Here is a 57671-nt window from a genome sequence, read left to right as displayed (position 1 = left end):
GATCAACAGTTTATTGCGATCACTCTCTATCCGTCTTATCAAGAAGTCGGTGTCGTTGGAAATAATCAACCGGAATCAGATCCTGCTACAGGGGAAGCATTTGAGCAAATCCCGGGAACAGTCACTGTTGGAAAATATGGTACTTCTGGCGTTTCAAACGAAAGTATCACTCTTGGTGTAACAGATGCAGATTTAGAGAGAAATGGATACATTTATACGGTTACAGGACCAGATGGAGTAGTCTACAATACATTAGCGGAAGCTATGGCTGCCAATCAAACTTTTGACACCACCAGTAATGGAGCATCTCAAATGGATTCTTCACCTCAGATGTTCACGGTCAATTATGAACAAGATCCGGTATCTTTGTCTACTTCAGAGTCTGTTTCGGGAAGTGAATCATTATCAGAATCCATTATTACTTCTACTTCAGAATCAGAAAGTGTTTCTCTTTCTCAATCGATTTCAGAAAGTGACTCTTTATCAGAATCGATCTCTGTTAGTGATTCAGAATCAATGTCTACATCAATGAGTGAGTCTGTTTCAGTTTCAGAATCAGAGAGTGACTCGTTGTCATCGTCTATTTCAGAAAGTGAATCTGATATGAATGATTCGACATCTGAATCATTATCAACATCAATCTCTACTTCAACTTCTTTAAGTGATTCAGAATCGGTTTCGATCTCATTGAGTGACTCAGAATCAGCGTCTCTTTCAACAAGTGAATCTATTTCAGTGTCGGACTCAGAGAGTGGCTCGTCATCGACCTCTATCTCAGAAAGTGAATCAATGTCTCTTTCAATTTCGCTTAGTGATTCAGAATCTTTATCAGAATCCCTATCTGAAAGTATTTCAACATCGATTTCATTGTCGGATAGTGATTCAATGTCAGAAAGTCTTTCAGCATCAGAATCGTTATCCATATCAGCTAGTGTTTCTGAGTCAGATTCAGAAAGTGATAGTTCTAGCTTTAGTGCCTCTGTTTCTGGATCATTGAGCAACAGTACGAGTGATTCTGAAAGTTTATCTTTATCTGAGTCAGTATCAGTTTCACTCTCGCAATCACTCAGTGAATCCACTTCACTATCATTGTCAGAGAGTGATTCAGTATCAGAAAGTATTTCAGCATCAGAATCATTATCTGTCGCAATTAGTGAATCTGATTCTTCTTCGCTTAGTGAGAGCATTAGTTTCAGCGAATCTATTTCTGATTCATTGAGTGCTAGCATGAGTTTATCAGAAAGTTTATCGGAATCAGACTCGATCTCAAATTCAATTAGTATGTCGATGTCATTGAGCATTAGTGAAAGCAATAGTGAGTCTACTAGCGAATCAGCAAGCTTCAGTGGCAGCACAAGTGTAAGTAACAGTGATTCCACAAGTGTAAGTACGTCAGCTAGTGCATCAACATCTGTAAGTATTAGCGAGTCAATCAGTACCAGCACATCAGTTAGCGATTCATTATCATTAAGTAACAGTGAGTCAATGAGTTTGAGTACCTCGCTTAGTGATTCATCCTCATTGAGCGCCAGCATTTCGACATCATTAAGTGCAAGTGACTCTGCAAGTTATAGCGGCAGTACGAGCGTAAGTAATAGCGATTCGGCAAGCGAAAGTATATCTGCAAGTAATTCACTTTCAGTAAGTATTAGTGAGTCAACAAGTGAAAGTACGTCAATCAGCGATTCTGCATCATTGAGTACAAGCATTTCGACATCCCTAAGTGCGAGTGATTCTGCAAGTTACAGTGGTAGCACAAGTGTAAGCAACAGTGATTCCACAAGCGCAAGTACGTCAAGTAGTGAATCAACATCTGCAAGCATTAGTGAGTCGACAAGCACCAGCACATCGATCAGCGATTCGTTATCAGTAAGTACAAGTATCAGTAACAGTGATTCGGCAAGTGCAAGTACATCAGTGAGTGAATCAACATCTGTAAGTATTAGTGAATCCACAAGCACAAGCACCTCGATCAGCGATTCATTATCATTGAGTACAAGTGTTTCATCTTCCCTAAGTGCGAGTGAATCAGCAAGCTTTAGCGGTAGCACAAGTGTAAGTAACAGTGATTCGACAAGTGCAAGTACGTCAAGTAGTGAATCAACATCTACAAGTATCAGTGAGTCGACAAGCTTGAGCACCTCGATCAGCGATTCATTATCATTGAGTACAAGTGTTTCATCTTCCTTAAGTGCGAGTGAATCAGCAAGCTTCAGTGGTAGTACAAGTGTAAGCAACAGTGATTCCACAAGCGCAAGTACGTCAAGCAGTGAATCAACATCTGCAAGCATTAGTGAGTCAACAAGCACCAGCACGTCGATCAGCGATTCGTTATCAGTAAGTACAAGTATCAGTAACAGCGAATCAGCAAGTGAAAGTACGTCAATCAGCGATTCTGCATCATTGAGTACAAGCATTTCGACATCCTTAAGTGCGAGTGATTCTGCAAGCTTCAGTGGTAGTACAAGTGTAAGCAACAGTGATTCGACAAGTGCAAGTACGTCAAGTAGTGAATCAACATCTACAAGTATCAGTGAGTCGACAAGCTTGAGCACATCAATTAGTGATTCATCATCATTGAGTACAAGTGTTTCATCTTCCCTAAGTGCGAGTGAATCAGCAAGCTTCAGTGGTAGTACAAGTGTAAGCAACAGTGATTCCACAAGCGCAAGTACGTCAAGCAGTGAATCAACATCTGCAAGCATTAGTGAGTCAACAAGCACCAGCACCTCGATCAGCGATTCGTTATCAGTAAGTACAAGTATCAGTAACAGCGAATCAGCAAGCCTGAGCACATCAGTCAGTGATTCATCATCATTGAGCACAAGTATTTCGACATCTCTAAGTGCGAGTGAATCAGCAAGCTTTAGCGGCAGTACAAGTGTAAGTAACAGTGAGTCGACAAGTACAAGTACGTTAAATAGTGAATCAACATCTACAAGTATTAGTGAGTCAACAAGCCTAAGCACATCGATCAGTGATTCATCATCATTGAGTACAAGTGTTTCTTCTTCCCTAAGTGCGAGTGATTCAGCAAGCTTTAGCGGTAGCACAAGTGTAAGTAACAGTGATTCGACAAGTGCAAGTACGTCAAGTAGTGAATCAACATCTACAAGTATTAGTGAGTCGACAAGCACCAGCACATCGATCAGCGATTCATTATCAGTAAGTACAAGCATCAGTAACAGTGAATCAGCAAGCCTGAGCACATCAGTCAGTGATTCATCATCATTGAGCACAAGTATTTCGACATCTCTAAGTGCGAGTGATTCAGCAAGCTTTAGTGGTAGCACAAGTGTAAGTAATAGTGATTCCACAAGTACGAGCACGTCGATTAGCGATTCATTATCAGTAAGTACAAGCATCAGTAACAGCGAATCAGCAAGTGAAAGTACGTCAATCAGCGATTCTGCATCATTGAGTACAAGCATTTCGGCATCATTAAGTGCGAGTGATTCAGCAAGCTTTAGCGGCAGCACAAGTGTAAGCAACAGTGAGTCCACAAGTACGAGCACGTCGATCAGCGATTCATTATCAGTAAGTACAAGCATCAGTAACAGTGAATCAGCAAGCTTGAGCACATCAATCAGTGATTCATTATCATTGAGTACAAGTGTTTCGACATCCCTAAGTGCGAGTGAATCAGCAAGCTTTAGTGGTAGCACAAGCGTAAGCAACAGTGAGTCGACAAGCGCAAGTACGTCAGTGAGCGAATCAACATCTACAAGCGTTAGTGAGTCAACAAGCTTGAGCACATCAATCAGTGATTCATTATCATTGAGTACAAGTGTTTCGACATCTCTAAGTGCGAGTGAATCAGCAAGCTTTAGTGGTAGCACAAGTGTAAGTAATAGTGAGTCCACAAGTACGAGCACGTCGATTAGCGATTCATTATCAGTAAGTACAAGCATCAGTAACAGCGAATCAGCAAGCCTGAGCACATCAGTCAGTGATTCATCATCATTGAGCACAAGCATTTCGACATCCCTAAGTGCGAGTGAATCAGCAAGCTTTAGTGGTAGCACAAGCGTAAGCAACAGTGAGTCGACAAGCGCAAGTACGTCAGTGAGCGAATCAACATCTACAAGCGTTAGTGAGTCAACAAGCTTGAGCACATCAATCAGTGATTCATTATCATTGAGTACAAGTGTTTCGACATCCCTAAGTGCGAGTGAATCAGCAAGCTTTAGTGGTAGCACAAGCGTAAGCAACAGTGAGTCGACAAGCGCAAGTACGTCAGTGAGCGAATCAACATCTACAAGCGTTAGTGAGTCAACAAGCTTGAGCACATCAATCAGTGATTCATTATCATTGAGTACAAGTGTTTCGACATCTCTAAGTGCGAGTGAATCAGCAAGCTTTAGTGGTAGCACAAGTGTAAGTAATAGTGAGTCCACAAGTACGAGCACGTCGATTAGCGATTCATTATCAGTAAGTACAAGCATCAGTAACAGCGAATCAGCAAGTACAAGCACATCAGTCAGTGATTCATCATCATTGAGCACAAGTGTTTCGACATCTCTAAGTGCGAGTGAATCAGCAAGCTTTAGTGGAAGCACAAGTGTAAGCAACAGTGATTCCACAAGCACCAGCACGTCGATTAGCGATTCAATGTCTGTAAGTACAAGTATCAGTAACAGTGAATCAGCAAGTGAAAGTACGTCAATCAGTGATTCATCATCATTGAGCACAAGTATTTCGACATCTCTAAGTGCGAGTGATTCAGCAAGCTTTAGCGGCAGTACAAGTGTAAGTAACAGTGATTCCACAAGCGCAAGTACGTCATCGAGCGAATCAACATCTACAAGCATTAGTGAATCAACAAGCAACAGCACATCGAACAGTGATTCATCATCATTGAGTACAAGTGTTTCGACATCTCTAAGTGCGAGTGATTCAGCAAGCTTCAGTGGCAGCACAAGTGTAAGTAATAGTGAGTCGACAAGCACCAGCACGTCGATCAGCGATTCAATGTCTGTAAGTACAAGTATCAGTAACAGTGAATCAGCAAGTGAAAGTACGTCAATCAGTGATTCATCATCATTGAGCACAAGTATTTCGACATCTCTAAGTGCGAGTGATTCAGCAAGCTTTAGCGGCAGTACAAGTGTAAGTAACAGTGATTCCACAAGCGCAAGTACGTCATCGAGCGAATCAACATCTACAAGCATTAGTGAATCAACAAGCAACAGCACATCGAACAGTGATTCATCATCATTGAGTACAAGTGTTTCGACATCTCTAAGTGCGAGTGATTCAGCAAGCTTTAGTGGTAGCACAAGTGTAAGTAATAGTGAGTCAACAAGTACAAGTACGTCGATCAGTGATTCACTATCATTGAGTACAAGTATTTCAGCATCCCTAAGTGCGAGTGATTCCGCAAGTTACAGTGGCAGCACAAGCGTAAGCAACAGTGAGTCCACAAGCTCAAGTACGTCAGTGAGCGAATCATCATCTACAAGCGTTAGTGAGTCGACAAGCTTGAGCACATCGATCAGTGACTCATCATCACAAAGTGCAAGCATTTCGACATCATTAAGTGCGAGCGATTCTACAAGCTTTAGTGGCAGCACAAGTCTAAGCAACAGTGATTCCACAAGTACGAGCACGTCGATCAGCGATTCATTATCTGTAAGTACAAGCATTAGTAACAGTGAATCAACAAGCCTGAGCACATCAATCAGTGATTCATCATCATTGAGTACAAGTGTTTCGACATCTCTAAGTGCGAGTGATTCTGCAAGCTTTAGTGGCAGCACAAGCGTAAGTAATAGTGAGTCGATAAGTACAAGCACGTCGATCAGCGATTCATTGTCTGTAAGTACAAGCATCAGTAACAGTGAGTCGATAAGTACAAGCACATCAATCAGTGATTCATCATCATTGAGCACAAGCATTTCGACATCTCTAAGTGCGAGTGATTCAGCAAGCTTTAGTGGCAGCACAAGTGTAAGCAACAGTGAGTCCATAAGTACGAGCACGTCGATCAGTGATTCATCATCATTGAGTACAAGTATTTCGGCATCCTTAAGTGCGAGTGATTCAGCAAGCTTTAGCGGAAGCACAAGTGTTAGCAGTAGCGATTCCACAAGTGTAAGTACGTCATTAAGTGATTCATCATCGCTAAGTACAAGTGTAAGCAACAGTGACTCGACAAGTACAAGCACGTCGATCAGCGATTCGTTATCAGTAAGTACAAGTATCAGTAACAGTGAATCAGCAATTACAAGCACATCAATCAGTGATTCATCATCATTGAGTACAAGTATTTCGGCATCCTTAAGTGCGAGTGATTCAGCAAGCTTTAGCGGCAGCACAAGTGTTAGCAGTAGCGATTCCACAAGTGTAAGTACGTCATTAAGTGATTCATCATCGCTAAGTACAAGTGTAAGCAACAGTGACTCGACAAGTGCAAGTACGTCGATCAGCGATTCAATGTCTGTAAGTACAAGTATCAGTAACAGCGAATCAGCAAGCCTGAGCGCATCGATCAGTGATTCATCATCGTTAAGTACCAGTGTGAGTGATAGTGATTCGACAAGTACAAGTGCCTCAATTAGCGATTCAATGTCTGTAAGTACAAGCATCAGTAACAGTGAATCAACAAGCTTGAGTACGTCCATCAGTGCCTCTTCGTCATTGAGCACAAGTATCTCAGTATCACAAAGTGCGAGCGATTCTACAAGCTTTAGTGGTAGCACAAGCGTAAGTACTAGTGAATCAACAAGTGCAAGTACGTCGATCAGTGACTCGTTATCTCTAAGCACAAGTACTTCGTTGTCATTAAGTGCGAGCGATTCTACAAGCTTTAGTGGCAGCACAAGTGTAAGCAACAGTGAGTCAACAAGTACGAGTACGTCATTGAGTGACTCATTATCAGTAAGTACAAGTATTAGTAACAGTGAGTCAGCAAGTATTAGTACTTCACTAAGTGATTCATCATCATTGAGTACTAGTGGTTTAATGTCACAAAGTGCAAGCGACTCTGCAAGCTACAGCGGTAGCACAAGTACAAGTAATAGTGAATCAACAAGCATTAGTACGTCTGTGAGCGATTCACGGACTAGTGAAAGTCAAAGCTATAGCAGCAGTACTTCAGCCAGCTTGAGCATGAGTACTAGTGTCAGTACTTCGGTTAGTGACTCTGCTTCAATTAGTACAAGTAGCAGTAATAGTGAATCGAATAGTTTGAGTACGTCAATTAGTGATTCACGTTCAAGTATGAGTGAAAGCTTTAGCAGCAGTACCTCAGCAAGTATTAGTCTAAGTACTAGTGACAGTACTAGCTACAGTAGCAGCACCTCAGCAAGCATAAGTACAAGTACTAGCGATAGTACAAGTATTAGTAATAGTGCTTCTGAAAGTATGAGTGAAAGCTTGAGTATCAGTACATCAATGAGCGACTCATCGTCAATCAGTGCTAGCTTGAGCAATAGCGATAGTCTTTCAGAAAGCAGATCACTAGCAAGTGAAAGTCAAAGCTACAGTAGTAGTACTTCTGCGAGTCTAAGTCTCAGCACAAGTACTAGCAGTTCATTAAGTGATTCATCGTCAACTAGTGCGAGCGACAGCTACAGTTTGAGTAATAGTTTGAGCCAATTGACAAGTGACTCACTTTCCGAAGGTATTAGTTTAAGTAATAGCCTAAGTAATAGTTTCAGTCAAAGTACTTCAGCTAGCACGAGTTTGAGTTCAAGTACAAGTCTAAGTGAACAATTATCTCAATCAGTCAGTGCCAGCGAGTCACGGAGTGATAGCCTAAGCTATAGTAGCAGCACATCAATTAGTACGAGTGAAAGTAGCAGTACTAGCTTGAGCGAATTACTATCTCGTTCAACCAGTGCCAGTGAATCACGGAGCAATAGCTTGAGCCAAAGCACAAGTACTTCGTTGAGTGGCAGCAACAGCTCTAGCTTAAGTTTAAGTGAAATGAACTCTCAATCTAGCAGTGCGAGCGAATCACGGAGTGATAGTGTAAGCAATAGCATGAGCACATCAACTAGTGACAGCTTAAGTTCTAGTACGAGTGTAAGTGATTTACTTTCTAGATCAGAGAGTGCAAGTGAATCTAGAAGTGATAGCCTAAGCTATAGCGGTAGCACGAGCGTAAGTAACAGCTTAAGTTTAAGCGCGAGTCTAAGTGATTTACTATCTAGATCTGAAAGTGCCAGCGAATCACGTAGTTTCAGTACGAGTGATAGTGCAAGCACATCACTCAGCAATAGCGATAGTGCAAGTGATAGCTTAAGCGATCTATATTCAAGATCGAACAGTTCTAGCCTTTCAACCAGTGACAGTACAAGTACAAATGATTCTGTCTCGGCAAGTGTTAGTGAGAGCACCAGCATTTCACAATCTACTAGTACAAGTCTAAGCGAATCGGCATCAATCAGCACATCGCTTAGCGAAAAACAAGAAGTGATTGAATCTCAAAGTGTGAGTGCTTCGACAAGTGATTCACAAAGCTCTAGCACCAGTGAATCAGTTAGCGTCAGCATCAGTACTAGCGAAAGCGAGCGGAATAGTACGGAAGTTACACCTAGCGAATCAACCTCCATTAGCGAAAGCATTAGTACAAGTGAAAGTGTCCGAGATTCCGAATCGGTTAGTTCAAGTGACAGTACAAGTTTGAGTCAATCTATGAGTACGAGCGATCAAGCCTCCGCTTCTGAAAGCACAAGCAACAGTTCTAGCATTCGCGATTCTGAGTCTGAAAGTGCAAGTGTTTCTACGGAAGAAAGCCGCAGCTTCAGTACAAGTGAGTCGATTTTTGCAAGTGAAAGCACATCAATCAGTCAAAGTGACAGTACAAGTATGAGCGAATCAGCTAGTGAAAGTACCAGCATTAGTGACAGTGAACGTGGTTCAATATCTGATAGTGCAAGTGTAAGTGATTCGACATCAACAAGTGACAGTACAAGTGTGAGTGAATCTGTTAGCGAAAGTACCAGCATTAGTGACAGTGAACGTGGTTCAATGTCTGATAGTGCAAGTGTAAGTGATTCGACTTCAACAAGCGAAAGCCTAAGTGTGAGTGAATCTGTTAGCGAAAGTACCAGCATTAGTGACAGTGAACGTGGTTCAATGTCTGATAGTGCAAGTGTAAGTGATTCGACTTCAACAAGCGAAAGTCTAAGTGTGAGTGAATCAGCTAGCGAAAGCACCAGCATCAGCGATAGTGAACGTGATTCAATGTCAAATAGTGCAAGTGTAAGTGATTCGACTTCAACAAGCGAAAGCCTAAGTGTGAGTGAATCAGCTAGCGAAAGCACCAGCATCAGTGATAGTGAACGTGATTCAGTATCACTTAGCGCCGAATCAAGTGATTCTGGGTCAACAAGCGACAGTCTGAGTGCTAGCAACTCGGCTAGTCAGAGTGAAAGCTTTAGTGCCTCTGATCGAGATTCAGTCTCCATGAGCGCTAGTGAATCAATCAGCGATAGTACCAGCGTGAGTGACTCTGCTTCGCTAAGCACAAGTACAAGTGATATCAACTCTGATATCGTCAGTGAATATCACAGTAATAGCTTGTCTGAGAGTCTATCAGAGCTGCAATCACAATCAACTAGCCAAGATCATTCACTTTCGGCAAGTGAGTCTATCAGCGGCTCTACTTCAACACCATCAAGTTCTAATCAGAACAACGGAGTGAATGGAAATACAGTAACGCCAATTGGCAACACAGGAGTAGGGGGGCATACGACCAGTGCATCTGGTTCTACTCTTCCTAAGACTGGCGAATCTGATGCAAGTGGTATTCAAATGTCTCTTGCTGGAATTGCCACGCTGTTAGCTGCTATTGCTTTATTGAAAAAGAAAAAAGATGAAGCAAAGCGTGAAACAGAGTAACCCGTTAGTTTTGGTTTGTGAAGAGCTAGGATAAATTTCCTAGCTCTTCTAAAATGATAAAAGTACTTCTATTAAATAAAAAAGCATCACAGTTAGGCAAACTAACTGTGATGCTTTTTTATTGGCTATGGTTGGTTATGGAAATTCAACATCGAATGAACCATCTTCTGTTTTTACCAACTCGGATAATAATAAATTTCTGACTGCTTCTAGATAAATGGCTTCACGCATTTCAGAGAAAGAACGATGTGCTTCTACTTGAAATTCATAGATGGGGCGATGTTGTCCCCAGTTTCGTCCATTGATGACTGTTTTCAATTGTTGCAGGTTGTCTGATTGTTCGATCCAAAGAGTATCTAAGGCTTTTAAAAGTATGATTCGCTTGAAAAACAGCTGTTGGAAACTATCTGGCATAAATTGATGAATGTGAATCAAACGCTCTGAAATCAGATCCAATAAAAATTTTTTGACCGTTCGCTTATTAAATTTATCTAGTTTCTCGATTTCAAAAACATCAAAATTATAGTCCAAATTATTAAAGATAAAATCAAGGATCGCTTGTTGATTTAGGTTCGCTTTTTTAGTGGTGAATTGATTGATTGTTTCTTCTATGCATTGATTAATGATATTTTCTAATTCGACAGGGGTACCTTTCATAATGCTGTTTCTCATGCTGTACATTTTGTCTCTTTGAATGGTAATAATTGAGTCAAATTCTAGCGTCGTTTGACGTCCGGCAATTTCTTGATTTTTGCGATTGCTTTGAGACTGATTGATTAGTTTATTGTATTTTTTCTTTTTTAAGGGCGTGAGATCACTGGATAATTCTTCTTGTTCAGTTAATAATTCTCGTTCGTCGGCGGCCCATTTGGGTGCACTTTCAACTACGATTTTGTCTTCCATAGATACATAGAAAATACTGTCACCCGGATCTCCTTGACGTCCAGAGCGGCCCCGAAGCTGATTGTCAATTCGGTCACTGGTCATCCGCTCAGTTCCTACTACTAACAGACCACCATTTTCCCGTGCGTCTTCTTCCAGTTTAATATCTGTACCACGTCCAGCCATTGAAGTAGCCACAGTTACGGCACCTTTTTTACCAGCTTCTGAGATGATCCAAGATTCCTTGGTCGCTGTTGTAGCGTTTAAAAGATTATGAGGGATTCGATGCTTTAAGAGAATCAGGGAGTATAACGTCGACATTGAGACTGATCCTGTCTCAATCAATACGGGGCGTTCTTGCGTCAAAGCATTTCTTACTGCTTCTAAAGAAGCCATGATTTTCGACTGATTGGTCACATAGACCAGATCCTGATGATCTTTTCGGCGAATGGGTTTATTTGTCGGAATTTCGATTACGTCAATATCATACGTTTCTCGAAATTCGTCGGCGTCTGTTTTGGCAGTACCAGTCATTCCGGACAAAATTTTAAATTTTCGGAATAGATTTTGGTAGGTAATGGAGCCCATGGATCGGCTCTCTGTAGTGATCTCTACGCCTTCTTTTGCTTCGATTGCTTGATGAAGGCCAGCTTGTAGTTTTGTTCCAATCAGCTTACGTCCATTTGCTTCATCAAGCAAAAGAATCTCATTGTCCTCCACAACATAGTCTTTGTTTAAGTGTAAGAGATAGTTGGCCCGTAAGGCAATGACTAAATGACGGTAAAGATTTTTCCATTTTTCTGAAAGAATAGTTTCAACACCTAAGTAGTCTTCGGCTTTTTTTATGCCTGCTTCTGTAAACCAAGCGTGACGTTTGTTTTCACTTCTCATAAAGTCTTTACCTTCAATCAAGCTTTTCACAAACCAATCAGATAGCGTAAAAAAATTTGACTGAACTTTGGGTGCTCCTGAAATGATCAATGGCGTTTGCGCCATATCAAGTAATATTGCATCGATTTCATCTATCAGTACATAATTGAAGTGGGTGACATATTGTTCGTCTGGAGAAACAGCCAAGTTGTCAAATAAATAGTCAAAGCCCAGTGCGCTATGCGTCGTGTAGACGATGTCTGCTGCATAGACCACCTCTTTATCGATTTCTTCTCCTTCATCTTCATGTTCAGGAACACCTGCAGCCACGGATAGTCCTAGAAAACGATAGACTTTTCCCGTTTCTTCAATATCTCGCAAGGCTAAATACGTATTAGAAGTAATCAAGAAATTGCCTTTGCCTCCCAGACCATGTAAATACATCGGCATGGTTGCGGTCAATGTTTTTCCTTCTCCGGTTTTCATTTCAGCAACATTGCCGTAAAAAAGAGCAATTGCGCCAAGAATTTGAACAAAATAAGGCTCCATTCCTAAGACACGACGGTCTGCTTCGACAACGACAGCATAGGCTTGCGGGAGTAAACTCTCCAGTTTTTTACCCTGTTCGAGTTGTTGTCGAAAATGAATGGTTTGCATTTGCAATTCTTGATCTGATAATTGCCGATAGTTTTCTGCAAGACTTTGAACTTTTCTCGCCAACCGAATATACTTGCGAAACTTTTTATCTTTCATTTTTGTTGTTCCTCCTTTCAAAAACTTAAATTGCTTGTGGCTTAAGCTTAATCAGCAATGCTTTCTAATTTAGCACGAATCATGACGTCGTCTAGTTCAAAAAGATATTCCCTCATCAAATCATTGGCTTCTAAAAAAAAGACGATTTTTCCCTTCTGAGTAACTAGTTTCATCTTTCTTGATGCAATAAGTGGTTCTTTGTTTTGATCCAGTAGCGCTTCACCAGAACTTGTTACGAAGTGAAGTGAAAACGTATAGGTTTTGGTGCTATCCATATTATAGTAGGGAAATTCACCATGATAGATGGACTCTTGATCAACTGCTTCCAAAGAGTCATCAGTCCGCAAAACGACAGCTTTTAGGTTTAACTTAGGCGTCGGTTCATTGTCAGGGACCCTAGATTCTGCAGTCGGTGTTTCGTTGACTGTTAAATTTTCTTTCAAAAAAAAGATACCTCCTAAGAGCAAAACGAGAGGTATGATGACTTCAATTAGTTTTTTCATAGTAACGACCTTCTTTTGGGGGCTATTTCTCAGGAAATTCTCCCTTTTTTTTCCAATCCTTGTATTTCTCTGATGACTATTTAAAGTGAGTAGTTTTTACTTATTTGAATTTAAAACGATGATACCACAATGACCAACCTCACCTTTTCCTTTTTTTTTTTCATTTCAACAAAAAACAAGTACAAAAGGCAATTTTAAACCTGTTACTATTTTGTTAAACCTTGCAGATTAAAAAAAAGTAAGAAAATTGGAGATGAAAATGAAGAATCAAAAAGAACTCATTCGAAGAATAATCGCGAGCTTTTTCCTTTTGTTCATTGTTGAGATAGGTAAGCATATCCAGGTTCCTTTTTTTATTTCAGAAAAGATACCAGAGGAATCAACTAGTTTGATTCTGAAATTTTTAGCGACATCAACCGGTGGGAATTTTACTGTTCCAACGCTTTTTTCTTTAGGGATGGGCCCGTATATGACTGCCCTGATCATCTGGACAACGATCAGCATGATTGATACAGAAAGTATCGGAAATCTTTCCACCAAACGAATTGGGTATATTCAACGCAGTTTGACTCTTTTATTTGCTATCCTTCAAAGTTGCGCACTGGTTTTAAAATTTCGTTCCTCAATGATTGATCAAAAAGCAATTGGAGGCTCTATTGTCCTGTTGTTTTTAGGAGCAGTTCTTCTTTTGACGGCTGGGGGATTGTTCGTTGCATGGCTAGCTGATATCAACATTGATAAAGGAATTGGAGGTCAAAGTCTGTTTATTGTTCCAGGTTTACTGATGAATATCCCAGCTATGTTAATTTCGGGACAAACAGAATCCGTTCATTTAAGTCAAAACTTTCTTATCGGGTTAGTTATGGTGACCTTAGTTTTTATTTATCTCACACTCTTCCTTTACAATGCAGAATACCGTATCAATATTGAACGGACAGGTATCGACAGTCGCTTTAACAATTCGTATATTCCTATTCGACTTTTACCTGCCGGGGCAATGCCTTTCATGTTTGCAGTAACTGTCTTTTCAATGCCGCAGCTTTTACTATTGAACGAAAAGTGGGGAGACACAGGCTTTTCAAATTTTATTACGACTTACTTTTCCTTTAATAATGTGCGGGGTGTTTTCACTTATGGTCTGATTCTCTATGTTTTAGGTTACGGATTTAGTTTTATAAATGTTCGACCATACGATATAGCCAAAAATCTAAAAGAGACGGGAGATTACATTTTAAATGTTGCTCCTGGTAAACAGACAGAGCGATATATATTGAAGCGTTTATCAACCGTTGCATTACTTGGCAACAGTTATCTTGTGATCGTTTCAATGATTCCCTTATTGATAGGATTGCAAAATCAAATCATTTCCAACTTAGCTTTTTATTTCGGAAGTATTTTTATGTTGATCATCATTTTAGAAACTATCACAAATGAAATACGGTTCCTCTTTTCCAGACATACTTACCGGATTTTTTAGAGGATGTTAGGAGGCAATTTTTTGAATTATTTTATCCCTGATTGGACGACCAGTAGTGGCAATTTAGAAAGTGATTATATGATGAATATCATTCAGCTTTTCAAGAACAATCGAGAACCGTATCACTTATTGTTATTGGAGCATATACCGTTTTTACGTTATCAGATGCATGCATATGAATTAGAAGTAGCGCAAATGACTTCGCTTTATGATCGCTTGCAAGACATTCAAAAAACCAATGGATTTCCCTTAGATGTCGATGACTTGCCTCTTGCTCAGAATGTTGAGAAGGTCTATACACCTTTTGGAATCACGCTGATTAAGGAAAATCAACCATTTGGTGAAATTCGGTTCAATTCATTTGGTTTTGCAGAACAGATGTCTATAATGACGGAACCTTATCGACAAATCCTCTTTTTCGATGATCGGGGATTTATTTCTGCAAAATCGTTCCAGAATGACAAAGGGGAACAAGTAAAGAAGATTTATTATAACGAATCGGGAATGGAAAAATGTGTGGAATACTTTGGAGAAAATCCACAGATTGAGCTGATAAATCCTCAAAGAATTGGGCTAAAGAAAAGTCAGTATCAAAGCATGGATGAACTTCTTTTAGAGATGATGAATCAATTTCAACTGAATCTTGAGCCAGAAGATCAAACAATTTGTTTGACAAATGAGCGGAGTCTACGATTGGTCAAAACGAACGAGGAACGAAAAAGAGTGATCCAGATCGTTTCTGATGCCCACAGACTTTCAACTTGTGCATCAGATGAAAAAGCAGCATTATGGGCTGGTGAAAATAAAATCATTACTGATTCGACTAGTAATCAAACAGCGCTTTTCTCTTTAATGAAACAGTCCGGTGTCAATGACCTATCTCGGATACAGCGCATACCTATTTACACAACTTCTTTTCAGCTGGGCAATAGCAACTCCATTCCCCAGCTGGTTCTTTATTGGAACGCCGGTGAGCTTAACGAAGACGTTCGGAGAATCCATCATCTATTACTGCAAAAAGTTATTCAGAATGATCGTTATGACTTAATTATCGAAACGACGACATTCCAAAGCGAAGTCGTTTTACGAGAAGCACAAAAAGAACTGGTTGATACTCACTTCGGTGTCGATAGTGAATCTGAGGAGTATCAAAAGGTATTAAAGTATTTCGAAGCAAAAAAGGCGAAAAAGTTATTTAAAACGGATGAAGAGGCGATTGAAGAGATCCGAGAAAGCAAAAATTGGCGAAATCTAGTAGAGGCAGTTGATGTCAATTTTAGGATTCACTTTCGTTTGGATTCTCATCTCACCACGATTCGTCAGGATTTCAATGAGACACGATTGTATATTGATTTGTCTGCTGAAGTTGATGTCCAGAAACAAGCACTAGCTGTTAGTGCAGGGATTCCTCAGCTTGTTAGGAAGAAAACCGATTATGTGGATGACCAAAAGAATGGGCAAATCATTGGTCAAATTAGAGAATTAGATGCAGCAATCGCTTTTTACCTGGACGATTTAAATAATTGGAACCAAGCATTGGTGGAAAATATTAGTTATATTGAGCGTTTTAGTGAGGAAAATATTATTAAACAATGGAGGGAGTTGCTAGAGGGTGTCGTCTAAACAGATTCAGGTATTTCATGTTGCAGCTGTTTCTTCTGAGGGGCAAAAGCAGCTTTCTCCTTTGTTTGCCTATCAGTGGCTTCCGTTGGCCTATGATTTCAGAAAAGATGAGCAGGAGCTACAGCTGTTTAAGAAAGACAAATATAATACCAAATACCATCGGGCAATTTTTCTTCTAGAGGAAAATGCCGCGATTCTTGAAAATTTGGAATTTTTAAAACAATTGCCAGCCTACCAAATATTTTACGAAGAAAATGGGCAGCTATCTCCAGAAGTTCAAGCGCTATTCACATTAAAAGCAGCGAATCCTTTTGATAAAAAGCAGCTAGAAAATGTTTTTCGTACGATCAATGAGCAATTCTCAGCAAAGCAACAAGGATATAAGCTATCTATGGATCACATGAAATTTAATAAAACTGTCCCGTTGCAGATCGTTAAAGAAGGACATGCAGCCTGTCAGGTAAAGGCACAACTGACATCAGACGATCAGCAAATAACTACTTGGAAAATGACTAACCTGATACCTAAAGACGAACGCACCTGTTTTTATCCGGAGATCGCAGATGTTCAAGGAGAAGTGACATTAAAAATCAAACTCTTTTTCATTAAAGAAAACACGAATCAAGTCATCCAAGTGATTGAGGTCCTTCACGATCAAATCATAAATGGGGAGCCGGTTTACTTCAAATTAGATCAAAATTCATACATCAATGTTTCATTGTATGCCAAAGGAAATCGAGGGCAATTTACGATCGGGCAGATGCACCTGCGAAGAGCAATGGCAGATGAAAGTGTCATGATTCCAGGAGGCGGACGGATTCGGGATGAAGAGAATCTGGGGGGCGAAGTGATCTATTACTTTAATCCGGGAGATTTAAAACCTCCATTAGCGGTTTATTTTTCTGGCTATCGTTCAGCGGAAGGATTTGAAGGCCGTGGGATGATGGGAAGTATGGGCTGTCCGTTTCTGCTGATTGGTGACCCTCGTTTAGAAGGTGGGAATTTCTATCTAGGCAGCCAGAAATTCGAACAAGAAATCGTAGCGATCATCTTAGGGAAACTAGCACTGCTAGGATTTGATAAGTCAGACCTCATTTTATCCGGATTATCGATGGGCACGTTTGGGGCGCTGTATTTTGCTAGCGATTTAAGCCCAAACAGTGTCATTGTGGGAAAACCGTTGACGAATCTTGGTTCCATTGCTCTAAATGAACGCATCAATCGACCAACTGGATTTCCAACCTCATTGGATATGCTGCTTTACAATATTGGGGTTGTTTCAAAAGAAGCGAGCAGTCAATTGAATGAACGGTTCTGGAGCAAATTCAAAAGTGGCGATTATCGGGAGACAACCTTTGCGATCGCCTATATGAAACAAGACGATTACGACATGGAGGCATTTCCAATGTTGTTTGAATTTTTAAAAAATAATTTCCCCATGACTCGTGTTCTGTATAAAGGCATGATCGGCCGACATAACGATAATAGTCCTGCCATCAATAATTGGTTTTTGAAACAATACAAAAATATTCTCGTGCATACATTTCACCGCGATATCAAGAAAATATTATAGGGAATGAGGGAGTCGATGAATAGTTTATATCGTATCAAGTGGGGGATCGACTTTAATGACAATTATAATTATGGCGCAAAAATAGCTTATATGCCCTCTGGGGATGTCTTGTACTCTTCTCCTTTGATGCCTCCAGGCGTCAGTATTAAATCTTGGTATTCGAAAACAGAATTTCATATTAGTCGGAAATCACCAATGCTACCAATGTTACTGCCTGGATACAAGTACGAGTTAACACTTCATGCTGCATTCGATCGTAAGGAAGCAGTACAGCTATTGGTGGAATTTTTTGATAAGGATGGTTTTCTCCTTGAAAAACTAGTCTTCGAAACAAACCAAGAATGTTTTCTCTTTCCGCAAGGTGCCACTGATTATCAGATTCATATGGTAAACAAAAAGCATCAAGAGATTCATTTTAAGGAATTGGTTTTATCCACTAAGGAGAATCAAGCATTTGAAGTGGTTCCTATAAATGCAACCACTGGAGCAAACCAAGGCTCAAACATAGCAACCAGCGTTGTTGCGGTTACACCGTTGGTTGAGAAACATGCTGCATTATCGGTCGTATTTGAAAAACAGAACAGCTATGTCAAAGAATATTCACTTTCAGATTTTGAAGCAGGATTGTTTGTTGAACCGGATACTAAGGCTGCATCATCGTATTTGGAAGTATTACTTGAACAAATCTATCAGCGAAGCGATAGTCCCGAAAAAATCAACCTTAAAATGGGACAAAATTTTTCTTTGCTGGAGTCTTGTTACCACGAAGATTTTTCTGTATTAGCTTTATTATTTGCAAAGCCAAATAAAGAAGCCGAAGCACCCGAGCTTATGGATCGTCTGCAAAAAAAGATCGCACTTAATCAAAGGGCACTAAAAGTTTTAGAGAATGTAAAAGAAAACAGGAAAAAATCAACCTAATAAAGAGGGGGACATCATGAATTTTTTTGTAAATAAAGCAATGGGGATTGGTAATTCTGGTGTGGAACATGCACAGTTCTATCGTGCTGCTTGTTTTGATAGAAAAAATATTCCCTATAAGTATATTTTTATGGAGCTAGTGAAGAATCTCCATGAAGCCATGGCGGCTTGGAAAATACCAGATGATAAAGTCATCTCCATGTGGGAATATTTTGCACTAGAAGGTGATTATTTAAGGCAAGGGGCTAAAGCAGTTTTTACTGCACAACAAGATCTCTTAGTAGATGCTACGAACACACATAGAATCAAAGAAACCATCACGTCATCAGGATTAAAAATCGTTGAGCATATGGAAAAATCTCCTAGTCCAAAAAAGGAAGGCTTACTGCTAGTTTCGGATTATCGGGTAGAGATTTTTGACTATCGAACGAATCAAAGAAAAATCATGTACAGTTATCGAAATGATTCGCATCGAGGAAGAGTAATGACGAATATTCATTTGTTTGCTTTCAAAGGCAAACATCGTTTCTTTAGAAATGAAGTCTTATTGCAGCGATTTTTCTTTAAACAACTGATAGAAGAATTCCCAGAAACCAAAAGTATCATCATTGATCGGGGGGAGGAAAGCGAGGCTGCTTTATATGATCATTGTCCTCCGGAAATCAAATTGATTGAGATCGTTCATGCCGATCATTTATCTGATCGTGACGTAGCTAGCGCACCTCTTTGGAACAATTACTATGAATTTGCTTTGACGCATTTGGAACAAGTCGCTCATATCGTTGTTGCGACAGAATTGCAAAGGCAAGATTTGTTGATCGATTTCCCAAACGAGTCCAAAAAAATTGTGACGATCCCGGTGGGAGGGATTCGCGATGTGACAGAAGATTCATTTGAATTAGGCAAACAACAGGCAGAAAAGTTTGTGACAGTCTCTCGTTTGGCATCCGAAAAGCACATTGATCTTGTGATGCGGGCAATTGCTGCAGCAAAAAAAGAACATCCAACGATCTCTTTAGACATCTATGGTCAAGGGGGAGAAGAAGGTAAGTTAAAAGCAGTGATCAAGGAGTTGAATGCAGAAGAGTACATTCGGTTAAAAGGGCATTCTCATGCAATCAATGAAGTATATCCTGATTATGATGCATTTATCTCTGGTTCTTTTTCAGAAGGTTTCGGATTGACTTATATTGAAGCTTTAAATGCAGGATTGCCAATTGTAACCTTCAAGGCTCGTTTTGGGGCCATGGAGTTGATCAAAGAAGGAGTCAATGGTTATTTGAAAGATTTTTCTAGAACTGATGAAGCTTATACTATTCAGCAACTAACAGAGGGCATTCGTCAGTTGACTGCTTCTGATCTGAACCAACTTAAAGCCAATACCCGCAAGTCTGTACGAATGTTTCAAGACGCGATAATTGCAGAGAAATGGAGTGAGTTGATCGATGCATTATGAATTAGTCACCGTGATCCGACCAAATGACCGAATTTGGATGGCACAAAAATCACGAATCAAAGAAGGAAGTCAAGTGTTGTCCATCTCACCGAGTCCAAATTTTCAAGCGATACTCCAAAAAGAAGCCTTGCAGGGAATAAATATTTTAGATCAAGTGACACAGCGCAGTCACGATCCAGAAGCCTTTCTGTTTTTTAACCAAGTACCAACAGCTTACTCTACAGAAGTTTATATGAACGAGGACCGGACCATTTCCTTGATCACTGATGGAGATGAAGTAGGTAAAGTGAGCTTGTATCCTATGACTAGAAGACATGTCAAAGAAGTTCGCTACTTTTATCCTGATGGCACGACAGATTTCATTGAAGAATATGCCGCAGATGGGAAATTATTCTCAACTATTTATTACTGCAATGACCAGGTTCAAGAGATTGCTTTTTTCAATGATCAGCAACAAAGTATTCTGAATTACTATTTTTATCAAGGCACCATCAATTTAGTCACGATTCGTGATACAGAAACATTCAAGGTAACTCAAAAATTTAACACAACACTTGATTTCATTCGTGATCAGTTAGCTTTTCGGTTAACAGAAAATGATACAGTTGGCATTTCATATATGGGGTTAGAATTATTTTCTCTAGCAAAATCCAACTCGACAAATACACTTTATCTGGAAGAATCGCCGCTTGATGGCAAAGGGAATATCAAAGGGAACTTAATGAGTATTTTAGATGACCGCGTTCCTTATATTCATAAGGTAGAAGTCGATCAAAAGAATTATCAGTTGTTGGCAAACAAAAATGTATGCATGGACAAAGTTGTGTTGAAAGGATGAAGACAAAATGAAAAAAATGAAAACCACTGAATTGTATGAGCAAATTATGTTGTTAATAAAAGAGAACAGCGGGTCCATGCTCACTTTTGAGAAGGAACAAGAGGAAGCAAAGAAACTTTTTGCTCATCAAAACGCATTGATTGATCAGCTGATTCAAATCAATCAAGAAATGAAAGCAATGATGAACAAGTCAGAAAACGATATCGATCTAAATGTGATCCAAACATTAAAAAAACAATTCAATGCATCTTTTGAGCAGCAACAGGAGGAGCAAAATAAATTACAAATGATTTATGAGAAGCTCTTTTCTGCTTATGAGGTTGAAAAGCAAATGCTTCGAACCTATTTTTTGAATGAAACCGAGCAGATCATTGATCGGTTAACCTCAACCGTCGAAAGACAAGATAACGATGTGAATCAATTGAGTCAAGAGCTGATTGATGAGCTTCGGGCAGTGGAAATAGCAGAGGTAGTGAATGAGATAGCTACAAACGAAAATGAACCAGTAGAAAATGTTTCAGAACTGAGTGAATCACTACAACTGGCAGACGATCAGAACCAGTAGATAAACCAGTTTTCTTCATAGTTGTTTGCCGAAAATAAACTGGGAAGAGGTGATTTCGTTGGCGAATAATCAGCTAGAAAAAACGATTCAAGCGGGATTTCAAGAAGAACGAGAAAACGTAAGAAATCACTCAGAAGAAAAGAAAAAGGGCAAAGCGATCACCATCGTGCTTTCCTTAGTTATGTCGATCGTGATCCTTGGATCGTTGGTTTATTCTTTATTGGAAGCATTACAGAAGTAAGAATAAAAATAGGTCCTGCATTTTAGAAAAAAGGATTTGAAAAATATGGAAACTAGATTACTAAGCGTTTGTCGATTAATTAGCACGATCAACCCAGACTTAAAGATACCTGATACATCAGTCGTTGCTGTCAATATTGATCGCGAGAAATTAGAAGAGATACGCAAATGTAAAGGACTATCTGTGAAATCTTTTGAAAGAAAGATTGGGTTATCTCGCTCACGGTACTATAGATGGGTACAATATGAGATCGACTTGCCCTTCGAATTGGTTGTTGGCATCAAGAAAATGTTGAGCATATCTGATACCGAATTGTTAGACATGTTTGCAATGTCAACAGATGAACAACTTCATCTATTAAGTGTATTGATTTATAGCTCTTTATCAACGAAAGAGGACATGTTTGTTACCTTTATGAAAGTCAGAAAAGAGTTAGAAAAATTTCGCTCCTCTACTGAGGATAATACGATGTTTAAACTTATGTTGGCCTATTCTGACCTCGTATTTGGTTGTATGAACCAGAAAGTTCCGGATGCAAGTTTAGAAATGCTTGAAACATTTTTTCTGGGAACTGATTTTTATACATTATTTGACAGCCTTTTATATTTAGCTACATTACGCATCAAACAGCGCTATGGCTTGCACGCTTCATCTTTAGAAAAACAAATTTTTTTGTTAGAGAGCTGCCTTTTAAAGAAAATAAATTCGACTGATTTTACGGAACTGCGGCCAGTCTTGGTAGGCGCCGTATTAGATTTATCAGAATGTTTGGTAGACATCCAACGCTGTGATGATGCGGTTCAATTACTTCAACATGCAAGTCGTTTAATGGAGGAACATTGGCATATTGATGTCTATAATCAGACAGTTCTAAAACTAGTCAAATATTTGCTGCTTACAAGGAATACTGCACAAGAAGATCCTGCTGTACAACTGTTTTCTAAAAATTTGAAGGGTGCAGAATGGTGCTTACCGAAAGATGAAGTGATGTTTGTGCGGGCAATGATGGAAAAGGAGATGGGACAAGCGTGAATCGGTGGGTGACGACGATCATTGAATCGAATGCAGCAGATTCAGTCAAAAAAGCGAAAGTAGATGTTTTTCACATTGCCAATGGGATGGATTATCAACCTTTATATATTTATCGTTATATCGATGAGAATGAAGATGATTATGCACTTATGTCAAGGATTGATGGCATTACAGCTGGTGTCGCTTATGAAGATATCGTGGTCTATCAATATCCAAGTTATAACGGAGCCCATTTTGACCGAATGTTCTTACAAAGAATGAAACAAAGAGGGATTTACACGAGTTTATTCATCCATGACGCTGAGATGTTGCGTGGGAAAGTCGATTTTGATGAATCTGCTCTTTTCAATGAAGCAACAGTATTGATCGTTCATAGCCAAGCTATGCAGACAGCCTTAGTCGAAAGAGGCGTGACACGGAGAATGATCCAAAAACCATTTTTCGACTATCAGCATCAAGAAGTTAGTGTCAGTCATGAAAGACCAGAAAAACGAGTTGTCTTTGCAGGAAATTTGGCAAAAACCCGTTTTCTACAGCAGTGGCCCAATCGCACGGAAATTCTTGTATACGGCGATAAAAACGACAGTCAATTTGGTCCGAATGTTCATTATTGTGGTGTTTTTGAGCAAGAGAAATTGGTTCGTAGGATGGAGAAAAATGGTTTCGGACTTGCGTGGGATGATAAGTTGCCTGATGGTGGTGACTACCAACAATATACGAAGTATAATGCACCGCACAAAATCTCGTTGTATCTCTCGTTAGGAATCCCTGTCATTGTATGGAAAGAAGCAGCTATAGCAGAGATGGTACAGAAACTGGAACTTGGCATTACTATCAACGCAATTGAAGACATTGATCATCAATTAAGTGAGTTAACAGATGAAGAGCTGCTGCGGATAAAAAATAATGTTCTTTCATTTAGTTGTTTACTGCAATCAGGAATATTTACTAGAACGGCACTGATGGATTCAGAAGTGAAAATACTCCTAGGCAAAGGAGCAAGTCAAGCATGAAACAATCGATGAGTACAAAGAAGTTATCCGCAATCATTCAAATCAGCGAACTAGATCAGATGTTGACTGATTTGAAACAAGCGATCGAACAACGGGATAGTAAAATTGCGCGATTACAACAAATGATTTCAGAAAAACGACAGTCAGCCGTTGGTTATCGCGATTTTATTGTCTTAAAGAATAGCCAAGAAGAATTGAGAGAGTTATGCAAAAAAATTGACTTGCAGCTGGTCAAAACCAATGAGCTTTTACGGCATATACGTAATACAAAAGTAATTTTCAGCGACTTGTTGCTTTTAGAAGCAGAAGTCAACGAACAAATGAGTAAAATTCAGGAACTGTCCAATGCATTCTTTATCCAAGAAGAGGCAGGAAAATAGAGGATGAAATAGCAATAGTGTTATTAGGGAAGCTGTAAGTCATGATAAATAGGGAAGTTAGGGGGATTAGTGTGAACAAAATCATTGCATTAGACATTGATGAATTTCGAGTAGGCGTTGTTGGCTACGGTTATCAAGATGTCAGAAGTTCTGTTTATTCAGAAGTCAAAAAAAATAATCTACAATATCTTTTAGGAAAGAATAATGAACCGATCTACCTAAAAAACAAAGTAGGGAAACGAATACTTCTCGGGGGCAGCGAGAAAGAAATCACTTGGGGACTCGACAAGTTGTATAGTCGACGATCAGAAGCCTATCAAACATTTGGCAATCCGTTGGCAACCCTGGGAGACCAAAAATTTAAGACATATATCAAAACGATACTCTCTTATTTAGTAGCGAAAAGACCCTCACTTTTTACTGAAATTGCAGAGGATTACTTTAGCTGTTCATTATGCCTTGGCGTAGCAACAGAAAGTTTTGACCGGCTTGCTGACATTGAGAGACAACTGGCAGATGAATTCGAGACAGTTGTTGATGGCACTCACTATCAGATCCGCATCGAGCGAGTAAAGCTGATCCCGAAATCTCTGGGCGCAATTTTTGAAAGCAAACGAAATGATATTCATTTGATGTTAGGCGTGGAAGAAATTCTTGCTGGGTTGACCTATGTGATTGAAATCAATGATCATTCTCTCACTTGTGATAGCTACGAAAATGGGGAACTGATCAAAAGTTCAAAAGTCACAGACGGCTTGTTTGAATTGGCAGGCAACGTGGTACAAGCTTATCAAGAAAATGAGGGGGATCATCCCGCACCTATCTTTGCGCTAGATCATGGCGTCGTTTACGATATGCTTGTCACAGCTAAGAAAAACAATCCATTTGTCGTGACGATCAATGGAGGTCAGACAATAGATTTAACTGAGATCGTTAAAAAAGAGACGACTGCTTTGACAGATCAATTGATTGATTATGTAAACAGTGATCAAGATATTCAATATGCTGATACAATTCTAATCAGAGATATTCCTTCAGAAACGATCAACGAAAACACAGTAAATCAGACACTCACCAAGATGGGGTTATCTTGTAAAGTATTTAACAATAAAAGTGCTCTTGGCGTGTATCTCTTCGGAGAGTTGTTTTGGAAAAGTCAACTGAATGCTTCGATAGATCATTTTGAGGATAACAGTCCATTTCCAATGAAGCCAGACGGTTTAGAGTCGAAAGTGAATGCAGAACCTTTACCAGTCGAGAAGTCCCTCGAATCTTCAACTAACCAAATTGATTCTGAGCTACCAGAAGCTACCAAGCAAAAGAGTCATCATAGAAGCTTATCTGTAGAAGCAATCTTTGCGGAACAGTCGGAATTGCTTGATTTCTTGATCAGCAACGACAAAGAGTAGTCAATTTGGAGAAGGAAATGTGAATTTCGAGAGGATTGCAATAACCATTCCCTTTTTTTCCATGGTTAGTCTTTTGTACTAAATCAGAACATCGGACTTTGCAATAAAGTCTTGTCGTCAATAAGGATTGATATGTTGTACAAAAAACACACTTGGGACTGAAGAATCAATTATGATTCATCAGTCCCAAAAATGATAAAGACGTTTCTTTGTACAGTAAAAGTTAAGAGAACTTATAAATAAAGGGAAAATAACAGTAAGATTTTAAAGAATCTGCTAAAATTTTTGTAACCGAAAATGAAAATAATATGATTGTTTATGAAAATTTTCATTTTCAGTTTACAATTATTTTTTTTGACAAGTGAAATTTTAGCGAGTAGCCAATCACTCCTGGTGTTTAAGAGTTTTCAAGGAAAGAACTTTTATCACAAACAAAAGATTCTTTCTGGATTTTGAGTATTTATCATGAAAAAAATATTCTGTTGTTTTTCAAACAAAAGAAATCCTATTTCATTTTCACAAATTCGCTTGAGAGAAGGACCCATTTTTTGGCTTTTGCTCTCATTTTTCTCACAGAATCAAAATTTGGGTCATTTTGCATTTTCTCTTTTTTCCGATTAGGATAATCACCTGAGTAAAATTTGTTGTTTGGAGGAAGAGAAATGCGTACTTATGTGAAAAAAATAGCTTACCCAATGTTCATGCTGTCCTTACTTATTTTATCCTATTTGGCGCCTTTATTATCAGTCATCACAGCCAATGCGGACACCGAGGAGAATCCCAAAACAATCCTATTTCAAAACGAAAAGGGCATAGCGCAAGTGACATCATTACCAGATCCTACCACAGGGGAGATCACTTGGACGATCCAAGTAGAAAAGAATCAACAAGCAGCAAATCAACTGGCATTCAGCTTGAGTGAAGGGGAACAAACGGTTCTGCCGAACTCGATTCAAAGCAGCGGCACGCCATTTACATATGATCCGCAAAGACAGCAGCTGATGGAAGAAACCGCTAGCAGTTCTTTTAGCCAAATGACGCTAACGTTTCAAACAAAAAGTCTTCAAACATTGACAATCAAATCCGCCTTTCTTCAAACAGATGAAAAAAATGGACAAGTGAAAGAAGACATCATCAACACAACAGATGTAGCAGTTGTTCTACCTGAAAATGAATCCACAGAAGCAACGAGTACAGAAGCCGTACTTTCTGATACTCAGGATCAAACAGAGGCTTCTGAAAAAAAGGTTGTAACAACAAGCAACGAGTCACAACAACAAACGGCGTCAAATACTGCATCAAAAACCATAGAATCAACGCTTGATACCCAAGCAAGTGCGCCAGCAGCTTCACAACTTTCAAGTGGGGGCATTTTTAAAAATGATGTTCCTGAAGTTGATGACGCACTTCTAGGAGAAGCGCAATATTTTCATATTTTTGCTAACCATGCGACGCTAAATACACACACGAACGGAAATTTGGCCGTTGGTGAATTAAACGGAAATGTCAATTTTGGGACCAGTATTCAGGATGGTTCTTTGCCAACAGAAATCAATTATATTCAAAAGGTCAATTCCATCGCAAACTCTTCTTTTGTATCAGGAACTGATAGTAGAAAAAACAAAGTTGTTTTTGGCCCATCAGTCACAGTAGATTTAGCAGATCAAAATCAGCAACCTGCCGTTTTTGTAAATGGTCAGAGAATGGATCACTTGAAGACTTCCGAAGTTTTTCAAGATCAATCCGTGAGTGAGCCTTATATAGACTTTGAACAGGCATTTTCAACGTTACAGGCGACGTCAGAAAGACTGGGAGCTTATCCGCAGACACCCGGTGTAACCAAGGATTTCACTGATAATAATCAGCGGGTCATCAATACAGCCGATGCCGAAGATGAGACACAAGCGGTTGTTTTGACCTTGACAGACGAACAAGGAAATCCACTTGATGATGGTGTTTACGAACTTCAAAACAACAAGACGCATAAGGAAGTCGATGAAGAAGTCACAAATGATGATGGGCAGGTGATCGAAGCTGGTCTTCCAGAGGGAGAATATTCCTTTGTGGAAACGGAAGCGCCAGACGGCTATCTGATTGAAAAAAAACCCATTTCTTTTTCAGAAGATACAATTGCGAAAGAAGATCAAAAGGTTGTTGTTTCTCTTTCAAAAACGGAATTAGAAAAAGATACGCCAATCACCATTAAAGGGCTAACAAGAGGAAATACGCCTGTGATCATCAATGTGGACACTGAGGGAGTCAGCACCGTTAATGTTAAGTCCCAAATCAAACTAGAATATACGGATGGTACGTCTCGTAATAGCCATGAAACAGAAGAGTTTGATGATGCTGTTATCTTATGGAATTTTGTTGACCAATCAGAGGGCCAAACGATTTCGATTAATAGTCCATTCCAAGGAACCATCTTGGCTGTTGGTGATACAGTCGATGTCCATCAAAATGTTGACGGCAGTATCATTGCTGATACAGTGCTGGTCAACGCAGAAACCCATCGCTGGGATCTGCAAGCAAATGAAACAATCGTGCCGACTATTAAACTAGCTGCCATGAATCAATTACTTTCTTTTGATACAACGACAATCAGCGGGACCAAAACGTGGGATGATTATGACAACAAATTCAATACCCGTCCGACAAGCATTATGGTTCAATTATTGCAAAACGGTGAAGTATTCCAAACAAAAACGGTTACCCAAAGTAAAGAGGGGGACTGGCATTATGAATTTACTGATCTACCGAAAACTGACGAATCTGGTCAGACTTATGAATACACAATCCAAGAAACACCTGTTGAAGGGTATTCTACTAAAGTAAACGGTTATGACCTGGTCAACACGTACCGCAATATTGAAACGACAGACGTAGCTGGAACAAAGACATGGAAAGACTACGATAACAAATTCGAAACAAGACCAGAAAGCATCACTGTCAAGCTGATGCAAAATGATAAAGAAATCGACAAGCAAGTCGTAAAAGCAGATAACCAAGGCGACTGGACTTATCACTTTGAGAATCTGCCTAAGTATGATGAAAAAGGTCAAGCATACACGTACACGATCCAAGAAGAAAAAGTTTCAGGTTACACCACTGAAATCAATGGTTATGACCTAGTCAACACCTATCGCAACACCGAAACAACGGTAGTATCGGGAACGAAGACGTGGAATGACTATGGCAACAAGTTCCACACCCGTCCAGAGAGTATCACTGTGAAGCTGATGCAAAATGATAAAAAAATTGACAAACAAACCGTAAAAGCAGATAACCAAGGGAACTGGACCTATCGCTTTGAAAATTTGCCTAAGTATGATGCCGAAGGAAAAGTGTACACGTACACGATCCAAGAAGAAAAAGTGCCAGGTTACACCACTAAAGTCAACGGCTATGATTTAGTAAACACGTACCATAACACCGATACAATAGACGTAGCCGGAACAAAGACATGGAAAGACTATGATAACAAGTTCAATACCCGTCCTGAAAGCATCACTGTCGAATTAATGCAAAACGGTAAAGAAATCGACAAGCAAACCGTAAAAGCAGATAAAGAAGGCAACTGGACCTATCGTTTTGAAGATCTGCCAAAATATGATGAGAAAGGTCAAGCGTACACCTATAGCATTCAAGAAGTGGCTGTCAAAGGATACAAGTCAGATGTCCATGGCTATGATTTGATCAATACTTATGTCGAACCAAAAACGCCGAGAACGCCTGAGACACCGAATGATCCTAGCGATCCCAAAGTACCAATACCTTCTGACAAGTCTGATAAACCGAAAAAAATAGCCGGAAACGCCGAGCAAAAGCTGGATGACAAAAAGAACCAGACAAATAATGAAAAACGCTTGCCAAAGACAAACGAGGAATCCTCTTATGAACTAAGTGTTCTTGGAGGTATCTTACTCACCATGATTGCTTTCCTATTCTATAAACAGAAACATATTTAACCAAACAAATCTTTGTACTGCTCCTTCGCTAGAAGTCAGTACAAAGATTTTTTCTTAAAAAAGTATAGGACTTATTTAAGACTTGCGACAAAACTTTGGCTGAAAACCGGTGTAAATGGTAAACTAAAATGAAGGGGGGATCCTATGGTTTGGCTATTGCTACTACTGCTTATTTTTATTTTTTTGGTGTACTATGTATATCGCACGTCTGTGATGAAAAAGGGCGTACGCTATTTTGTTTCGGCAATTATTATGCGTAACAATGAATGGTATGAAAAAGAAGGCAGAAAGAAACTGGGGATTCCATACAAAGAGCGGATCGCAAAAAGCAGTTCGGCTTTTTGGGCACAAGGTTCGGAATGTACGGTAACGACCACCGATGATCTGATCCTGAGAGCAGAAGTCTTTGATCAGTGTGCTAAAACGTGGGTGATCTGCTTGCATGGGTATCGCAGTGATGGGCAAGCAGACTGTCAAGATGCGGCCGAGAAATTCTGGGCTGCGGGTTACAATGTTTTAGTTCCTGATTTGCGTGGACATGGCCGTAGTGAAGGTAAAGAGATCGGCTTAGGGTGGCTAGATCGGATGGATCTGCTTTTGTGGATCGATAAGATTTTGGAAAAAGACCCACAAACCCAAATCTTCCTCTATGGTTTAGGGATGGGAGCGGCGACTTTACTGCTGGCCAGTGGAGAAGTCATGCCGGTGCAAGTTGCGGGTTTGATCTCAGACAGCAGTTATACGTCCGTTTATAGTGCCATTCGGGCAAGTCTACCACAATTTTCTCGGTTACCCGTCAAGCGCTTTTTGCGATTAGCCAATCGTTACAGTAAACACTTAGTCGGCTACCCCTTCCTACAAATCTCAGTGACCCGACAAGTCGGCAGCAACCATTTACCTGTGCTGTTTTTACAAGGAGAAAAGGATACGTTTCTTTCTGAAAAAGAAATCAATACTTTAATGGAAGCAACGGCTGGTCCGAAACAAAAAGTCCTTTTTCCCAATATGGGACATTTACAGGCAGTTAAAGATGCCCCAGAATATTGGCCAACCGTTTTGCAATTTATTGAGAATATCAAACAAAAAACAGACATTGTCTGATAGAAAGGGCGAAAACAATGGAAATAAAAGAAGAAAACAAGCGTTTTGCTTTATATGATGGAGAAACAGAAATTGGTGAGATCACATGGCAAGAAACACCAGATGATGTACTTGAAGTTGATCACACCTTCGTCAACCCTGATTATCGTGGACAGCAATTGGCGCAAAAATTGCTCAAAGCAGTTGTTGAAAAAGCACGACGGGAAGAGAAAAAAATTATGCCTGTCTGCTCCTTTGCGGTCAAAGAGTTCAAAGAAAAACCAGAATATGATGACGTACTCGTTCGCTGATTTGAACGAAAGCGATCTATGAGAAAAAGGCTGTCAGAAAGGACAGTCTTTTTTTTAAACCGTCACGCAACGAGCAATGACAAAAAGGGAGTAGTAATTTCTAGCGGAAAATGCTAAAATAGAAAGGACGACTTTAGCAAGCAAGGAGGAGCTAACGTGTATAATATCTTATTAACTGCTGTAATTGTTATTTCGATTTTAATGGTCATTACGATCATGATGCAGCCTAGCAAGCAAAATAGTGCAGCTAGTGCCTTTACTGGCGGTGCGGATCAATTGTTTGGTAAGCAAAAAGCCCGTGGATTTGAAGCAGTGATGCAGCGCTCAACGGCCATTTTAGGGTTTGTTTGGATGGTCTTGCTCTTTATTTTGGCTTTTCTTTCATCAAACTGATTATTTTGCTAGCGAACCTCTCGTAAAGAGAGGTTTTTTTCTTTTTAAGGGGAAGATTTTGATCGCATTTGTCGAAGTATTCTTCTTAACTATGGTAGAATTGGACGTGAGGTGAAAGGAAACATGAAAACATTTAATCAACCAAAACCGGTTTTTGCTGAACACGGCAAGCGAGCAGTCATTTTGTTCCATGCCTATTCAGGTAGTCCTAACGATGTGCGTATGCTTTGTCGTTCGTTAGAACAAAAAGACTACACGGTTTATACGCCGATGTTTACTGGACATGGTACGCCCAATCCAGATGATATCTTAAATCAAGGGATGGCTGTTTGGCAGCAGGATGCTGCAGATGCAGTTACTTATGTAAGAGAAAAAGGCTATGAAGAAGTTGCCGTTCTTGGACTTTCGATGGGCGGGATTTTAGCGATGGATCGTTTGACACAAGATTCAACATTGATGGGGGGCGGACTGTTTTGTTCGCCATTATTTGAAACCAAGAATGAAGTGCCAGTCAATTTTGAAAAGTATGCTGAAATGGTCATACCCTATGCTGATTTAGACGAGGCGACCCAAAAAGAAATATTGGCAGAAGTCCCTCGTAAGGTCAGAGAGCAACTGCAAGGAATCGAAACAGTCGGACAAACCACAGCTGGGCATTTAGGGAAAATCGAGCGCCCAGTCTTTCTAGCACAAGCAGGAAAGGATCAAATGATCGATCCACAGACGGTTTTCAAAACAGCAGGGGCACTGTCCCATGTTCCCTATACGCTTCAATGGTATCCCGAAAGCGGTCATGTGGTGACCGTTGGACCAGAACGGAAAAAATTAGAGCAGGATGTGTTTGCTTTCTTAGAAACACTTGCTTGGAAAGAGTGAGTTATGACAGAAACGATTAAAACAAAAATCATTCAGTTTCTCGAAGAAAGCCGCAAAAAAAGTTTTTCAATGGAAGAAATTGCTGAAGGTCTAGGACTTCAAAAAAGTACAGACTTTAAGAATCTTGTCCAGACAGTAGCGGCGATGGAACGAGAAGGCAGTGTGATTTTTAACAAAAAAGGCAAAGTGAAATTACCCATGAAACGAGTGTTTGTGGAAGGAACCTTCCGTGCCAACGAGCGGGGCTTCGGCTTTGTCACTTTGGATGAAGAAGAAGACGATATTTATATCCCTAAAGAAGCAACAGGCTATGCCATGGACGGCGATACCGTTGCTGTGGACATCGTGCACGTTGCGGATCCTTTCTCAGATCGTGGTGCAGAGGGGAAAGTCGTTGAGATCAAACAACGGGCCATCAGTCAGTTGGTCGGCGAGTTTACATTATTTGATGAAAAAGAGATCGAAGAGTCGGATCTATATGGCGTTGTTCAGCCTAAAGATAAAAAACTAAGTGAATTAAAGGTGTTTATTGGTGCTCAAGGGATTCGACCTGTAGATGGGAGCATTGTGATCGTTGAAATCAGCCATTACCCAGAAAAAGGTTACTCGAAAAGCTTAGAGGGGTTGATCACGAAAGTTGTAGGACATAAAAACGATCCTGGAATGGATATATTATCGATCGTCGTGGCGAACGGGATTCCAACAAAATTCGAGGAAGAAACCTTAGCAGCGGCAGATGCAGTACCAGATACGATCGATCCTGCCGACTTTCCGGAACGGCGGGATTTGCGAGATCAACAGATTGTAACAATCGATGGAGCGGATGCCAAAGATTTGGATGATGCGGTGACCGTAAAAGCATTGCCTGACGGTAGCTTCTATTTGGGCGTGCATATCGCCGATGTTTCTTATTATGTGACCGAAAACAGCGCATTGGATAAAGAAGCGTTTGATCGGGGAACGAGTGTCTATCTTACGGATCGTGTGATTCCGATGATCCCACAGCGTTTATCAAACGGGATCTGTTCGTTGAATCCGAATGTCCCAAGGTTGACTATGAGCTGTGAAATGTGGATCAACCAAGAGGGGATCGTCACAGATTACAATATTTTCCAAAGTATTATTCAAACAAGTGCCCGTATGACGTATCAAGCAGTCAATCAAATCATTGAAGACAATGATCCAGAAACCACCAAAGAATATGCGGAATTAGTACCGATGTTCCAAGATATGGCCGCCTTGCATCACGTGTTAGAAGCGATGCGCATCAAACGTGGGGCAGTTTCTTTTGAAGACCGAGAAGCAAAAGTCTTGGTCGATGGAGAAGGACACCCGCAAGAAATCGTTCTACGAGCACGGGGCGTCGGCGAACGATTGATCGAATCATTCATGTTGGCAGCCAATGAAACCGTGGCGCGTCATTTCAATCAGAAGCATTTACCATTTATTTACCGGATCCATGAGGAACCAAAAGAAGAGAAAATGCGCCGCTTCTTTGATTTTGCATCTGCTTTAGGGATCGTAGTCAAGCAGACCAATGGCTCGATCTCACCAAAACAATTGCAAAAAGTTGTTGAAGATGTCGCAGATAAGCCAGAGGCAATGGTTGTCAATACGATGCTACTAAGAAGTATGCAACAAGCGAAGTATTCTGAAGAAAACGTCGGTCACTATGGTTTGGCAGCGGAAGATTATACCCACTTCACGTCACCGATCCGTCGTTATCCCGACTTGATCGTACATCGTTTGATTCGATCTTACAGTGAAGATGTCTCAGAAGCCAACCAAAACAAATGGGCTGAAATCTTGCCGGACATCGCGCTGCACAGCTCCCAAATGGAACGACGAGCAGTCGATGCAGAAAGAGAAGTCGATGCGCTTAAAAAAGCTGAGTATATGGCCGATAAAGTAGGAGAAGAGTTTGACGGTATCATCAGTTCCGTCGTTAAGTTTGGCTTGTTTATTGAACTGCCTAACACGATTGAAGGGTTGATCCATATCAATAATCTGAAGCAAGATTACTTCCATTATTTGGAAAACCATCTGGCACTTGTGGGTGAACGGACAGGCCTGACCTTTAAAATTGGTCAGAAAGTTCGCATCAAAGTCGTAAAGGCTGATCCAGAAACAAGAGAGATCGATTTCGAACTGGTAGCAGCAGAAGAAGTTGAAAAACTGCAAGCACCAAAAGCCAACAAACGTAACAACAATCAAAAAAATGAAGCTAGCCGCCGTGGAAAAAAACAACGAAACCCTGAGAAAAACCAAGGGAAACGCTTTGAGCAATCAGGCAAAGGCAAGCCGAAAAAAGCTGGCAAAGTGAAAAAGAAAAAACCTTTTTACAAAGGAATCAAGAAAAAATAATTGGAGGGATGGCCCGTGCCTAAAGGAGAAGGGAAATTAATCGCCCAAAACAAAAAGGCCCGCCATGATTACACGATCCTCGATACGATCGAAGCGGGGATCGTCTTACAGGGAACAGAGATCAAAGCGATCCGTAACAGCCGGATCAATTTGAAAGACGGCTTTGTACGCATTCGTAACGGTGAGGCATTCTTAGTCAATGTGCATATCAGTCCTTACGAGCAAGGAAACATTTTTAATCACGATCCATTGCGGACGAGAAAACTGTTGCTACACAAAAAGCAGATCGCTCGTCTGATTGGCGAAACAAAAAATACCGGTATGACGATTGTGCCATTAAAGGTGTATATCAAGGATGGTTATGCCAAAGTTTTGATTGGTTTAGCGAAAGGAAAACGCGAATATGACAAGCGGGAATCCTTGAAACGCAAAGATCAAGAAAGACAAATTGACCGAGTTCTTAGAAATTTCTAATTTTCTAAGAACTTCTTTTAGAATCCGATAGAGGTTATTGCTTTGAAAATCACGCTAAATTTGGTAGCATTTAAGGGAAAGCTGTTGATATAACAGGCTTTTTCTTCCACATAGCGACACGAGAATTTTTCAATTAATTTAGGATTTTTGGCATTGTGAGTTTTTTGTCTAATTTTCTTGAAAATGCTTTGAAATTTTCCATTCGTGGTGGTATGATACCGATTGTTATGAGAGGAAACGCATTGTAACACCAGATTTTTTTCTGGAGATGACAGGAAAAGAGGTGAGAAAGATTGGAAGATAAATCGCTTATGTTTCATATCGGTCCTATATGGTTTGATGGAACTGTAGCTATGATGACAATCATTTCTTGTATTATTGTTTTTTTGGTGGTCTTTATTTGTACACGTAACCTGCAAATGAAACCGAAAGGGAAGCAGAACTTCATTGAATGGGTCATTGACTTTGTTCGTGGCATCGTGGCGGACAATCTACCAGGATCTCAAGTGAACAACTTTCATTTGCTCGGTGTAACAATGTTTCTTTTTGTGTTTGTGGCAAATGAGATCGGCTTAGTCACAAAAATCGTGACGACAGATGACATTACCTTATGGAAAAGTCCGACAGCAGACCCGTTTGTTACATTGACACTTGCACTTATGGTTATTTCCTTGACACATTTCTTTGGGATCAAGTCGTTGGGCTTCAAAAATTACTTGATCAATTCGTATCTGAAACCGGTGGGCTTTTTATTGCCGCTAAAAATCATCGAAGAATTTACGAATGTCATCACGTTAGGCTTGCGTTTATATGGAAATATATTCGCTGGTGAAGTGTTATTAGGATTGATTGCCAACATGTTTATTAGTCTTGGTTGGTGGTCATTGCCGATCGTGATGCCGCTAGAAATGATCTGGATTGGCTTCTCGCTCTTTATTGGAGCGATCCAAGCTTATGTATTTGTTACATTGACCATGGTATTTATGAGCCACAAAATCGTGGCAGAACATTAATCGAATCGACATACAATTAGGAGGAAAAAAGAATGAACTTTATTGGAGCAGGATTAGCAATTATCGGAGCAGCAATTGGTGCAGGGTATGGTAACGGACAAGTAATCGCAAAAACAATCGAATCAATGGCACGCCAACCTGAAATGTCAGGTCAACTACGTTCAACAATGTTTATCGGGGTAGCGTTAGTCGAAGCTGTACCTATTCTAGGGGTAGTTATCGCGCTGTTATTAGTCTTCCGATAAGACGAGCACGAAAAGGCAGAAACGAACAATTGCACTCGTTTTTGCTTTTTTCTAATGAAACAATGACTTTCAGAAAGGAAGAATCGTTATGCTAAATCAGTTGGTTATAGCGGAAGTTCAAAATCCAATGCTTGGCAATATTATCGTTGTCAGCGGGTCAATTCTTCTTTTGCTATTCTTATTGAAACATTTTGCATGGGATGCCATCAGCAGCATGATGCAAAAACGGGAAGATAAAATCGCCAATGATTTGGATTCAGCGGAACAATCACGCTTGAATGCAGCAAAATTAGAAAAAGAACGCCAAGAAAAATTGGCACGTTCTCATTCTGAAGCTGCGGAGATCATCAAGAGCGCCAAAGATAGCGGGGAATTGAGTCGGCAAAATATTTTGAGCGAGACCAAAGAAGAAGTGGCTCGTTTGAAAGAAAAAGCAAACTCAGATATCACCCTTGAAAAAGAAACTGCGTTAAAAGAAGTGAAAGATGATGTTGCAGAACTTTCGCTTCAAATCGCAGAAAAAATCTTAGGCCGCGAATTGACTCCCGAAAATCATGAATCCCTAATCAATCAATATATCGAAGGATTGGGTTCAGTTAATGAAACTCGATAAATTCACAGTGGGAAAACGTTATGGAAAAGCGTTGTTCGAATTGGCGATGGAAGAACAGCGCTTGACAGAAGTTTACCAAGAATTATTGACCTTGCGTCAGATTTATCAGGAAATTCCAACATTCGGCCAAATCGTGACCGATAACCGTTTGGATCTTCATGAGAAAAGACAATTAGTCGATCAATTGCTGAAGGGCTTTGAAGGTTTAGTCAGAAATTTCTTGGAGATCGTTTACGAATATGATCGCATGGATGATTTATTGCTGATCATTGATGAATACGAACGTCGTTACGATGAATATCAAGGTCTTGTTCTCGGAACGATCACAACGGCTGTTGCTTTGTCAGCAGAACAAAAAAGCAAAATCGAAAAGCAAATCGCCGATAAGCTTGGGTACAAGCAGGCACAATTGAAAGAAACGATCGATCCAACGATTTTAGGCGGTGTCATCGTTGAAGCAAATCATCAAGTGATCGACGGTAGTATTAAGAGCCAACTGGATTATCTGCGACAAAAAATCGGCAGATAAACAAGAGATAAGAGGTGAATCGGATGGCCATCAAAGCAGAAGAAATTAGTGCCTTGATCAAAGAGCAAATTAAAAATTATCAGAACGAACTTTCTGTAGAAGAAATCGGTACTGTCACATATGTTGGGGACGGGATCGCCCGCGCCCACGGTTTAGAAAATGCCATGAGTGGAGAACTGCTTGAGTTTTCAAACGGTTCTTATGGGATGGCACAAAACTTAGAGTCAAACGATGTCGGAATCATCATCCTAGGTGATTTTGAAACCATTCGTGAAGGGGACAAAGTAAAAAGAACTGGTAAAATCATGGAAGTTCCTGTCGGCGATGCATTAATTGGCCGGGTAGTAAATCCATTAGGGCAACCAATCGATGGTTTAGGTCCGATCGAAACAGATAAATCACGCCCAGTCGAAGCAGCTGCACCAGGTGTTATGCAACGGAAATCCGTTTCGGAACCAATGCAAACAGGGTTGAAAGCTATTGATGCTTTAGTACCAATCGGTCGTGGCCAACGGGAATTAGTCATCGGTGACCGGAAAACCGGAAAAACAACGATCGCTATTGATGCGATCATCAACCAAAAAGGGCAAGACATGATCTGTATTTATGTCGCAATTGGCCAAAAAGATTCAACTGTTCGTGCACAAGTGGAAACATTGCGTCGTTACGGTGCGCTTGATTACACGATCGTGGTCTCAGCAGGTGCTTCACAACCAGCACCACTGCTTTATATCGCACCTTATGCGGGGGCTGCGATGGGGGAAGAATTCATGTATAACGGCAAACATGTTTTGATCGTCTTTGATGACTTATCAAAACAAGCGGTCGCTTATCGTGAACTTTCTCTACTTCTACGTCGTCCGCCAGGTCGTGAAGCATACCCAGGGGATGTCTTCTACTTGCATTCTCGTTTATTGGAACGTGCAGCGAAATTAAGTGATGAACTAGGTGGTGGATCGATGACGGCATTGCCGTTTGTTGAAACACAAGCAGGGGATATTTCAGCCTATATCCCAACCAACGTGATTTCTATCACAGATGGACAAATTTTCTTAGAAAACGACCTTTTCTATTCTGGTGTTCGTCCTGCCGTAGCGGCTGGATTATCCGTTTCACGGGTTGGGGGGTCTGCGCAGATCAAAGCAATGAAAAAAGTTGCCGGTACCTTGCGTTTGGACTTGGCTAGCTATCGCGAACTAGAGGCCTTTACGCAGTTTGGGTCTGATCTAGATGCTGCAACACAAGCCAAATTAAACCGCGGTCGTCGAACCGTTGAAATCTTGAAGCAAAAACTGCATGAACCACTGGCAGTAGAAAAACAAGTCGTGATTCTTTATGCCTTGACGCATGGATTCATTGATAGTGTACCAGTCAATAAACTATTGGACTTTGAAGCAGAATTATTTGAATATATCGAAGCAAATGCAGCGACGATTTTTGAAACCATTCGGACAACGAAAGACTTGCCAGAAGAAAGCTTGTTAGATGACACCATTAAAGCATTCAAAGATATTTTCATGGCATCCAACGGTTCTCGGGTGACACCCCAAGATAAAATATCGACAATGCAAAACGCATAAAAAGAGGTGAGAGAAAATGGCTGCTTCATTAAATGAAATCAAGCAACGAATTGCCTCAACAAAAAAAACCAGCCAAATCACAAAGGCCATGCAAATGGTTTCAGCTGCAAAATTAACAAAATCTGAAGCTCATTCGAAACAGTTTCAAGTGTATGCCAACAAAGTACGTGAAATCGTTACGCATTTAACTGCGCAGCAGCTTTCCGATCTTGCAGGTTCTGGTCCTAAAGATGGTGTGAACTATAACAGTATGTTGGTTAGTCGTCCGGTCAAACGCACAGGCTACATCGTCATCACTTCTGATGGCGGTCTAGTGGGCGGCTACAATAGTTCCATCTTGAAGCAAATGATGACCATGCTGGATGAAGACCATGCAAAAGAAGAAGAGTATGTCATGATTGCCATTGGTGCAACTGGCGCTGACTTTTTCAAAGCACGGGGCATCAATTTGGCGTACGAGCTAAGAAACCTTTCGGATCAACCAAGCTTTGACGAGGTGCGTAAAATCGTAACATTGGCGACAACGATGTACCAAAACGAAGTCTTCGATGAATTATATGTGTGTTATAACCATCACATCAACTCATTGACTAGCCAATTTCGTGTGGAGAAAATGTTGCCGATTTCCGATCTAGATCCTGAAGAAGCCGAAAGTTATGAACAAGAATACTTGTTTGAACCTTCCAGAGAAGCAATTTTGAATCAATTACTGCCTCAATACGCTGAAAGCTTGATTTATGGTGCGATTGTTGACGCAAAAACAGCCGAGCATGCTGCCGGAATGACAGCGATGAAAACAGCAACAGATAATGCCAAAAATATTATTGGGGACTTGACGATCTCTTATAACCGAGCGCGCCAAGGAGCGATCACCCAAGAAATTACTGAAATTGTGGCGGGGGCATCCGCGTTAGAATAGTTTCAAGAACGAATGGAGGAATACGAATGAGTTCAGGCAAGATTGTTCAAGTCATTGGTCCCGTTGTTGACGTGGAATTCTCTCTAGACCAATCATTACCAGATATCAACAATGCGTTGATTGTTTACAAAAAAGATGAGCAGAAAACAAAAGTTGTGTTAGAAGCTGCCTTAGAACTTGGCGACGGCGTTATCCGTACGATTGCCATGGAATCAACAGATGGCTTACAACGAGGAATGGAAGTAATCGATACAGGCGCCTCCATTTCTGTTCCAGTTGGGACAGAAACCTTAGGACGGGTGTTTAATGTCTTAGGGGACACCATCGATTTAGAAGCACCGTTTCCTGAAGAAGCACCCCGCAGTGGGATCCACAAAAAAGCTCCTGACTTTGATGAATTGTCAACAAGTACCGAGATCCTTGAGACTGGGATCAAAGTTATCGACTTATTAGCCCCTTATTTAAAAGGGGGGAAAGTTGGTCTTTTCGGTGGTGCCGGTGTTGGTAAAACTGTCTTGATCCAAGAACTGATCCACAACATTGCCCAAGAGCATGGGGGGATCTCTGTCTTCACAGGTGTTGGTGAACGGACACGTGAAGGAAACGACCTTTATAATGAAATGAAAGAATCTGGCGTTATCGAAAAAACAGCCATGGTGTTTGGACAAATGAACGAACCACCAGGTGCCCGGATGCGGGTTGCCTTGACTGGGTTGACCTTAGCGGAGTACTTCCGCGATGTAGAAGGACAAGACGTGCTCTTGTTTATCGATAATATCTTCCGATTTACTCAAGCTGGTTCTGAAGTATCTGCCTTACTAGGTCGGATGCCTTCTGCCGTTGGATATCAACCGACACTAGCAACCGAAATGGGACAATTGCAAGAACGGATCACTTCAACAAAAAAAGGATCGGTTACTTCTATTCAAGCAATCTATGTTCCTGCCGATGACTACACGGACCCGGCACCAGCGACTGCTTTTGCCCATTTGGATGCAACAACCAACTTGGAACGTAAATTGACTGAACAAGGGATCTATCCAGCTGTTGATCCGCTAGCTTCTTCTTCTAGTGCGTTAGCACCTGAAATCGTTGGTGAAAAACACTATGAAGTAGCGACTGAAGTGCAGCATGCGTTGCAACGTTATCGCGAACTACAAGACATCATCGCTATCTTAGGGATGGATGAGTTGTCTGATGAAGAAAAAACGTTAGTGGCTCGTGCGCGTCGGATCCAATTCTTCTTGTCGCAAAACTTCCACGTAGCGGAACAGTTTACTGGACAACCTGGTTCTTATGTACCAGTTGAAGAAACGATCAAAGGCTTTGCTGAGATTCTTGAAGGAAAATATGATGATCTTCCAGAAGAAGCCTTCCGTAGTGTAGGACGAATTGAAGACGTCATTGAAAAAGCGAAAAAAATTGGCTATTAATTAACCAGCCTTGAAGAAAGAGGGGAACCTCATGGATCAATTTTTAACAGTCAATGTGGTGACACCTGCTGGTTTGGTTTACGATCATCACGCGAAAATCGTGGTTGCACGTACGACAGATGGTGAGATCGGTATTTTGCCGCATCATGCCCCAATCATCGTTCCTTTGACGATTGATGAAGTCCGGGTCAAACGGATCGATTCAGATACTCACGTCGACTGGGTCGCCGTCAATGGCGGTATCCTTGAAGTGCGGGACAATGTTGTCTCCATCGTAGCCGATAGTGCGGAACGTGATCGTGATATCGACGTTTCACGGGCAGAAAGAGCAAAACAACGTGCAGAACGTCAAATCGAAGAGGCCAAACAAGTCGAAGATATCGACCAGCTTCGTCGCGCAACGGTTGCTTTGCACCGCGCCATTAATCGAATCAACGTGTCAAAACATTCCTAAAAAAACAAGGGCATCTTGCCTTTGTTTTTTTTTATTCGAGAAAACGTTTTAAAAACTTTTTAAAGTCTTTTCATGAAGGTTTCAAGAAAGATTATTTTTTATCTTGACATCTTTGTGGTATGATAGGAATGTTCAATTATGAAAAAGGAGCAGGAAGTATGCAAGTGTATGGAATTGATGCAATCATTCGAATCGTGAGTCATTTAGCGTTCATCTATTTAGCATTTTGGGCATTGCAATCTGTGCGGATCGATGCTTTTTTTAAAGCCTTACGAACGACTCAGATACGAATGGTCATGGTGTTTCTTGCGATTGCATTAGGCTACACCGCCAGTACTTTTTTCCTTGAGTTGATTGCGTTATGTCGTAATTTATTTTTAACAGGTTTTTAAGAATTTCATTAATATATGCAAAAACACCGAATATTATGCTATAATTGGCAAGATTTGTGTGAGTCACTGCATTATTTGGAGGGAACATAAATGGAAGAGATGATCGTTCAAGGTGGTAATCGATTAACTGGAACAGTGAAGATCGAAGGGGCAAAAAATGCTGTTCTACCTATCTTAGCGGCAAGCTTATTAGCGGAAGAAGGAACAACGACATTAACAAATGTACCGATCCTTTCCGATGTATTAACAATGAAAGAAGTGATTCGGCATTTAAATGTCGCAATCGATTTTGAAGAAGAAAACAATACGATGACGATCGATGCATCACAAGAGTTAGCGATCGAAGCACCTTATGAGTATGTAAGCCAAATGCGCGCTTCAATCGTAGTCATGGGGCCTTTGTTAGCCCGTAATGGTCATGCCAAAGTGGCAATGCCTGGCGGCTGTGCAATCGGCAAACGACCAATTGATTTGCATTTGAAGGGATTTCAAGCACTAGGCGCTCAAATCATCCAAAAAGATGGATACATAGAAGCGATCGCCAATGAGTTAAAAGGCAATAGCATTTACTTGGATTTCCCAAGTGTCGGCGCAACGCAAAATATCATGATGGCTGCGGTAAAAGCTAAAGGTATCACCATCATTGAAAACGTCGCTCGTGAACCTGAAATCGTCGATTTAGCAAACATTTTAAACAAAATGGGTGCCAAAGTCTTTGGTGCAGGAACCGAAACGATGCGTATCGAAGGGGTCGATCACCTTCATGCGGTGGAACATTCGATCGTCCAAGACCGTATCGAAGCAGGAACCTTTATGGTTGCAGCAGCGATGACCCAAGGAGACGTCATTATTAAAGATGCGATCTCAGAACACAATCGTCCATTGATCTCAAAATTGATCGAAATGGGCGCAGAAGTGACTGAAGTAGCTGAAGGGATTCGTGTCGTTGGACCTGAACAATTGAAGGCAACAGATGTGAAAACAATGCCTCATCCAGGTTTTCCTACGGACATGCAAGCGCAAATGTCTGCTATTCAACTTTTAGCAGCTGGAACGAGTGTTGTGAACGAAACTGTATTTGAGAACCGTTTCCAACATTTAGAAGAAATGCGTCGGATGAATGCTCATGTCAAAATAGACGGCAACGTAGCAGTGATCGAAGGCGGCCATGAATTGCAAGGTGCGCTGGTCTATGCAACGGATTTACGTGCAGCAGCAGCGTTAATTTTATTAGGTCTACGTTCAACTGGTCGGACACGTGTCCGCAATCTAAAATATTTGGATCGTGGCTATTACAAATTCCATGAAAAATTGCAGCAATTAGGTGCTTCTGTGGAACGAGTTTCTGAAGCAGTTGAAGAAACCGTACCAGTAAACGCATAGTAGGAGTAGGAGAGAATAAAGTGAAGTTGAACCGTTACATTCTAACTAGCTTGATAAAAATTCTAATCGTCATATTATTAGCTATTTTATTGTTCTTAGCCGGAACGATGATTGGCTATGGGGTGATTGGCGACGGTAGTCCTTTTAAAGTCTTCTCTCCAAGTCTTTGGAATCATATCTTTGAGTTTATGAAGTAACCCCAAACTAGGACTTATGCCTCGTGCTGAGTCCTAGTTTTTTCTATCTATCTTCACTGAATCGTGATCATAAAAAGAAAGGTTGGCAAGAAATGAGTAAACTTTTGATTGGCTTTGTTCGTTTCTATCAACGTTTTATTTCCCCATTATTTCCTCCTAGCTGTCGTTATTATCCGACTTGCTCAGGATACATGATCCAAGCGATCCAAGTCCATGGCGCAGCCAAAGGAGGTTTGATGGGGGTAGCTCGTATCTTACGCTGCCATCCCTTTGTAAAAGGCGGTATAGATTACGTACCCCAGACGTTTACTTTAAAACGAAATACGCAAGACAAAGTCAAACCAACGTACCGTTATCGGAAAAGTTAAAAGGAATCAACAAAAATGTAAAAAAGGAGCCAAAAAGCCATGATTCGTCCAATCGACTCTAATGAAGCGTATCCTTGGGCGTTGCTGCTGGATGCAGATCCTGAAAAAGCAGTCGTAGAAAGCTATCTATATAATAGCCAAACACTTGTTTATGAAGAAGCTGGAGAAATGATTGGTGTGCTAGTTTATCAAAATCAAGGCAACAATTGGGAGATTATGAATGTGGCCGTTTCTCCAGAAAAGCAAGGAATGGGCATTGGTCGTCAATTGCTGCAAGCTGCCGAAGAAGCGATCCTCAGTCAACACCTTGGGGCAAAACGGCCGATTGTAGTGATCAAAACTGGTAGTCTGCCCTCTGCAGCCCTGACTTTGTACCAAACGCAAGGCTATGTTGAAAAAGACCGGATGGAAAATTATTTCACCACTCACTATGCTGAACCGATTTTCGAAAATGGGCAGCAGTTGATCGATCAAGTTATTTTGGAAAAGCAGCTCTAATCCCATAGAGACAGTCTATGGCGATTTTAGGCTGTTTTTTTTATTGTTCTCGGAAATCGCTTTCTTCAAGCAGGGACTTACGGTAAAATAGATAGTATCAGAATAATAAAGGATTGAGGGAAAAAAATGGCGATTTTAGTCTTTGATATGGGTGGTTCAGCAGTAAAATATGGCGTCTGGGCACAGGATTCTTTGGTGAGTAAAGGCAAATTTACTACACCAAGCACGTGGCAAGAAATGAAAGCCCAGTTGCAGCAAGTAAGAGCAAGCGTAAACGAAGAGATCGAAGGGGTCGGGATCAGTGCTCCAGGTGCAGTCAATGCCCAAGAACGTCGAATCGACGGTATCAGTGCGATTCCTTATATCCATGGGTTTGACATCTACTCTGAACTCGAAGGAGTGTTTGGGGTACCAGTAACCATCGAAAATGATGCTAATTGCGCTGGGATGGCTGAATTCTATCAAGGAGCGGGCAAAGAGTATCAGCAAGCAGCTTTCGTTGTGATCGGAACAGGCGTTGGCGGTACCCTGTTTCAAAATGGTGAGCTAGTCCGTGGGGCACATTTATACGGCGGTGAATTTGGGTTGATGATTTTAGATCAAGGCAAAACATTTTCGCAACTAGGGACAGCGGTTCAGATGGCTTGGCGTTATTGTGATCGAATTGGTGTAGATCGAACCACAATTACCGGCGAAGAGGTCTTTCAACGTGCAGAAGATGGGGATGCCATTGCGATCGAGGAAGTCAATAAATTTTACCGCTATTTAGCGCAAGGACTATTCAGTATTCAATTTGCTTTTGATCCTGAAGTGATCATTATCGGTGGCGGTGTCAGTGCCAAAAATGGCTTGTTAGAAGAAGTGAATCAACGGTTGAAAAAAATGTTGGCAGATCAAGCTTTAAATGATTTTGTCCCACTGATCAAGCTATGTGACTATCGCAACGATGCCAATCTAGTTGGGGCGGCAGCCAATTTTCAAGCATTGTATCCACGAAATAGCCGCTAACATCTTGATGTAATGTTTTCAAACGTCCTTTTGACAAAAAATGAAGCAATTCGAAACGATCAAAAAGTAAGCAAAGGAAAAAAAACTTTGCTTGCTTTTCTTTTTGTTCAAAAAAATGAAAAGCGATTCCATTATTGATGGAACAGTGTTTTAAAAACACCATTTTTTCCTAGTAAAAAAAATAAATTCTGAATAGGTGAAATATTCTGATAATTCGTTGACATTTTCCAGATTTTTCAGTATATTGGATAACATATTCAGGGGAAGTGAAGGAGAGGAAAATTATGAAAAAGAAATTTGCGTTTTTGTTTGCGAGTTTGTTTTTGTTGACAGCATGTAGCGCTGGACCAACAGGTGGATCAACGGATGGCAGCGGGGCTGCTGAAGGTGGCAATAAACAAGAGGGAGATACCATCAAGATCGGAACCAACTTAGAGTTGTCAGGAGCCGTAGCTGCTTATGGGACGGCTGAAAAAGAAGGAATCGACTTAGCAGTAGAAGAAATCAATGCTGCCGGCGGTATTCTTGGAAAACAAATTGAAATTATTTCGAAAGATAACAAATCAGATAACAATGAAGCTGCAACGGTAGCAGCCAACTTAGCTACAAATGATAAAGTTGTAGCCATCATTGGTCCAGCAACTTCTGGTGCTACGAAAGCGGCTTTGCCTAACGTGACCAGAGCACAAGTACCAATGGTTACACCTTCAGGTACTGACGATGCGATTACTTATACTAGTGGGAAAGTGCAAGAATTTGCCTTCCGTTCTTGTTTCCAAGATAGCTTCCAAGGAACGATCTTAGCGAAATATGCGGCTGAAAATTTGGATGCATCAAAAGCCGTGATCTTGGGAGACAACTCAAGTGATTACGCAATTGGATTGACGGAAGCATTTAAAGAAAGTTACCCAGGCGAAATTGTCTTAGAAGATAACTTTACTGAAGGCGACAAAGATTTCCAAGCAGTTCTTACAAGAATCAAAGATGTCGACTTCGATGTCTTGTTCATTCCAGGCTACTACACAGAAGCTGGTTTGATCATCAAGCAAGCGCGAGAATTAGGAATTGATCAAGCAATCATTGGTGCCGATGGATTCGGTGATGAAAAAATGGTTCAAACAGCTGGTGCAGAAAATGTCAGCAATGTTTACTATACCGGTCACTTCTCTACCAAAGCACCAGCAAACGACAAAGTTGAGCCGTTTGTGGCAGCTTTCAATGAAAAGTATGGCAAAGAACCTTCTGCTTTTAATGCGTTAGCCTATGATGCAGTTTACATGATCAAACAAGCAATCGAAGATCAAAACTCAGCAGATTCATTGGCAATTGCAGCTGGTTTGTCTGAACTGAAAGACTTTGTCGGCGTGACAGGTGAAATCACAATGGATGAAAATCATAACCCTGAGAAATCAGCAGTTGTTTTAGGATTGACTGACGGGAAGGAAACCTCAGCAGACACTGTGGAACCTTAAAAACCTGTAGTTGTTTGGCAGTGAAAACTGGGACAGACCTGATGTGTTTGTCTCAGTTTCTTTTCTCTAATGAGAAGAACCATAATAAATGATATTGGAAGTGAGTATATGGAAATGATGATCCAACAATTGATCAACGGCTTGTTTCTAGGCAGTATCTACGCCTTGTTAGCGTTGGGTTATACGATGGTGTATGGCATCATCAAGCTGATCAACTTCGCCCACGGAGAAGTTTATATGATTGGTAGTTTTATCGGTTACTTTTTGATCAATCAATGGCAATTGGGCTTTTTCCCAGCGTTATTCATTTCGATGATCGCCAGTGCAGCACTTGGGGTAACGATTGAATTTTTAGCCTATCGTCCTTTGAGAAATTCCACGCGAATTTCGGCATTGATTACGGCAATCGGGGTTTCTTATTTTTTGCAAAATGTCATGATCTTTTTCTTTTCTGCCAATGTGCGCCCGTTTCCGCAAGCAATCGAACGAAAAACCTATTCCATCGGGTTTGTTCAAGTAAGTAATGTCCAGTTATTGATTTTGGCTGTTTCGGTTACCTTAATGATTCTCTTGCAATTGATCGTGAAAAAGACCCGTATGGGAAAAGCGATGCGTGCAGTAAGTGTTGATGCAGATGCAGCGCGTTTGATGGGGATCAATGTTAATCGAACGATTTCCTTTACCTTTGCCTTAGGCTCGGCTTTAGCTGCAGCTGGCGGGATGCTGATCGGTTTGTATTATAATTCCATTGATCCATCAATGGGGGTCGTTCCTGGTCTGAAGTCTTTTGTTGCGGCGGTTCTCGGCGGGATCGGGATCATTCCTGGTGCAGCTTTAGGCGGCTTTGTGATCGGTTTAGTGGAGACAGCAGCGACAGCGCTTGGTTTTTCTGATTACAAGGATGCTTTAGTGTATGTCATTTTAATAATTATATTGTTGGTTCGTCCAGCTGGGATCCTCGGCAAAAATATCAAAGAGAAAGTGTAGGTGGCAGAAATGAAAAAGAATTTACGTTACAACTTAATCTGGCTCGCTCTGGCAGCTATTCTTTATTTTGGATTATTTGCAGCCTACAATGGCGGAATGATTAATTTGTTCTCTGATGCGATCATCGTCAATATCGGAATCAATATCATCTTGGCAGTCAGTTTGAATCTAATCATCGGCTTTTCAGGGCAATTCTCCTTAGGACATGCTGGGTTTATGGCAATCGGTGCTTATGCTGGCGCGATCCTGTCGGCAAGCAATCCAACCTTTGGCGGCTTTTTAACTGGTTTACTAGTGGGGATGCTGGTTTCAGGTGCAGTCGCATTAGTGGTTGGGATTCCGACCCTCCGTTTAAAAGGCGACTATCTAGCGATCGCTACCCTAGGTGTGGCAGAGATCATTCGGATCTTGTTGGTGAACCTACGAGGCTTGACCAATGGTCCTGCTGGAATTTTCGGATTGCCCCAATTCAGTAATTGGCAGATCGTCTTTCTCTTTGCCGTTCTATCGATTCTTGTCGTTTCAAACTTTATCCATAGCGGACCAGGCAGAGCGACTTTAGCGATTCGGGAAGATGAGATCGCTGCAGAATCGATGGGGGTCAACACAACGAAATACAAGGTAATTGCGTTTGTGATGGGGGCAGTGATGGCAAGCATTGCTGGTACCCTTTATGCCAGCTATCAGCAGTCGGTTTTCCCACGAGATTACGGTTTTATGAAATCGATCGATGTGTTGATCATCGTCGTTTTTGGAGGGCTTGGGAGTACCACAGGAGCGGTTGTTTCGGCAGTAGTGCTAGGAATCTTAAACATGTACTTGCAAGGCTTCTCTGATTTGCGCATGATCATTTATGCATTGGCTTTGATCATCATCATGATCTTTAAACCAAGCGGACTTTTAGGGACCTGGGAATTCTCCGTAAAAGGACTGTTGGACAAATTTAGAAAAAAGGGGGATGACAACGATGCCTCTATTAGAAGTTAAAAGCTTAACGAAAAACTTCGGTGGTTTAGCTGCTGTTTCTCATGTAGACCTCCATCTAGATACCAATGAGCTGGTCGGGTTGATTGGACCAAACGGTGCCGGCAAGACAACGCTCTTTAACCTCCTGACAGGTGTTTATGAGCCTAGTGAAGGCGAAGTGCTTTTTGAGACCCAAGGTAAGCCAAAACGTTTAAATGGCGTGAAGCCTTATAAAATCGCGGATTTAGGCCTTTCAAGAACCTTCCAAAATATTCGCTTGTTTAAAAACTTGACCGTAATGGATAACGTCTTGATCGCTATGAACAGTAAGCATAAAGAAGGACTACTGACGAGCATCTTGCGTTTGCCAAAGTATTACAAAAACGAAGAATCCATGAAGAAAAAAGCCTTAGAGCTGTTACGGATCTTTGATATGGATGGCAAAAGCCAAACGTTAGCGAAAAATTTGCCTTATGGCGAGCAACGCCGTTTAGAGATCGTACGCGCATTGGCTACAGAGCCAAAAATTTTGTTTCTTGACGAGCCGGCAGCGGGGATGAATCCTCAGGAAACAACAGAACTGACAAAGCTGATCTATAAGATCCAAAAAGATTTTCAATTGACGATCCTCTTGATCGAGCATGATATGAGTTTGGTCATGGAAGTGTGCGAACGGATCTATGTACTGGAATACGGACAAGTCATCGCCCACGGTGAACCAGAAGAGATCAAAAACAATCCACGGGTAATCGAAGCCTATCTAGGAGGGGAAATCTGATGCTGGAAATTCAAAATTTAAGTGTTCACTACGGCATGATCCAAGCAGTTCATGATGTTTCCTTCCACGTCAATCAAGGAGAGATCGTTTCGCTGATTGGTGCCAATGGTGCCGGAAAAACCACGATTTTACGGACGATTTCTGGATTGATCCGTCCTTCAAAAGGCTCCGTCACTTTTGAAGGAAAGCAAATTGAGAAAGAAGCACCGCAAAAAATCGTCGCAAACGGTTTGTCGCAGGTGCCAGAAGGGCGGCACGTCTTTTCCGGTTTGACGGTTCAAGAAAACTTAGAGATGGGCGCCTTCTTGCGTAAAGACAGTGGTGTCAAAGAAGACTATGAACAAGTTTACCGCAAGTTTCCTGTATTGAAAGAACGCCTCTCGCAAGATGCGTCGACATTATCTGGCGGTGAGCAGCAGATGTTGGCAATGGGGCGGGCATTGATGTCAAAACCGCGCTTGCTTTTGCTGGATGAGCCATCGATGGGCTTGGCGCCAATTTTTATCAAAGAAATTTTTTCCATCATTCAAGAAATCAAGCAGCAAGGAACGACTGTGCTGCTGATCGAACAAAATGCGAAAATGGCTTTATCGATTGCTGATCGCGGCTATGTATTAGAAACCGGGAAAATCGTTTTAGAAGGTACCGGAGAAGAATTACTAGCAAGCGATGAAGTAAGAAAAGCGTATCTAGGAGGTTAAATAATGAGCGTAAGTGATTTTATGACGAAGACGGTCATCACCGTCGATTCACAAACACCGATCTTTGATGCAATAGATGTGATGAAGCAGCACGATATCCATCGTCTACCTGTCGTTGATGATGGCAAATTAGTAGGGTTGATCACGGAAGGAACGATCGCTGAAGCAACCCCCTCAAAAGCGACAAGTTTAAGTGTTTATGAAATGAACTATCTCTTAAATAAAACGACAGTCGCTGATATCATGTTGAAAAAAGTGACTACGATTGAACCAGATGCACTATTAGAGGACGCCATTTCCGTCATGCGTAGTGAGAACGTGGGGGTTTTACCAGTCATGGATGATGATGACCTAGTGGGAATCATTACCAACAATGATATTTTCGATGCCTTTTTGAAAATCACTGGGTACCACGATGGCGGAACCCGAGTATCGATCGAGATCACGGATGATCATGTGGGGGTTTTAGCAGACGTGACGAAACTCCTTGCCGATCATCAAATGAGTATTTTGACGATTGTGGTAAATCGGATGGCACTAAAAACAGTTGTTGAGATCCAAGTAGAATCACGGCAAGTCGCAGCAATCGAGAAAATTTTAAGTGATGCAGGCTATACCGTGACGAGTGCTGTCTTGACGAACCAGAAGTGATCTAAGGAAAAGTAGCTGATCGTAAAGATTGGCTACTTTTTTTACTTCTAGAAGAGATTTTCTTTTTCTTTTGCTGCTTTTCTGTTAAAATAGGAAGGTGCTGTAAAGAAAGAGGTGCAACCATGTCTAAGAAAAATAAAGATATCGAAGTACGTATTGAAGAAACAACAAAAGCCATTCATGGCAAAGACTATACCGTCAATGAATTATTCATCGGAAAAAAACGCATTGGTGAGATTTTAACAACTGGACCAAAAGAATTTCAAAGCTTTTTAGGGGATGAAGATCTAGGTTCGAGCAGAAGCTTAGAAGCTGCCATCGAGATGATTATTCGTCAATGGAATTTACATGAATAATTTCTAGAAAAATTTACTTTTTGCTCTTGCAATTTGTTATCTTTTTCGGTATTATAACTATTGTCAGGTTTGAGAAAAACCTTTTGGAGGAGTAGCGAAGTGGCTAAACGCGACGGACTGTAAATCCGTTCCTTAGGGTTCAGTGGTTCGAATCCACTCTCCTCCACCATTATTGGGGTATAGCCAAGCGGTAAGGCAACGGACTTTGACTCCGTCATGCGTTGGTTCGAATCCAGCTACCCCAGTCAAAGAGATACGTAGAAAAAAACAGCAAGCACTCTTGCTGTTTTTTTGTTATTTAAAAAGAATCGTGTTTTTTATAAGTACTTAAAGAAACAGGAGACTGATATGGAAGAAGCCACTTTCAACAAGCTAGTTTCTACGAAATTGAAAAAAGCAATGGTTGCTTTGGGGCATTTCTATGAAACAGGCATGGAGTGGAACGGAAAATCACAGTCGATTCTTTCACAGAAATTTCTTTCAGAGAATTTAAAATATTTGGGCATTTTTGGTTCTGTTTGGTATACTTAGGCAAATCAGCTCCTTTGAGAGAACCATTTTATAGCATGAGAAACGAGCGATGACAGGAATATTGCTGATTTTCGGAAGTGATAACTTTACTAGATGGGGGCTTAACGAAGATGGGAAATGAAACGACTTGGGAGAACACAGACCGCCTTTATCTGTTGTGTCAACCAATCATGCAGGTAAAATCGCTAAGTCAGCAAGAGGTGAATGGCTATGAAGTCTTGCTACGTAGCGAGAAGAACAACCGATTTCCACAGCAAGAATTCAGCACAATGATTCAAACTGAAAGTGGCAATCAGCAATTGATGAGATGGTATGCCAAGGAATTGCGGCGTTTATGCAAAAAAAAGCCGGAAACCCGCTTTAGTGTCAATATACATCCACAACAGCTGCTGTGGCAGTCTACGTGGTCCTTTTTTGAAACGATGGCTGTTTATAAGGCGCAGTTGCAGATTGAATTGACGGAACACCCCGTACGCATACAGCAAGAGTCATTTGATTTGTCTGTAGCCATTGCAAAAATTAAAGCTTATGGTTATGTGATTGCGGTCGATGATATCGGTTGCGGACAAAATACCCTCTCGTTGGTCTTTGCCAATCTTGCCAGCGTTGATTGTTTGAAATTTTCATTGTTACCGTTTATTCAGCTTGATGAGGAGATTGGCTTCAGCTTTTTGGCTTGTTGGTTGAAGGTTGCCCAAAAATATCAGCTTGAGCTGATCGTTGAAGGGATCGAGAACCGTGAAAAAATGGTCCAGTTGCTTGAGATGGGGGTGCATTTGCAACAAGGATATTTATGGTCTAAAGGAGAGCGATTGTGATGGAATGTTAGAACGAGGCGTGCTTTTGGCGTTTGGTTTGCCGCTGATGATTGCCAGTTTACTGGTGACCGCAGATGTTTTTGTACGAAGTGTGCAAAAAATATCGGTTTCTCATCCATTTAAGTATTTTATTATTGGTATTCTGACGTTTACGCATTTGTATTTTATTCTTTCTTTTTCAATGAATTCAGTTGGGTTTATCTGTTATCAATACACAACTGCTTTTATTGCGAGTCATTTTTTCTATGGTGATCGTGGCAAGATCTTGATTTTGATAACGCCGTGTATGGTCGTCTTTTATTTGTGGTTTGTCGGTTTTTCTGATGTGGGTAAAGCTTTTTATCTTCCATTATTCGGAGTGGGGATCTTTGTCCTTGATTTTCTTTTATCAAAAGTCAAGCTGATCCGTCCGCAACAGCAATTTTATATGATGTATTTTTTGACCTGCCTGCTCTCACCGCGTTTTTCGATGCTAGTCCATCATACGACGACCTATGACTGGGAAGCGATGTTGGCAGTATTTGTTGGTTCTTTCGTGCTGCTAGGAAGTTTTATGTGGTTGCATCGGTTGATTGAGGGGCAAGAATACCAAGTACTGGCAGAGTTGGCGAATAGTAAGATCGATGCGTTGACCGGCTGCTTCAACTATGGGACCTATAACCACGATCTGCTTCAAGCCGTTTCACAGAAAAAGACTGTGACGATCGCCATGATCGATCTCGATCACTTCAAAAAGGTCAACGACCGTTATGGTCATATCGCCGGAAATGAGCTATTGAGAACTTTCGCCTCACGGACGTCCACTTTTTTAGAGGCGCAATTTGCCGAGACCTTTTCCTTTTATCGTTATGGCGGAGAAGAGTTCTGTGTCGTGATCGAAGGGGATGTCAAAGAACAGACCGTAGCTGCGATGACGACACTGTGTCAAACCATTTCTAGTAGTATGTTTCCTGTCGCTAATTTTGAAAAAGGGACGATGTCTTTGTCTTGCGGCGTTGAAGCGAGCACAGTTTGTCATGGGGATATCTTGGCAGCCGTTGAAAGAGCCGATCAAGCACTCTATCTCGCAAAACAAAGTGGTCGAAACCGGGTGTGCACCTTGCCTGAGACGTAAAAAAATAATGGAAAAATAATTTACACAAATTCACAAAGAATTAAATCTTTATGCACAAAAAGTTAGTAATAATAAAGAAATAATGTTATTTATTTACAAAATATACATTTTGATTATTTTATTTATCTTGAGAATCTTCGCATATTAACAAAAAGATTGAAACTATGTATAATTTCTGGTAAATTATTCTAAATCAAGAGTGATAAAAACTGTCAATAATTAATAGTGATTCTTACTTGATGCTTTGTCCGCTTTTCCAATGAAATGTTTCTGGAATTGTCCCGTCGAATCAGCAAGTAAGGGTTCTTTTTTTTAGAAAGGAAGCACAGGAAATGGCAAATACGCTGGTTGTCAATACACTCGCAAATTTAGGCGCAATTATCATCAATATTTATTTGTTATTCAAAATCAGTGATGGATTCGTTGGCCAAGGGACGTTCAAAGCGAAACAGATCGCAGCGGCGATTGCTTGTGAAACCGTGGTGGGGATGCTGATGATGAATTTCTCTTACGTCGTATACGAAACGCGATTTGACCTGCGCTTCTTGCTTTACGCTTTTTCCATGAAGTATCTGGGATGGAAGGTGACCGTACCGACGATGGTCAATCTAGCGTTAGGGCGTTTCTTGTTTGAAGTATCAAAATCTTCTTGGTTGAACTTATATCTTACGTTTTTTTTGATAGTGACACTGACATTTCTGCATGCTTGGGCCAAACGGCGATTTACTGACAAACAAGAGTTATTCCTATCAATTACCTACTTGATCGCTATCTCCTTTCTTTTTGGTTTTTATCTGACGGGTGATATTCAAAAAACGACCCTAATTTATATAGTTTATGGCATTCTCGCCTATACGTTGGCGTTTTTCCTTTACTCGATAGTAAATGATATGCAGCGCATTTTGGCATTGGTCAAAATCGATGATCTTACGCAGTTGAACAACTTCCGTAAATTTCAAGATGACCGCCAACGCCTAGACACGACCGAGGTGGACTTATCGATCGCTTTGATCGATATCGATCATTTCAAAAATTACAATGACCGTTACGGACACCGTGCTGGGGATGTGATTTTGCAAGAAATCGCTCGTATTTTTTCGACCTACTGTACGGCGAGCAACCCGGTCTATCGCATCGGTGGGGAAGAGTTTGCGATCTTGATCCAAGGAGACGCACAGGCTGCTGCTTATCTCCTCGAAAAAATCCAAAAGCGCATCCGTTACCAAGAGATCATCTTGGATGCAGGCGATTCGGTCAGCATCACGTTGTCGATTGGGATCGCACAACGGCAAAAGGGCGAGTTGCTACAGCAAACACAAGAACGAGCCGATCAAGCATTGTATCGAGCCAAGCGCAGCGGTCGCGACCAACTCTGTCTTTACTGATGGAGTTGGCTTCTTTTCTTTTTTATTTTCAAAAATACTACCTTAAATGAGGAGCGCATATGGAAAATAGTTTAATCATGATTCCTTCGCTAGAACCTGACCACAAACTGCTGGCTCTGGTGGAGAAAATTCGTTTGCATAATCAGCACCTGCCGATTTTGGTCGTGGATGATGGCAGTGGGGCAGCTTATCAGCCTGTCTTTTCGGCATTGGAACAGAAGTTTGGTTGTCAGGTTTTGACCCATCCAAAGAATCTTGGAAAAGGCGCAGCCATCAAAACCGCCCTCACCGAAGTGCTGACAAACCAGCCAGCTGTTGAATTTATGGTGACCATTGATTCGGATGGGCAGCATGAGTATACCGATATGATGGCTTGCTTAGCAAAGGCCCAAGCCCATCCCGACAGTATTATTTTAGGGACCCGATCCTTTGGCAAAGAAGTGCCTTTGCGGAGTAAGTTCGGCAACATTTTGACCCGAAATATCCTACGTTTAGCGACTGGTCTTGCCATCGAGGATTCGCAGACGGGCTTAAGGGTTTTCCCTCGGAAATTCATGACAGATTTGTTGGCGATCTCAGGTGAGCGCTTTGAATATGAAACGCGGATGCTGATCGAAGCCCAGAAACGGGGGTGGCCTATTCTCTCGCAACCGATCGCCACCATCTATATTGAAGAAAATGCCTCTTCCCATTTTCGGGTCTTGGCAGATTCCGTCGCTATCTATAGCGTCTTTTTGAAGTATTTGTTTTCATCTGTGGTCTCCTTTTTTGTCGATGTGATCGCCTATGCGTTATTGATCCATTTCTTGTCTGTCATCGATCTGTCCTCCATCGTGATCGCTTCGTTGGGTGCCCGCTTGATTTCGGCGATCGTCAATTACTACATCAATCGCGAGCTTGTTTTTGGTCAACGGACAAAGAACAGTATGCTGCAGTATTTTTTATTGGTGATCGTACAGATTTTGCTGTCCTCTTTCCTCGTCTACCTGATCTATTTGATCCTGCCGATCGGGGATTCTGTGTTGTTAAAAATAGGCGTCGATTGCCTGCTCTTTTTCTTTAGTTACCATGTGCAAAAAAATGTCATCTTTAAGGAGTGATTGAGGTGGAACAAAAACGTTTGCCTTGGGCGAAAAAAGTCGTTTACTTTCTAGCGTTTGTCTTTTCGCTGATCTATTTATCATGGCGGGGGCTGTATACATTGCCATGGCACGAGTCTTGGTTTGCCCTGCTGTTTGGTTTGCTGCTTTGGGGCAGTGAGATCGTATCGAACTTTACGGGCTTGCTGTTGATTTGGAACAAAAACAAAGCAAAGCCTTTTGAAAAACCGATCGTGCCAGAAGCCGACTATCCGGCGATCGATGTGTTGATTGCTACTCATAATGAAGAAGTGCCGCTTTTATTAAAAACGGTCAATGCGGCAGTTCATATGAAATACCCCGAGCCAAAAAAAGTTCACATCTATTTGTCAGATGACACCAACCGTCCAGAGGTCAAAGCACTGGCAGATAAATTTGGCATCGGCTATATCGGATTGATCGGCAATCAGCATGCCAAGTCAGGCAATCTCAATCATGCATTATCAAAAACCAATTCGCCGCTAGTGGCGACCTTTGATGCAGATATGATTCCTTACTCAGATTTTTTGCTGGAAACAGTGCCATATTTTGTGGCAAATCAGCAGGAACGCCGCAATGACCAGACCATCAAACCGTTGGGCTTTGTTCAAACACCGCAAAGTTTTTACAATGCGGATCTTTTTCAGTACAATCTTTTTTCAGAAGCGGCGATCCCTAACGAGCAGGACTTCTTTTCCAGAGAAGTCAATGTTTTGAACAACGCCCATGATACCGCTATTTATACAGGTTCCAATACGGTGATTGCACGAGAAGCGATCGAAGCCGCTGGCGGATTTCCGACGGACACGATCACGGAAGATTTTGAATTAGGCGCCTTGATCAATTGCCAAGGTTATCGCAGTTTATCAACACTGCAGCCAATGGCCAGCGGTCTGTCTCCAATTGATATCCCAAGTGCCTTAAAGCAGCGGATTCGCTGGGGAAGAGGAGTGGTCCAAAGTGTCCACAATCTCCATCTTTTTAAGAATAAGACGTTGTCTTTGGCGCAAAAAATGGTTTTCTTAAACAGCTATTTGTATTGGTGGTCGTTTCTACGACGGCTACTATTTATTTTCGCGCCGATTTTGTACACCGTCTTTAATGTAAGGGTCGTAGAGACAAACTTTTGGGTCTTGCTGCTGTTTTGGCTGCCAAGCTATACGTTCTTGCATTTGGCGATGCAGGATTTGAGCAGTGATATTCGAACGCAGCGTTGGGGCGAGATCCAGGAAACGATTTTTGCACCTTACCTAGTGATTCCTGTCTTTTTGCAAGCCATTGGCATCAAAGAGACCCGCTTCAAGGTGACTA

Annotated in this window: 49 protein-coding genes and 2 tRNA genes (2 of these 51 only partly in view); 49 read left to right on the top strand and 2 right to left on the bottom strand. The window is 41.1% G+C overall.

Features of this window, described 5'->3' with window-relative positions; translation table 11 throughout:
* Positions 1 to 9849 carry the 3' portion of a KxYKxGKxW signal peptide domain-containing protein gene (locus IGI86_RS12455; protein ID WP_430617331.1) on the top strand. It extends 3093 nt beyond the left edge of the window, so the window shows 9849 of its 12942 coding nt (coding positions 3094-12942); its start codon lies beyond the left edge, outside the window; the stop codon is at positions 9847 to 9849.
* Positions 9850 to 9984: 135 nt separating this feature from the next.
* On the opposite strand, the gene secA2 is transcribed toward IGI86_RS12455, so the two are convergent.
* Together secA2 and IGI86_RS12445 are read right to left on the bottom strand one after the other, a co-directional pair.
* Positions 9985 to 12354 carry an accessory Sec system translocase SecA2 gene (gene secA2, locus IGI86_RS12450; protein WP_086316474.1) on the bottom strand — a complete coding sequence of 790 codons (2370 nt, stop codon included), beginning with the start codon at positions 12352 to 12354 and terminating at the stop codon, positions 9985 to 9987.
* 47 nt (positions 12355 to 12401) lie between these two features.
* Positions 12402 to 12797 carry a hypothetical protein gene (locus IGI86_RS12445; protein ID WP_228085301.1) on the bottom strand — a complete coding sequence of 132 codons (396 nt, stop codon included), beginning with the start codon at positions 12795 to 12797 and terminating at the stop codon, positions 12402 to 12404.
* A gap of 319 nt (positions 12798 to 13116) precedes the next feature.
* On the opposite strand from IGI86_RS12445, the gene IGI86_RS12440 reads away from it, so the two are divergent.
* From IGI86_RS12440 to IGI86_RS12205, 48 genes are all read left to right on the top strand, one after another.
* Positions 13117 to 14334, top strand: a complete 1218-nt coding sequence (locus IGI86_RS12440; RefSeq protein WP_086316472.1) for an accessory Sec system protein translocase subunit SecY2 — start codon at positions 13117 to 13119, stop codon at positions 14332 to 14334.
* Between the two features lie 21 nt (positions 14335 to 14355).
* Positions 14356 to 15957, top strand: coding sequence for an accessory Sec system protein Asp1 (asp1, locus tag IGI86_RS12435; RefSeq protein WP_223347114.1), 1602 nt, complete (start codon positions 14356 to 14358; stop codon positions 15955 to 15957).
* Positions 15947 to 17530 carry an accessory Sec system protein Asp2 gene (asp2, locus tag IGI86_RS12430; RefSeq protein ID WP_086316470.1) on the top strand — a complete coding sequence of 528 codons (1584 nt, stop codon included), beginning with the start codon at positions 15947 to 15949 and terminating at the stop codon, positions 17528 to 17530. The genes asp1 and asp2 overlap by 11 nt, the downstream gene beginning before the upstream one ends.
* A gap of 15 nt (positions 17531 to 17545) precedes the next feature.
* Complete coding sequence (asp3, locus tag IGI86_RS12425; RefSeq protein WP_225869308.1) at positions 17546 to 18451, top strand: accessory Sec system protein Asp3; 906 nt, start codon at positions 17546 to 17548, stop codon at positions 18449 to 18451.
* A 16-nt stretch (positions 18452 to 18467) separates the two neighbouring features.
* Positions 18468 to 19907: a glycosyltransferase gene (locus IGI86_RS12420; protein WP_420656997.1), complete on the top strand. Its 1440-nt coding sequence runs from the start codon at positions 18468 to 18470 to the stop codon at positions 19905 to 19907.
* Complete coding sequence (locus tag IGI86_RS12415) at positions 19897 to 20745, top strand: hypothetical protein (protein ID WP_429967337.1); 849 nt, start codon at positions 19897 to 19899, stop codon at positions 20743 to 20745. The genes IGI86_RS12420 and IGI86_RS12415 overlap by 11 nt, the downstream gene beginning before the upstream one ends.
* 7 nt (positions 20746 to 20752) lie before the next feature.
* Positions 20753 to 21310, top strand: a complete 558-nt coding sequence (locus IGI86_RS12410) for a hypothetical protein (RefSeq protein ID WP_086332624.1) — start codon at positions 20753 to 20755, stop codon at positions 21308 to 21310.
* Between the two features lie 49 nt (positions 21311 to 21359).
* The gene (locus IGI86_RS12405; RefSeq protein WP_077452924.1) at positions 21360 to 21551 is read left to right on the top strand and encodes a hypothetical protein; all 192 of its coding nucleotides are present in this window, start codon (positions 21360 to 21362) and stop codon (positions 21549 to 21551) included.
* 45 nt (positions 21552 to 21596) lie between these two features.
* Positions 21597 to 22583, top strand: a complete 987-nt coding sequence (locus IGI86_RS12400) for a helix-turn-helix domain-containing protein (protein WP_081117484.1) — start codon at positions 21597 to 21599, stop codon at positions 22581 to 22583.
* Positions 22580 to 23596 (top strand): sugar transferase, encoded by a 1017-nt coding sequence (locus tag IGI86_RS12395; RefSeq protein WP_086332623.1) that lies wholly within the window; start codon positions 22580 to 22582, stop codon positions 23594 to 23596. The genes IGI86_RS12400 and IGI86_RS12395 overlap by 4 nt, the downstream gene beginning before the upstream one ends.
* The gene (locus IGI86_RS12390) at positions 23593 to 23976 is read left to right on the top strand and encodes a hypothetical protein (RefSeq protein ID WP_086332622.1); all 384 of its coding nucleotides are present in this window, start codon (positions 23593 to 23595) and stop codon (positions 23974 to 23976) included. Before IGI86_RS12395 ends, IGI86_RS12390 begins: the two co-directional genes overlap by 4 nt.
* A gap of 71 nt (positions 23977 to 24047) precedes the next feature.
* Entirely contained in the window at positions 24048 to 25385 is a 1338-nt protein-coding gene (locus IGI86_RS12385; protein WP_244732288.1) for a hypothetical protein, read from the top strand.
* A 662-nt stretch (positions 25386 to 26047) separates the two neighbouring features.
* Positions 26048 to 29353, top strand: coding sequence for a Cna B-type domain-containing protein (locus IGI86_RS12380; RefSeq protein ID WP_430617329.1), 3306 nt, complete (start codon positions 26048 to 26050; stop codon positions 29351 to 29353).
* Between the two features lie 144 nt (positions 29354 to 29497).
* Positions 29498 to 30454: an alpha/beta hydrolase gene (locus IGI86_RS12375; RefSeq protein ID WP_430617328.1), complete on the top strand. Its 957-nt coding sequence runs from the start codon at positions 29498 to 29500 to the stop codon at positions 30452 to 30454.
* A 17-nt stretch (positions 30455 to 30471) separates the two neighbouring features.
* Positions 30472 to 30744, top strand: coding sequence for a GNAT family N-acetyltransferase (locus IGI86_RS12370; protein ID WP_005234370.1), 273 nt, complete (start codon positions 30472 to 30474; stop codon positions 30742 to 30744).
* Positions 30745 to 30900: 156 nt separating this feature from the next.
* The gene (secG, locus tag IGI86_RS12365) at positions 30901 to 31137 is read left to right on the top strand and encodes a preprotein translocase subunit SecG (protein ID WP_005228700.1); all 237 of its coding nucleotides are present in this window, start codon (positions 30901 to 30903) and stop codon (positions 31135 to 31137) included.
* A 123-nt stretch (positions 31138 to 31260) separates the two neighbouring features.
* Positions 31261 to 32013: an alpha/beta hydrolase gene (locus IGI86_RS12360; RefSeq protein WP_086332619.1), complete on the top strand. Its 753-nt coding sequence runs from the start codon at positions 31261 to 31263 to the stop codon at positions 32011 to 32013.
* Positions 32014 to 32016: 3 nt separating this feature from the next.
* Positions 32017 to 34377: a ribonuclease R gene (rnr, locus tag IGI86_RS12355; RefSeq protein ID WP_429967334.1), complete on the top strand. Its 2361-nt coding sequence runs from the start codon at positions 32017 to 32019 to the stop codon at positions 34375 to 34377.
* Between the two features lie 15 nt (positions 34378 to 34392).
* Complete coding sequence (smpB, locus tag IGI86_RS12350) at positions 34393 to 34851, top strand: SsrA-binding protein SmpB (RefSeq protein ID WP_008380870.1); 459 nt, start codon at positions 34393 to 34395, stop codon at positions 34849 to 34851.
* A gap of 293 nt (positions 34852 to 35144) precedes the next feature.
* On the top strand, positions 35145 to 35864 hold the full coding sequence (gene atpB / locus IGI86_RS12345) for a F0F1 ATP synthase subunit A (protein ID WP_008380872.1): 720 nt from the start codon (positions 35145 to 35147) through the stop codon (positions 35862 to 35864).
* A gap of 32 nt (positions 35865 to 35896) precedes the next feature.
* Positions 35897 to 36109: an ATP synthase F0 subunit C gene (gene atpE / locus IGI86_RS12340; RefSeq protein WP_005228705.1), complete on the top strand. Its 213-nt coding sequence runs from the start codon at positions 35897 to 35899 to the stop codon at positions 36107 to 36109.
* 88 nt (positions 36110 to 36197) lie between these two features.
* The gene (atpF, locus tag IGI86_RS12335; RefSeq protein ID WP_005228706.1) at positions 36198 to 36722 is read left to right on the top strand and encodes a F0F1 ATP synthase subunit B; all 525 of its coding nucleotides are present in this window, start codon (positions 36198 to 36200) and stop codon (positions 36720 to 36722) included.
* Positions 36709 to 37251 carry a F0F1 ATP synthase subunit delta gene (locus IGI86_RS12330; protein ID WP_005234375.1) on the top strand — a complete coding sequence of 181 codons (543 nt, stop codon included), beginning with the start codon at positions 36709 to 36711 and terminating at the stop codon, positions 37249 to 37251. The genes atpF and IGI86_RS12330 overlap by 14 nt, the downstream gene beginning before the upstream one ends.
* Positions 37252 to 37274: 23 nt before the next feature.
* Positions 37275 to 38831 (top strand): F0F1 ATP synthase subunit alpha, encoded by a 1557-nt coding sequence (gene atpA / locus IGI86_RS12325; RefSeq protein WP_008380876.1) that lies wholly within the window; start codon positions 37275 to 37277, stop codon positions 38829 to 38831.
* 16 nt (positions 38832 to 38847) lie between these two features.
* Complete coding sequence (locus IGI86_RS12320; protein ID WP_005228710.1) at positions 38848 to 39750, top strand: F0F1 ATP synthase subunit gamma; 903 nt, start codon at positions 38848 to 38850, stop codon at positions 39748 to 39750.
* Positions 39751 to 39776: 26 nt separating this feature from the next.
* Complete coding sequence (gene atpD / locus IGI86_RS12315) at positions 39777 to 41183, top strand: F0F1 ATP synthase subunit beta (protein WP_005234377.1); 1407 nt, start codon at positions 39777 to 39779, stop codon at positions 41181 to 41183.
* Positions 41184 to 41214: 31 nt separating this feature from the next.
* Complete coding sequence (locus tag IGI86_RS12310) at positions 41215 to 41637, top strand: F0F1 ATP synthase subunit epsilon (protein WP_005228716.1); 423 nt, start codon at positions 41215 to 41217, stop codon at positions 41635 to 41637.
* Positions 41638 to 41795: 158 nt separating this feature from the next.
* On the top strand, positions 41796 to 42029 hold the full coding sequence (locus tag IGI86_RS12305) for a DUF1146 family protein (RefSeq protein ID WP_008380880.1): 234 nt from the start codon (positions 41796 to 41798) through the stop codon (positions 42027 to 42029).
* 90 nt (positions 42030 to 42119) lie between these two features.
* Complete coding sequence (gene murA / locus IGI86_RS12300; protein WP_016612592.1) at positions 42120 to 43412, top strand: UDP-N-acetylglucosamine 1-carboxyvinyltransferase; 1293 nt, start codon at positions 42120 to 42122, stop codon at positions 43410 to 43412.
* A gap of 20 nt (positions 43413 to 43432) precedes the next feature.
* Positions 43433 to 43609: a DNA-directed RNA polymerase subunit beta gene (locus IGI86_RS12295; RefSeq protein WP_005228723.1), complete on the top strand. Its 177-nt coding sequence runs from the start codon at positions 43433 to 43435 to the stop codon at positions 43607 to 43609.
* A gap of 92 nt (positions 43610 to 43701) precedes the next feature.
* Positions 43702 to 43977, top strand: a complete 276-nt coding sequence (yidD, locus tag IGI86_RS12290; protein WP_008380886.1) for a membrane protein insertion efficiency factor YidD — start codon at positions 43702 to 43704, stop codon at positions 43975 to 43977.
* A 39-nt stretch (positions 43978 to 44016) separates the two neighbouring features.
* Positions 44017 to 44475, top strand: coding sequence for a GNAT family N-acetyltransferase (locus tag IGI86_RS12285; RefSeq protein WP_005234382.1), 459 nt, complete (start codon positions 44017 to 44019; stop codon positions 44473 to 44475).
* A 126-nt stretch (positions 44476 to 44601) separates the two neighbouring features.
* Positions 44602 to 45483 (top strand): ROK family protein, encoded by an 882-nt coding sequence (locus tag IGI86_RS12280; RefSeq protein ID WP_005234383.1) that lies wholly within the window; start codon positions 44602 to 44604, stop codon positions 45481 to 45483.
* Between the two features lie 284 nt (positions 45484 to 45767).
* A complete protein-coding gene (locus IGI86_RS12275; protein WP_008380891.1) occupies positions 45768 to 46955 on the top strand; it encodes an ABC transporter substrate-binding protein in 1188 nt (395 codons plus the stop codon).
* Between the two features lie 108 nt (positions 46956 to 47063).
* Complete coding sequence (locus IGI86_RS12270) at positions 47064 to 47942, top strand: branched-chain amino acid ABC transporter permease (RefSeq protein WP_008380893.1); 879 nt, start codon at positions 47064 to 47066, stop codon at positions 47940 to 47942.
* 9 nt (positions 47943 to 47951) lie between these two features.
* Complete coding sequence (locus IGI86_RS12265; protein ID WP_005228744.1) at positions 47952 to 48929, top strand: branched-chain amino acid ABC transporter permease; 978 nt, start codon at positions 47952 to 47954, stop codon at positions 48927 to 48929.
* Positions 48910 to 49686 (top strand): ABC transporter ATP-binding protein, encoded by a 777-nt coding sequence (locus IGI86_RS12260; protein ID WP_008380898.1) that lies wholly within the window; start codon positions 48910 to 48912, stop codon positions 49684 to 49686. The genes IGI86_RS12265 and IGI86_RS12260 overlap by 20 nt, the downstream gene beginning before the upstream one ends.
* Positions 49686 to 50387: an ABC transporter ATP-binding protein gene (locus IGI86_RS12255; protein WP_005234392.1), complete on the top strand. Its 702-nt coding sequence runs from the start codon at positions 49686 to 49688 to the stop codon at positions 50385 to 50387. Before IGI86_RS12260 ends, IGI86_RS12255 begins: the two co-directional genes overlap by 1 nt.
* Positions 50388 to 50390: 3 nt before the next feature.
* Positions 50391 to 51038, top strand: coding sequence for a CBS and ACT domain-containing protein (locus tag IGI86_RS12250; protein ID WP_142437615.1), 648 nt, complete (start codon positions 50391 to 50393; stop codon positions 51036 to 51038).
* A gap of 122 nt (positions 51039 to 51160) precedes the next feature.
* Positions 51161 to 51394, top strand: a complete 234-nt coding sequence (locus tag IGI86_RS12245) for a DUF2969 domain-containing protein (protein WP_005228752.1) — start codon at positions 51161 to 51163, stop codon at positions 51392 to 51394.
* Positions 51395 to 51479: 85 nt separating this feature from the next.
* Positions 51480 to 51563, top strand: a tRNA-Tyr gene (locus IGI86_RS12240).
* 4 nt (positions 51564 to 51567) lie between these two features.
* Positions 51568 to 51639, top strand: a tRNA-Gln gene (locus tag IGI86_RS12235).
* A gap of 103 nt (positions 51640 to 51742) precedes the next feature.
* Positions 51743 to 51925: a hypothetical protein gene (locus tag IGI86_RS12230; RefSeq protein ID WP_086297747.1), complete on the top strand. Its 183-nt coding sequence runs from the start codon at positions 51743 to 51745 to the stop codon at positions 51923 to 51925.
* 110 nt (positions 51926 to 52035) lie between these two features.
* On the top strand, positions 52036 to 52743 hold the full coding sequence (locus IGI86_RS12225; protein ID WP_005234399.1) for an EAL domain-containing protein: 708 nt from the start codon (positions 52036 to 52038) through the stop codon (positions 52741 to 52743).
* Between the two features lie 4 nt (positions 52744 to 52747).
* A complete protein-coding gene (locus tag IGI86_RS12220) occupies positions 52748 to 53857 on the top strand; it encodes a GGDEF domain-containing protein (protein WP_429967332.1) in 1110 nt (369 codons plus the stop codon).
* Positions 53858 to 54189: 332 nt separating this feature from the next.
* Positions 54190 to 55242 carry a GGDEF domain-containing protein gene (locus IGI86_RS12215; RefSeq protein WP_005225346.1) on the top strand — a complete coding sequence of 351 codons (1053 nt, stop codon included), beginning with the start codon at positions 54190 to 54192 and terminating at the stop codon, positions 55240 to 55242.
* Positions 55243 to 55301: 59 nt separating this feature from the next.
* The gene (locus IGI86_RS12210) at positions 55302 to 56342 is read left to right on the top strand and encodes a glycosyltransferase (RefSeq protein WP_429967331.1); all 1041 of its coding nucleotides are present in this window, start codon (positions 55302 to 55304) and stop codon (positions 56340 to 56342) included.
* Positions 56339 to 57671: the 5' portion of a glycosyltransferase family 2 protein gene (locus tag IGI86_RS12205; protein WP_430617325.1), read on the top strand. Its footprint extends 932 nt past the window's final position; the window shows 1333 of its 2265 coding nt (coding positions 1-1333); its start codon is at positions 56339 to 56341; the stop codon falls past the right edge of the window. Before IGI86_RS12210 ends, IGI86_RS12205 begins: the two co-directional genes overlap by 4 nt.

Origin of the sequence: Enterococcus sp. AZ188, from assembly GCF_050544075.1 — a bacterium.
Lineage (GTDB): Bacteria > Bacillota > Bacilli > Lactobacillales > Enterococcaceae > Enterococcus_D > Enterococcus_D entomosocium.
This window is presented reverse-complemented; position numbering and strand designations above follow the sequence as displayed.

Excerpts from the sequence above, each read along its gene's own strand:
- secA2 (WP_086316474.1), bottom strand. The coding sequence starts at position 12,354 with ATGAAAGATAAAAAGTTTCGCAAGTATATTCGGTTGGCGAGAAAAGTT.
- IGI86_RS12255 (WP_005234392.1), top strand. The coding sequence starts at position 49,686 with ATGCTGGAAATTCAAAATTTAAGTGTTCACTACGGCATGATCCAAGCA.
- IGI86_RS12280 (WP_005234383.1), top strand. The coding sequence starts at position 44,602 with ATGGCGATTTTAGTCTTTGATATGGGTGGTTCAGCAGTAAAATATGGC.
- murA (WP_016612592.1), top strand. The coding sequence starts at position 42,120 with ATGGAAGAGATGATCGTTCAAGGTGGTAATCGATTAACTGGAACAGTG.
- rnr (WP_429967334.1), top strand. The coding sequence starts at position 32,017 with ATGACAGAAACGATTAAAACAAAAATCATTCAGTTTCTCGAAGAAAGC.
- IGI86_RS12260 (WP_008380898.1), top strand. The coding sequence starts at position 48,910 with ATGCCTCTATTAGAAGTTAAAAGCTTAACGAAAAACTTCGGTGGTTTA.
- IGI86_RS12415 (WP_429967337.1), top strand. The coding sequence starts at position 19,897 with ATGCATTATGAATTAGTCACCGTGATCCGACCAAATGACCGAATTTGG.
- IGI86_RS12380 (WP_430617329.1), top strand. The coding sequence starts at position 26,048 with ATGCGTACTTATGTGAAAAAAATAGCTTACCCAATGTTCATGCTGTCC.
- IGI86_RS12285 (WP_005234382.1), top strand. The coding sequence starts at position 44,017 with ATGATTCGTCCAATCGACTCTAATGAAGCGTATCCTTGGGCGTTGCTG.
- IGI86_RS12375 (WP_430617328.1), top strand. The coding sequence starts at position 29,498 with ATGGTTTGGCTATTGCTACTACTGCTTATTTTTATTTTTTTGGTGTAC.
- IGI86_RS12360 (WP_086332619.1), top strand. The coding sequence starts at position 31,261 with ATGAAAACATTTAATCAACCAAAACCGGTTTTTGCTGAACACGGCAAG.
- IGI86_RS12270 (WP_008380893.1), top strand. The coding sequence starts at position 47,064 with ATGGAAATGATGATCCAACAATTGATCAACGGCTTGTTTCTAGGCAGT.
- atpA (WP_008380876.1), top strand. The coding sequence starts at position 37,275 with ATGGCCATCAAAGCAGAAGAAATTAGTGCCTTGATCAAAGAGCAAATT.
- IGI86_RS12220 (WP_429967332.1), top strand. The coding sequence starts at position 52,748 with ATGTTAGAACGAGGCGTGCTTTTGGCGTTTGGTTTGCCGCTGATGATT.
- IGI86_RS12230 (WP_086297747.1), top strand. The coding sequence starts at position 51,743 with ATGGAAGAAGCCACTTTCAACAAGCTAGTTTCTACGAAATTGAAAAAA.
- IGI86_RS12245 (WP_005228752.1), top strand. The coding sequence starts at position 51,161 with ATGTCTAAGAAAAATAAAGATATCGAAGTACGTATTGAAGAAACAACA.
- atpF (WP_005228706.1), top strand. The coding sequence starts at position 36,198 with ATGCTAAATCAGTTGGTTATAGCGGAAGTTCAAAATCCAATGCTTGGC.
- yidD (WP_008380886.1), top strand. The coding sequence starts at position 43,702 with ATGAGTAAACTTTTGATTGGCTTTGTTCGTTTCTATCAACGTTTTATT.
- IGI86_RS12250 (WP_142437615.1), top strand. The coding sequence starts at position 50,391 with ATGAGCGTAAGTGATTTTATGACGAAGACGGTCATCACCGTCGATTCA.
- IGI86_RS12440 (WP_086316472.1), top strand. The coding sequence starts at position 13,117 with ATGAAGAATCAAAAAGAACTCATTCGAAGAATAATCGCGAGCTTTTTC.
- IGI86_RS12410 (WP_086332624.1), top strand. The coding sequence starts at position 20,753 with ATGAAAAAAATGAAAACCACTGAATTGTATGAGCAAATTATGTTGTTA.
- IGI86_RS12225 (WP_005234399.1), top strand. The coding sequence starts at position 52,036 with ATGGGAAATGAAACGACTTGGGAGAACACAGACCGCCTTTATCTGTTG.
- IGI86_RS12265 (WP_005228744.1), top strand. The coding sequence starts at position 47,952 with ATGAAAAAGAATTTACGTTACAACTTAATCTGGCTCGCTCTGGCAGCT.
- IGI86_RS12370 (WP_005234370.1), top strand. The coding sequence starts at position 30,472 with ATGGAAATAAAAGAAGAAAACAAGCGTTTTGCTTTATATGATGGAGAA.
- asp3 (WP_225869308.1), top strand. The coding sequence starts at position 17,546 with ATGAATAGTTTATATCGTATCAAGTGGGGGATCGACTTTAATGACAAT.
- IGI86_RS12390 (WP_086332622.1), top strand. The coding sequence starts at position 23,593 with ATGAAACAATCGATGAGTACAAAGAAGTTATCCGCAATCATTCAAATC.
- atpE (WP_005228705.1), top strand. The coding sequence starts at position 35,897 with ATGAACTTTATTGGAGCAGGATTAGCAATTATCGGAGCAGCAATTGGT.
- IGI86_RS12310 (WP_005228716.1), top strand. The coding sequence starts at position 41,215 with ATGGATCAATTTTTAACAGTCAATGTGGTGACACCTGCTGGTTTGGTT.
- IGI86_RS12420 (WP_420656997.1), top strand. The coding sequence starts at position 18,468 with ATGAATTTTTTTGTAAATAAAGCAATGGGGATTGGTAATTCTGGTGTG.
- IGI86_RS12330 (WP_005234375.1), top strand. The coding sequence starts at position 36,709 with ATGAAACTCGATAAATTCACAGTGGGAAAACGTTATGGAAAAGCGTTG.
- IGI86_RS12210 (WP_429967331.1), top strand. The coding sequence starts at position 55,302 with ATGGAAAATAGTTTAATCATGATTCCTTCGCTAGAACCTGACCACAAA.
- atpD (WP_005234377.1), top strand. The coding sequence starts at position 39,777 with ATGAGTTCAGGCAAGATTGTTCAAGTCATTGGTCCCGTTGTTGACGTG.
- IGI86_RS12215 (WP_005225346.1), top strand. The coding sequence starts at position 54,190 with ATGGCAAATACGCTGGTTGTCAATACACTCGCAAATTTAGGCGCAATT.
- IGI86_RS12305 (WP_008380880.1), top strand. The coding sequence starts at position 41,796 with ATGCAAGTGTATGGAATTGATGCAATCATTCGAATCGTGAGTCATTTA.
- IGI86_RS12275 (WP_008380891.1), top strand. The coding sequence starts at position 45,768 with ATGAAAAAGAAATTTGCGTTTTTGTTTGCGAGTTTGTTTTTGTTGACA.
- IGI86_RS12320 (WP_005228710.1), top strand. The coding sequence starts at position 38,848 with ATGGCTGCTTCATTAAATGAAATCAAGCAACGAATTGCCTCAACAAAA.
- IGI86_RS12400 (WP_081117484.1), top strand. The coding sequence starts at position 21,597 with ATGGAAACTAGATTACTAAGCGTTTGTCGATTAATTAGCACGATCAAC.